This window comes from Microbacterium sp. Marseille-Q6648, assembly GCF_943181415.1.
Taxonomy (GTDB): Bacteria; Actinomycetota; Actinomycetes; order Actinomycetales; family Microbacteriaceae; genus Microbacterium.
The window spans coordinates 1-55,903 of the sequence record NZ_CALPBZ010000001.1 but is presented as its reverse complement, the minus strand read 5'-3'; the positions used below and the strand labels follow the sequence as shown (position 1 = coordinate 55,903).

The window sequence follows — 55,903 nt, the reverse complement described above, 5'->3', positions numbered from 1 at the left end:
GACGGTACTCGCCGTGGATAGGAAGCACGTTGCGGGGCTTCAGGATGTTGTAGCAGTAGAGCAGCTCGCCGGCGGCGGCGTGGCCCGACACGTGCACCTTGGCGTTGCCCTTGTGCACGACGTTCGCACCGAGCTTGGTCAGACCGTCGATCACGCGGTAGACGGCGTTCTCATTGCCGGGGATGAGGCTCGAGGCGAGGATCACCGTGTCGCCCTCGCCCGGCTCGATCTCGTGGTCGAGGTTCGCCATCCGGCTCAGGACGGCCATCGGCTCGCCCTGGGAACCCGTCGACATGTACACGATCCGGTCCTCGGGCAGGTCCCGCGCCTTCTTGTAGTCGATCAGCACGCCCTGCGGGACCTTCAGGTACCCGAGGTCCTCGGCGATCGTCATGTTGCGGAGCATGCTGCGCCCGAGCAGCGCGACGCGGCGTCCGTGGGCGGCGGCGGCGTCCAGCACCTGCTGCACGCGGTGGACATGGCTCGAGAAGCTCGCGACGATGACCCGCCGCGGCGCCTTGCCGATGACCTGGTCGAGGACGGGCCCGATCTCGCGCTCCAGCGGAGTGAACCCGGGCACGTCGGCATTCGTGGAGTCGACCATGAAGAGGTCGACTCCCTCTTCACCCAGTCGCGCGAACGCGCGCAGGTCGGTGAGCCGGCCGTCCAGCGGGAGCTGATCCATCTTGAAGTCGCCGGTGGCGAGCACCATCCCGGCGGGCGTGCGGATCGCCACCGCCAACGCGTCGGGAATGGAGTGGTTGACCGCGACGAACTCGAGGTCGAAGGGACCGAGGCGCTCGGTCTGCCCTTCGGCGACGGTGAGGGTGAACGGCTTGATGCGATGCTCTTTGAGCTTCGCCTCGACGAGGGCCAGCGTCAGGCCCGATCCGACGAGTGGGATGTCCTTCTTCAGCTTCAGCAGGTAGGGCACGGCGCCGATGTGGTCTTCATGGCCGTGGGTGAGCACGACGGCGACGATGTCGTCGAGGCGTCCCTTGATGGGCTCGAAGTCCGGCAGGATCAGGTCGACACCGGGCTGGTGCTCCTCGGGGAAGAGCACGCCGCAGTCCACCACGAGCAGCTTGCCGTCGAACTCGAACACGGTCATGTTCCGGCCGACCTCGCCGAGGCCGCCCAGCGGTGTGACGCGCAGCGTGCCGGCCGCGAGGGCGGGGGTCGTAGGGGGTGGTGGGCATGTCGGCCTCCTCGGGATGCCGCGGCATCCGTTCGCTTTCCGCCCCGTGGCCGGTCGACCTCCGGGGCGAGGGTCATCTGGTCGTGCCCGAGACCTTCGGCAGCGCGCCACCGGCGGCGGCGTTGCGATCCGGGCGGAAGTTGGAGAAATCGACGCCGGGCACGCCGGTCACGGCGGCGAGCTCGTCCTCGATCATCGCGGCCTCCCACTCCTCGGGGCCGACCAGGGGCAGGCGCACGCGCGGGCTCCCGATCCGGCCGAGGCCGTGGAGGATGTACTTGGCCGAGACGGTGCCCGGCACGTGCGTCATCACCGCGCGCACGAGCGGCTCGAGCTGCTTGTGCGCGGCAGTCGCCGCCGACAGGTCGCCCCGGTTGACGGCATCCACGATGACGCGGTACGGCTGCGCGGCGATGTTCGCCGTGACGCCGATGAGTCCCGTCGCGCCGATCGACAGGTGCGGCAGGACGTTGGCGTCGTCGCCCGAGAAGTACATGAGATCGGTCTGGTTCAGCACGCGGCTGACCTCGCTGAAGTCGCCTTTCGCATCCTTGACCGCCAGGATGTTCGGGTGCTTGGCCAGGCGCAGGATGGTCTCGTACTTGATGGGCACGCCCGTGCGGCCGGGGATGTCGTAGAGGATCACCGGCAGATCGGTGGCGTCGGCGACGAGCCGGAAGTGGGTGAGGATCCCCGCCTGCGTGGGCTTGTTGTAGTACGGCGTGACGATCATGATGCCGTCCGCGCCGGCCTTCTCGCTCGCCTTGTAGAGCTCGATCGCGTGCGCGGTCTCGTTCGACCCGCCGCCGGTGATGATCGCGGCGCGCCCCGAAGCGACGTCCTTTCCGACCTCGACGAGACGGATCTTCTCGGCGTCGGTGAGCGTCGAGGTCTCGCCGGTGGTGCCGGTCACGACGATGCCGTCGGCCCCCGCGGTGATGACGTCGTCGATGTGCTTCTCGACGGCGGGCCAGTCGACCTCGCCGTCGGCCGTCATCGGGGTGACGAGCGCGACGAGCACCTGACCGAAGGGATTGCCGGTGTGCGTCATGCACTCAGGGTATCTGCCGCGTGCGCGCCCCGCCGAACGGCTGCTGCTCGGGGCCGTTCAGCGGCCGGTGCCGCCCGCGGCCACCAGGATGCGGTCGGGAAGAAGCCCGGCGAGGCCCGTCAGCAGGCGGTAGCGCACGGACGGCACCGACACCGCCCGGCCGCGCGCGACGTCGCGTAGCGCGCTCGACACCACGAACGGGGCATCCAGCCACAGCGGACCGGGTACGCCCTCGCGCCCCGCCGCGAGGCCCATGCGGGCGTGGAAGTCGGTATGGGTGAAGCCCGGACACACCGCGGTCACGGTCACGCCGCGGTCACGGTAGGCCACGTTCGCCCATCGGCTGACGTCGAGCACCCAGCGCTTGGCGGCGCCGTACGTGCCCCGCGGCAGGAACGCCGCCACCGATGCCACATTGACGATGCGGCCGTTCCCCCGGGCCAGCATGGCGTCGAGCGCGGCGTGCATGAGCCGCATGGTCGCCTCGACGTGCACGGTCAGATGACGGACCTCGTCGTCGATGTCGTTGCCAGCGAAGTCCAGCGGCAGGCCGAACCCGGCGTTGTTCACGAGGATCCCCACGGGACGCTCTGCGTCGCGGAGGCGCTGCGCGACGCGGGCGGTCTGCGCCGGATCGGCGAGGTCGGCGACGATGACCTCGTGACGGATGCCGTGCTCAGCCGTCAGGCGCCCGCCCAGCTCGTGCAGGGCGGCCTCGTCGCGCGCCACCAGCACGAGATCGGCGCCCTGTGCGGCGAGCTGCCGGGCGAACTCGGCGCCCAGCCCGGAACTGGCCCCGGTGATCAGCGCGGTGCGCGGCATCCGATCAGCTCTCCCGATCGGGGGTGCCGCGCCCGAGGGTCAAGAAGCGATAGCGGATGCCGGTGCGCGAGGTCGCCCACCCCTCCCCCGGTTCTGCGGCGACGACCCGCCAGCCGTCTGTGGGCGGCGCCGTGGTGTCCCCGGCGACCTCGAGGTCGATCTCGGTCACCTCGAGCCGATCGGCGCCGGCGATGGCCTCGCGGTAGAGCTGGCCTCCGCCGATCACCCAGATCTGCTCCGGTGCCCCCTCGCTCGCCACGGCGAGCGCCGCGCCGAGCGAGTCCGCCCGCTCCGCGCCGTCCGCAGCCCAAGAGTCCTGACGGGTGACGACGATGTTGCGGCGACCCGGAAGCGGCCGGAAGCGCTCGGGGAAGGACTCCCACGTCCGCCGGCCCATGATGACCGGGCACCCGAGCGTGAGCGTCTTGAAGTGCGCGAGGTCCTCGGGGACGTGCCACGGCATCCCGCCGTCGGCGCCGATCACGCCGCCGCGCGCCTGCGCCCAGACCAGTCCGACTCGGGGCGTCATACCGCGACGGCCCCGCGGATCGCCGGGTGGTGCTGGTAGCCCTCGACGACGAAGTCCTCGTATGTGTAGTCGAACAGCGACGCCGGTGTGCGGGCGAAACGCAGGGTCGGGTAGGAGTACGGCTCGCGCGAGAGCTGCTCCTCCACCTGGTCGCGGTGGTTGTCGTAGATATGGCAGTCGCCTCCGGTCCACACGAACTCACCGGGCTCGAGCCCGGTCTGCTGGGCGACCATCAGGGTCAGCAGGGCGTAGGAGGCGATGTTGAACGGCACGCCCAGGAACAGGTCGGCGCTGCGCTGGTAGAGCTGGCACGACAGGCGACCGTCGGCGACGTAGAACTGGAACAGCGCGTGGCAGGGTGCGAGGGCCATCTGCGGGATGTCAGCCGGATTCCATGCCGACACGATCAGCCGGCGCGAGTCGGGGTTGGTGCGGATCTGATCGACCACCTGCGAGATCTGGTCGATCTGACCGCCATCCGGCGTCGGCCAGGATCGCCACTGCACACCGTAGACCGGGCCCAGTTCGCCTTCGGCGTCCGCCCACTCATCCCAGATCGTGACGCCGTGCTCCTTCAGCCAGCCCACGTTCGAATCCCCGCGCAGGAACCACAGGAGCTCATAGGCGATCGACTTGAAGTGCACGCGCTTGGTGGTGATGAGCGGGAACCCCTGGGAGAGGTCGAAGCGGATCTGGCGCCCGAAGGCGCTCGTGGTGCCGGTGCCGGTGCGGTCCCCCTTCCGGATGCCGTGCGCGAGCACGTCGCGGAGAAGGTCCTCATAGGGAGTAGGGATCGCCGTCGTCGTCGTCACGCTCACACGATACCCGCGGCCGAATCCGTCATGCGCGGACACAGGGGATCGATGCGGCCGAAAGCATTTAGGCTGGTGTGTCGTGGACCTGTTGAGCGCTTTCATCGGCCTGGCCGCCCTTCTGGGGGTCACGGTCGCTGCCGGCGTGCTGCTGAGATGGCGCCAGGGTCGTCCCCAGCGTCACATCGCGCACGAAGTGGTCGAGCCCCACCGGCTCGGCGCCGATGCGCTCGGCGAATCCGCCACCCTGCTGCAGTTCAGCACCGAGATGTGCGCCAAGTGCCCCGGAGTGCACCGTCTGCTCTCCACCGTCGCCGACGGCCGTGAGGGCGTGCGCCACCTCGACATCGATGTGACCCACCGACCGGACATCGCCCGCCACTTCCATGTGCTGCAGACGCCCACGACCCTCGTGCTCGATCGACACGGCGTCGTGCAGACCCGGTTCGGCGGCGTCCCCACGCGCGATGTGCTCGAGCTGGAGCTCACCCGACTGACCGGATCCCCCGCCCATGCCTGACCCGACCCCCGCACGCGCGCGCGGCATCGATCCCCGCGGTCCGCGCTTCGTCGCGGCCATCACCGCGGTGCTCCTGCTCATCGACGTCTTCCTCGGCCTGATCGGCTTGTCCACGGCCCGGGACTTCGGGTGGTTCGCCTATCAGCCGCTCGCCGACGAGTCCTTCACACCGGGCGCCGCCTGGGCCATTCAGGCCGCCTCGCTGTCGCAGCGGGCGCTCGATCCGGCGTTCCTCCTCCTGCTCGCGATCGCGCTCCTCTTCGTCTGGGGCGTCGTCTCGCCTCGCACGGCACCCTGGGCGGTGCTGTACCGCACGCTCGTCCAGCCCAGCCTCCGTGCACCCCGGGAGCTCGAGGACCCCCGGCCGCCGCGCTTCGCGCAGGGTGTCGGCCTTGTCGTGACCGGCATCGGACTCCTCCTGCACCTCGCCGGGGTTCCATGGGCGCTCCCGATCGCCGCCGCGATGGCGTTCGCCGCGGCCTTCCTCAACGCCGTCTTCGGACTGTGCCTGGGTTGCCAGCTGTACCTCGTCCTGCAACGCGCGGGTCTGGTCGGCCGGGAGCGTCCCGCCGCGGCCTGAGTGGCAGCATCCTCATCGGCGTCCCGCTGTCAAGTCGGCCACCGGGCGTGCCCGGCTGGCTAGGCTGACCGCGAGAGCCCGGATCGCGGGCGCCGAAACGGAGGTTCAGATGACCGTCACGAGCGAAGCCACCACCGCCTGGAAGGGCGGCCTGACCGATGGATCCGGCGAAGTCAGCTTCGTCTCGTCGGGGCTCGGCACGTTCGCCGTCAACTGGAAGGCCCGCAGCGAGGGGTCGGGTTCGGTCACGACGCCCGAAGAGCTGATCGCCGCCGCCCACTCCGCGTGCTTCAGCATGGCGCTCTCGCACGCGCTGGCCGAGAACGGCACCCCGCCGGAATCGATCGAGACGGACGTGTCGGTCACCTTCAAGCCCGGCACCGGCATCACCGGGAGCCACCTGAACGTCAACGCGGTCGTTCCGGGCCTGGATCCCGAGGACTTCGAACGGCTCGCCCAGGAGGCCAAGACCGGATGCCCCGTGTCCCAGGCGCTGGCGGGCGTCGAGATCACCCTCGAGGCCACACTTGCCTGACGGCTCGTCCGACCCGCGCCGGGTCGTCATCGCGGGCGCGTCCGGTCTCATCGGGCGCGCCCTCGGCGATGCGCTCCGGGCCGACGGGGTCGAGGTCACCGAGCTCGTGCGCCGCAGGCCCGAGGCGCCGCACGAGGTCGAATGGCTCACCGACGGCGAGGCGCTGGACCCCGGCATGCTGGACGGAGCCGACGCGGTCATCGGGCTGAACGGCGCCAGCATAGGCCGCTTCCCGTGGACGGCGTCGTACAAGAACACGCTGCTGTGGTCGCGGATCACGCCCACGCGCGCGCTGGCCCGCGCGGTGCGGGAACTCGGACCGGACGCACCCGCGTTCGTGTCGGCCTCCGCCGTCGGCTACTACGGCTCCGCGCCCGGCGTGCGGCTGACCGAAGACGCCCCGCGGGGCGAGACGTTCCTCGCCGACCTCTGCGGCGAATGGGAGGCGGCCGCCCGTGGCGCCGGCGATGACGCGCGGGTCGCCCTGCTGCGTACCGCACCCATCGTCCACGCGGACGGCGTCCTCAAGCCGCTGCTCGTGCTCACGCGACTCGGTGTGAGCGGCCCCATCGGGCGCGGAACGCAGGCCTGGCCGTGGATCTCCCTCGAGGACGAGGTGCGGGCGATCCGGCACATCCTGACGAACGATCTCGACGGGCCGGTCAACCTCGCCGGACCTGAGCGGGCCACGGCGAACGATCTGGGCTTCGCGCTCGCGCGCCGGATGAACCGGCCCTATCTGCTGCGTGCCCCGGAATGGGGTCTGCGGGCGGTTCTCGGCCGCGACGCCACCGAGGCGATCCTCACGTCGGACGCCGACGTCGTCCCCGCCGTCCTCGACCGATCGGGCTTCACCTTCACCCACGCACGGGTCGAGGACGCCGTCGCGGCAGCCGTTCCGGCCCGCTGAGCACGCGTGTCAGCCGCGGCGACCCGATTCGAGTCGGATCGCCCGGCGGACCGCCTCACGCGCACGGCGGCGGTCACCCGCAGCGTCGTAGGCGAGACCGAGGCGGTACCATGCGGCCCAATCCTCGCGGTTGGCTTCGACGTCGGCGCGGTAGGCGGGGAAGAGCGCGGTCGCCTCATCCCGGACGACCCGCCCGCTCGGCCGCAGGGTGATGGCGTCCGAGGGCAGAAGTCCCTCCGACTCGAGCCTGCGCCCCAGCTGCTGTGCGCGCACACCGAACCAGAGCTCGCGACCGAGCGCCCACGCCCCGATGAGCGGAAGGACGATCAGCGCCACGCCCATCGCGATCGCCGCGGCGTCACCCGAGAACAGCAGCAGCCACGCGCGTTGCCCGACCAGCGCGATGTACAGCGCCAGCAGGACCGCCATGACGGCGACGCCGATGCGCGCGCTCATGCTCCGGTGCTTCGGGCGACCTGCCCGGCGCCGCCCCGCTCGCTGACCGCATCGTCCTCGGGGCGGCGGGAAGGGCCGAGCCCGATGTCGATGAGGCTGTCGAGCCCGATGACGACCCCCTTCGCGTCGCGCGCCGCCGCGAGGGCGAGACGGATGCCGGGGGCGTAGGCGAGGGCGGGCTCGGCGGTGTCATGGACGAGGCTCAGCGTCTCGCCTGGGCCGGACAGGATCGTCTCCTGTCTGGCGATCACCCCGGGGCGCCGGAGGGAGTGGATGGGTACGCTCGCGACCTGCTGGCCCCGCGCGCGCTGATCGACGTGCGGAGACGCGACGGGGCCGACGTCGGTGCGGGCGGCGGCGATGAGCTCTGCCGTGCGCACGGCGGTGCCGCTCGGCGAATCCACCTTGGTTTCGCGATGCGCCTCGACGATCTCGATCGACGGGAAGTACGGCGCCGCGGCGGCGGCGAGGGCCGAGCCGAGCACGGAGCCCAGGGAGAAGTTGGGGATGAACACCGCGCCTGTGCCCGCTGCCTCCACGAGCGGCCGCACGAGGGCGATGCGCTCGGCGGACCACCCGGAGGTCCCGACCAGGATGTTGATGCCGTGCTCGACGGCGGTGCGCACAACGTCGATCGACACGGCGGGCACCGAGGCGTCCACGACCAGATCTGCGCCGGCGATGTCGCTCAACGGCGACGCCGACGTGAGCATCGCGACGATGTCGAACCCGGGCTGGGCCTCGACGACCTCTCGGATGATGGAGCCGAGCTTGCCGGTTCCCCCCACGATCGCCACGCGCGTTGTCATGGCCTCCATCCTAGGCGGGCGCACCGGCGCGGCCTCGCGGCGGCATAGCCTGGGACGGTGGTCAGCCTGCACACCTCCCCCGTCGACGAATCCACCGCGCGAGGGCTCCTGACGGAGTACTTCCAGTCGCGCGAGATCGGCTTCGCCCACCAGGGGATCACCTACACCCCCGTGTTCCCGGACGCCGAGGCGTTCACACCGCCACGCGGGGTGTTCGTGGTGGTGCGGGACGATTCCGGCGACGCCGTGGGCTGCGGCGGCATCCGGCTCATCGCCGACGGCCCGCACGGGCGCCGGTACGAGATCAAGCACCTGTTCCTCCGGCCCGAGACACGCGGCCGCGGATGGGGTCGCCTGCTGATGGCGGATCTCGAGGCCCGCGCCCGCGACCTCGGCGCGCGGGAACTCGTCCTCGACACGCATCACTCGCTCGAGGCGGCCGCCGCGCTGTATGCGGCGACCGGCTTCACCGGGATCGAGCGCTACAACGACAACCCCAACGCGACCCGCTGGTACGGCAAGGTGCTGGCCGGAACTCAGACGGGATAGACCTCGGGGAGCCCCGTCCGCAGCTCGACGGGCAGGTGCGCCATGTCGTTGTGCGAGAGCAGGGTCCACGGCCGACCCGGCTTCTGTGAGATGACGGTCAGGCCGCAGTGGGCCTGGTTGAGGGTCATCCAGCGCCACTCCTGGGCTTGGAGCACTTCCCGCACGAACCACGCGATGACGAAGTTGTGTGTGATGAGCAGCTCGTGGACCTCGCCCGCGCGGCGCACGAGGAACTCGCTCACGGCGTCGGCCATCTGCGCGCGACCCGCCTCGACCTCGGCCTCGGTGACCGAGCCGAAGAAGGGCTCGAACGCCGCCGGTGTCTCGGGTGTCATCCCCGTCGGGACGCAGTCGAACAGCAGCGCGGTCGGCTTGGGTGCCAGTGACGGCATACGCTCGGCCACGGCCGCGGCCGTCTGGCTCGCGCGCTCGAGCGGCGAGTGCCACACACTGTCGAACGGCACGCCACCCAGACGATCCGCCAGGAGCGACGCCTGGCGACGACCCCGCGGCGACAAAGGACCGTCGTCGACGCCGTGCTCGGCATCCTGATGCTCTCCATGCCGCACGAGATAGATGTAGTGCGTCACGGAACAGGGCTCACTTCGTCGTCAGTCGCTTCGGCGTCGGTCATCGTCATATCGGGCGGCGCGTGAACGCCTCTTCCACCCTAAACGACCCCGCCGACAGGCCGGATCCAGTGTGGACAACTACTCCGCCGCCCGCGCGATGTCCGAGAGCTGGGATCGGCTCAGTCGCACGCCGACGCCCTTCACGAGCTCTTCGACGTGCTCGGGCGCGTAGGCGTTGACGATCGGTGCCGTCACGAGCTTCTGCGCGAGGAGCCACGCCACCGCGACGGCCGCGTCGGGCACGCCGAGCTGAGTGCCGACGGCATCGAGCGCACGCAGGGTGCGACTCCCCCGTCGGTTCAGATTCGCCGCCAGCTGCGCACCGCGGTACGACAGGCTCCCCTTCTCGCGCGAGCGGTGCCGGCCAGAGAGGAAGCCGTGCTCGAGCGCGTGGGAGGGCGTGACGGCGATGCCCTGGGCACCGGCGACGAGACGGAGGTCGGCGTCGAACTCATGGCGTCGGAGGACGTTGAACGGGACGTCGAGGACGGTGATGCGCGGGAACCCGGCGGACGCGTAGATCCGCGCCTCGACCAGCTGCGCGGCGGTGTAGCCGACCGCGCCGATCGCCCTGACCTTACCCGCCTCGACGAGCCATTCCGCCGTGGCGAGGGTGTCCTCGAGCACCGCGGTGGAATCGGCGACGGCGTCGAGGTAGAGGACGTCGATGCGGTCGGTGCGCAGTCGTGTGAGCGCCGCTTCCACCGCCCGGACGAGGTTGACGGAGCCGAGGCCGGGGTTGTCGGGGTGTCCGCCGACGCGGTCGGCGAGAACCACGTCGTCCCGGAGTCCACGCGAGTGCAGCCACTGCCCGATGATGTGCTCGCTGCGACCCCCCGAGTACCGATCGGCGGTGTGCACGACGTTGCCGCCCAGCTCGGCGTAGGTGTCGAGGATCTGGTGGCTCGACTCGAGGTCGACGTTCCAGCCGAACTCGGCGCCGCCCAGGATGAGGGGGAAGATCGTGGCGCCGCTCTCACCGAGCGGAACGCGCACGGCGTTGCCGATACCGGGGCCCTGAACGGGGATCGGGGCGGACGGGTGGAGGTACGGATCGGGCGCGATCCGACGCGAGCTCGCCGAGGGATTTCCGGTCTCGATGCCGATGGGTCCCATTCTCCACCCCCCGTAAGCCACCCGATTCTCGGTGACCCGTACACGTGCCCCCCGGCACGTACTCCGAGGTTAAGGCACCGGGCGACGGCATCCGGCCATTGAGCTGACCTGTCGGTGAAATCCGTGTAACGCTTTCATCACGACGCACCGAGACGACGGATGCCCGCCGCTCCGGGATGGAGGGACGGGCATCCGCGCGAGGTGGGATCAGCCTTCGGCCGGAGCCTCGGGGCCGGGGTTGGCGGCAGCAGAACCCTGCTGGTCGGCTGCCTCCTCCACGACGGGCTCGAGCGACAGCTTGCCGCGGTCGTCGATCTTCGTGATCTTCACGAGGATCTTCTGGCCGACGTTCAGGACGTCCTCGACGTTCTCGACGCGCTTGCCACCGGCGAGCTTGCGGACCTCACTGACATGCAGCAGGCCGTCCTTGCCGGGCAGGAGCGAGATGAACGCACCGAAGGTCGCGATCTTCACGACCGTACCCAGGAACTGCTCGCCGACCTCCGGGTTGGTGGGGTTGGCGATGGCGTTCACCTGAGCGCGCGCGGCCTCGGCCGCCGGCCCGTCGGTGGCGCCGATGTAGACGGTGCCGTCCTCCTCGATGGAGATCTGCGCGCCGGTCTCGTCCTGGATCGCGTTGATCGTCTTGCCCTTGGGGCCGATCAGCTCGCCGATCTTGTCGACCGGGATCTGAACGCTGATCACGCGCGGCGCGGTCGGGGCCATCTCATCCGGCCCGTCGATCGCGGCGTTCAGAACGCCCAGGATCGTCAGGCGGGCGTCGCGGGCCTGCTGCAGCGCGGCGGTCAGCACCGACGACGGGATGCCGTCGAGCTTCGTGTCGAGCTGGATCGCGGTGACGAACTCGCTGGTTCCGGCGACCTTGAAGTCCATGTCGCCCAGGGCGTCTTCGGCACCGAGGATGTCGGTCAGCGCGGCGTAGCGCGTCTGGCCGTCGACCTCGTCCGAGACCAGGCCCATCGCGATGCCGGCGACCGGCGCGCGCAGCGGCACACCGGCGTTCAGCAGCGACAGAGTCGAGGCGCAGACCGAGCCCATCGACGTCGAGCCGTTGGAGCCGAGGGCCTCGGAGACCTGGCGGATCGCGTAGGGGAACTCCTCGCGGCTGGGCAGCACGGGCACGAGGGCCCGCTCGGCCAGGAAGCCGTGACCGATCTCGCGGCGCTTGGGGCTTCCCACTCGACCGGTCTCACCGGTCGAGTACGGCGGGAAGTTGTAGTGGTGCATGTAGCGCTTGCTCGTGACCGGCGACAGCGAATCGATCTGCTGCTCCATCTTGAGCATGTTCAGCGTGGTGACACCCAGGATCTGGGTCTCTCCGCGCTGGAAGATCGCCGAGCCGTGAACGCGCGGGATGACCTGCACCTCGGCGTCGAGCGGGCGGATGTCGGCCAGGCCGCGGCCGTCCATGCGGACGCCCTCGGCGAGGATGCGACCGCGCACGATGGTCTTGGTCACCGACTTGTACGCAGCCGAGAACTCCAGGGGCGCCGCCGGGGGCAGCTCCCCCGCCTCGACGGCGGTGATGAGCTCGGCCTTGACGGCGTCCTTCAGCTCGTCGTCGGCGTTCTGACGTTCCTGCTTGTCGGCGATCTGGTAGATCGGGACGAGCTTGTCGTAGGCGCGGTGCGCCACGAAGTCGTACGTCTCCTGGCTGTAGGGCAGGAAGACCGGGAACTGCTTGACCTCTTTGGAGGCGGTCTTGGCGACCTCGTTCTGCGCAGCGACGAGCTGCTTGATGAACGGCTTCGACGCTTCGAGTCCCTCGGCGACGACCTGCTCGTTCGGCTTGGTGGCGCCGCCCTTGATGAGGTTCCAGGAACCCTCGGTGGCTTCGGCCTCGACCATCATGATCGCCACGTCCTCGTTCCCGTCGGCGTCGGTGACGACGCGACCGGCGACGATGAGGTCGAAGACGGCCTCTTCGAGCTGGGTGACGGTGGGGAACGCGATCCACTGGTCGGGGGTGTCGCCGTGGCCGGGGATGAGCGCGAGGCGCACACCGGCGATCGGGCCCGAGAACGGCAGACCCGAGATCTGGGTCGACAGCGACGCGGCGTTGATCGCGAGGGCGTCGTAGAACTCGCCCGGTGCGATCGAGAGGATGGTGACGACGATCTGGACCTCGTTGCGGAGGCCGTCGACGAACGACGGGCGCAGCGGACGGTCGATCAGACGGCACACCAGGATCGCCTCGGTGGAGGGGCGACCCTCGCGGCGGAAGAACGAGCCGGGGATCTTGCCGGCGGCGTACGAGCGCTCTTCGACGTCGACCGTGAGCGGGAAGAAGTCGAAGCCCTCGCGGGGGTGCTTGCCGGCGCTGGTGGCCGACAGGAGCATCGTCTCTTCGTCGAGGTACGCGGCGACCGCGCCCTGCGCCTGCTGCGCGAGTCGTCCGGTCTCGAAGCGGACAGTGCGGGTGCCGAAACGGCCGTTGTCGAGAACGGCTTCAGCGGCGGTGATTTCAGGACCTTCCAAGAGGTCTCTCCTTCTTTGTTTTGACTCGCACGCCCGTATGGCGGGCGAGTTCATGCGAAGGAGCAGGAACAGGCAGATCTCGACGCGCGGCTGTGCCGCGTGGATTCGTCAGCGCTGGCCACCAGTAGAAGATCACCGATCGACGATCGGGAACCCACCACAGGGGACCAGCTTCCTGCCGGCCTGCTCCGTGAGCTCATATGTAATTGAGCGGATGCCGCAGGGGCAACCTTCACGATCCTATCAGTGCCTACCGTTCACGCCGCCGGTGCGCCTAGGGTGGGCGCATGAGCACCGACGAGAAGCCGTCCGGCGCGGCATCCGATGAGATGAAGCGCAAATTCAAGGAAGCGCTCGAGAAGAAGAACGCGCAGCACCGCGATGGCGAGGCGCACCTGGACGGGGATTCCGCCGTCCACGGCACCCACGGCGCGGTGACCAAGCGGGAGTTCCGACGCAAGAGCGGCTGAGCCGACGACGAGCGGGGCGACCGGTGATCCGGGCGCCCCGCTCGCTCACCCTCAGCGGCTGAGTACCGCGTCGCCGCGCTGCGGGGGAACGGATGGGACCCGGAGCGGATCAGCCCGCCGCCACGTCGGATCGGACCCCGTCGTCTCCGATGACGATGTAGTCGGCATGCTTGGCGGTGAGCCCGTCACCCGCGGTGCGCCCTCGCACCCGTCGCCACAGCCACGGCAGCACGTCCCGCACGAGCCAGCTGCGCGGATCGGCCGGAGCCTCCTCTTCGGAATGGAGGGCGGCGTCCAGCCGTGCCAGCGCCGCCGCGTCGGGAACGCCCAGGGTGTCTGCGGCACGGTAGGCCACGAAACGGTGTCCGGCTGACCGCAGGTGCACACGGTCGTCTGCCCACAGGGCCGGGTCGGCGATCTCGGGATGCGCGTCGAGATCGAGCAGACGCGCTCCGGTGCGCTCGGCGACGCGACGGAGGTGGGCATTGAACGCGGCGAACCTCGGCGCGAACACGCGGGCTGCGGGCCGGTCGGGCAGGAAGACGGTCACGAGCAGGACGTCGCATCCGCTCTCATGCAGCTGACGGACGGCGACCTCGACGTCCGCGGCGAGCGCGGCGGGATCCGGGCGGGGGGTCAGCAGATCGTTTGCGCCGATGAGGATGGACACGAGGTCCGGCGCCAGGCGCAGCGCCGCCGGGACCTGGGTGTGCACGAGGTCCTGCACGCGACGACTGCGGACGGCGAGGTTCGCATAGCGGAAGGGGCCGTCCTGGGCGTGGGCGAGCAGCTGAGCCAGACGGTCGGCCCACCCGCGGTGCTGACCGTCCATCATGCGCGAAGTGTCGCACAGGCCCTCGGTGAGCGAGTCTCCGAGGGCGACGTAGCGCGTCCAGTCCGCCGCGGGCTCGACGGCACGCCCTCCCGGGTCGGGGCGACGGTCGCTGCGCGAGCGCAGTCCGTCGTCGATGGCGCGCAGGGCGATCGCGTGCCGGTAGTGGCCCAGCAGCGCGTCGACCGTGCGCTCCCACGACCGTTCGACGACGGCCGCACGCGCGGCGAGCCCGAACGCGAGGCGCTTGGCGGGGTCGCCCACCAGGTCGACCACGCGCGCCCGGAGGTCGTCGAGATCGCCCGGCCGATACAGCCAGCCGTCGATACTGGATCGGACGAGGTCCACCGGGCCGCCGACGCCCGTCGCCACGACGGGCACGCCGCTGGCGAGCGCCTCCTGGATCGTCTGACCGAAGGTCTCGCTCTCTCCGGGGTGCACGAACACGTCGAAGCTCGCCAGCGCGCGGGCGAGCTCCCCTCCGGCGAGATGACCGGTGAACACGGCGTCCGGCAGCTGCTGCTCGAGCTCCGCCCGCGACGGACCGTCGCCCACCACCACCAGGCGAGCGCCGGGGATCCCGCGGAGCGCAGCGAGGTCGGCGACCTGCTTCTCGGGCGCCAGACGCCCGACGTAGCCGATGACCACGACGTCATCGCCGGCGATGCGCCGGCGCCATGCCGTGCTCCTCCGGTGCGGGGCGAAGCGATCGGCATCCACTCCCCTGCCCCACAGCCGCAGGCGATCCACGCCGAGGTCCCCGAGCTGCCGGAGCGACGCGCCGCTCGGGGCGAGGGTGAGCGTGGCCCGCCGGTGAAGCCTCGCGACGTGCGACGACACCAGCGCGGTCGCGTGCGGCATCCCGTACTTCTGCGCGTACGCGACGACATCGGTCTGGTACACCGCGACGACCGGGATGCGCAGGGCGTCCGCCGCCACGGCGCCCTGCCAGCCCAGAACGAAGGGCGAGGCGAGGTGGACGACGTCCGGCGCGAAGGCGCGCAGGATGCCGCCGAGGTGGGCTGCGCGCGCGAAGACGACGCGCACCTGCGGGTAGGTGGGGAGTGGGACCGACCGCAGCAGCGCGGTACGCGCGCCGTGGAGATCGGCGTCCACCTCTCCGGCGCGGGGCGCGATGACGAGCGTCTCGTGACCGGCCGCGGCCAGATGGCGCAGGATCTGCAGCACGGACCCCGTCACGCCGTTCATGTGAGGGAGGAAGGACTCTGCCAGGATCGCGACTCTCACGATTCCAGCGTGGAGCGTCGGCCGAGCCCACGGGACCCGGCGGAGCGCCTTTCGCCGAGAGTTCATCCGATGCACCGCGCCGCGACACCCTTCGGGTGCCGTTTCGTCGCCGTTCACACGGCCCTGGTACCCAGGATCGGTGATCGACGATGCGCTGGCCGACCTCGCTGCGGCTCCGTGGGCGCTGCCGTTCCTGTTCGCGCTGGTGGTCGGCGACGCCTTCCTCGTCGTGGTGCCCGGCGAAGCCGCCGTTACCGCGTTCGGAGCGCTCGCGGTAACCGTGGGGAGCCCTCCCCTGACCGCGGTGGTGGCGGTGGCGGCCGGCGCGGCCTTCGTCGGCGATGCGGGCTGCTACCTGCTGGGGCGCACCGTCGGGCTGCACAGGTGGCGATGGATGCGCGCACGACGGACCCAGCGCGCCTTCGGGTGGGCGCGCGACCGGATGGATCGACGCCTCGCGACGGTTCTGTTCACCGCCCGCTTCATCCCGTTCGCGCGGCTCGCGGTGAACCTCACCGCGGGCGCCACGCGCATGCCCGCCCCTCGTCACCTGGGCATCGCAGCCCTCGCGGCCATCGCCTGGGCGCTGTACCAGAGCCTGGTCGGGGCCGCAGTCGCCCGCTTCGTCCCCGGCGGGCCGCTGGTGGCCGTGGCGGTATCGGTCGTCGTCGCCATCGGCCTGGGCATCGTGCTCGATCTCGTCCTCGCGCGCGTCACCCGACCGCGCCCCTGACCGACACGAAAGGATGGCTCCCGTGACGGATGCATTCGCCGACGACGGCTATCAAAGCGGGTTCCTCGGGCCCGAGGTGCCCTTCCCGCGCCCGGTCGATCCCCTGGCCACCGTGGTGGACCTGATCTACCCCCGTTTCTCGGTCCTCCTGGATCCCGAGCGCCGCCTGGCGCGCATGACCGGGGTCAACATCGACGGCGAGACCTTGCAGGACATCCCCCGCACCGGCACGTGGCGACTGGATCCCCGCGTCGCCGACGAGGACCAGGCCGGCCCCGACCTGTACGCGCGCAACGACCTCGACCGCGGACATCTGGTGCGTCGCCGCGACCCCGGGTGGGGCGACGAGGCGCAGGCGCGCCGCGCGACCGAGGCGACGTTCTTCTACACCAACGCGGCGCCGCAGGCGGCGGCCTTCAACCAGTCGAAGGACCTCTGGCTGGGGCTGGAGGACCACATCCTCGCGCACGCCGAATCGCGGGACGCGCGGTTGTCGGTGTTCACCGCGCCGATCCTCGCTTCGGACGATCCGCTGTATCGCGGCATCCGCATCCCCCGCCACTTCCTCAAGATCGCGGCCTGGTCCTCCGACGCGGGGCTGGCGGCCACCGGCTTCGTGCTGGATCAGACCGACCTGCTGGACATCCGGCAGGGGATCCTCGGCATCGACGGCGTGGGGGCCTTCCGCACCTTCCAGGCGCCCCTGGCGGACATCGCCGAGGCGGCGGCCGTCGACCTCGGACCGCTCATCGACGCCGACGTGCTCGCCCCGCCCGGCGCGCGCGCACCGGACGGGGACTGGCGGAGCCTGACGGCGGCCGAGGAGATCATCTTGGGTTGAGGACTGCCGCGCGCTCTCGCTCTGCGGCGATCACACTTCTGCGTTCACTCGGGGCGTTCACTCGGGGCGTTCACTCGGGGCGTTCACTCGCCGGCGAGGCCTCCCAGCAGATGTCCGAAGGAGCGCCCTTCGCCCAGATAGGTCGCCGGATCGAACGGGTCCTCGATGCGAGCCGGGGCGCGCCGGGTGACCGCCGCAGCGAGCTCCCGCGCCCCCCGCTCGATGCGCTCCGCCAGCGGCGAGACCTTGTCGGCCGAGCCGCCCCAGTCGCTCGAGGCCGCGAAGACCCCGGTCGACACCGGTTCGGCGTGCAGATAGGTGAACAGCGGACGGATCGCGTAGTCGATCGCCAGCGAATGCCTCGCCGTCCCCGCATTGGCGCCGATCAGCACCGGCGTGCCCGTGAGCGCATCCGGGTCGACCACGTCGATGAACGACTTGAACAGACCGGAGTAGCTCGTCGAGAAGATCGGGGTGACCGCGATGACCGCGTCGGCCGATACGACCGCGTTGATCATCGACTCCAGTGCCGGCGGCGCGAACCCGGTGAGCAGATTGTTCGTGATGTCGTGGGCGAGGTCACGCAGCTCGAACACGTCGACGTCCACCTGCTCTTCGCCGCTGTCCGCGAGGGCTGCCACGGTGGCCGCGGCCATGCGATCGGCGAGCATCCGCGTCGAGGAGGGATTCGACAGTCCCGCCGAGACAACGGCGATCCGGCGGGCGGTCATCGTCCCGCTCCCGTCGTGGTCTGCGCGCTCACGCCGAAGGCGGCGCCGGCAGCGGGTCGGGCGTCCTGGTACGGCGACCCCGCGGTGAGGTTGTCGCCCCGGTTGGCGCCGGGGACGGCCTGCCGTGGCACATCGTCACCGTAGGCGGCGCGCACGAGGCCCGCGTGGGTCGGAGCATCCGGCACCTCGGCCGGGCGGCCCTGGGCGAGCTCGCGACGGAGCGCGGGGACGACCTCGCCACCGAGGATGTCCAACTGCTCGAGGACGGTCTTCAGGGGAAGACCCGCATGGTCGATGAGGAACAGCTGCCGCTGGTAGTCGCCGTAGTGCTCGCGCATGCCCGCGTAGCGGTCGATCACCTGCTGCGGCGAGCCCACGGTGAGCGGGGTCATCTCGCTGAAGTCCTCGAGACTCGGGCCGTGGCCGTATACGGGGGCGTTGTCGAAGTACGGGCGGAACTCCCGCACCGCCTGCTGGGAGTCGGCGCGCATGAACACCTGACCGCCCAGCCCCACGATCGCCTGCTCCGGGGAGCCGTGCCCGTAGTGCGCGTACCGCTGCCGGTACAGGGTGATGAGGCGCTGGTAGTGCTCCTTCGGCCAGAAGATGTTGTTGGCGAAGAATCCGTCGCCGTAATATGCGGCCTGCTCGGCGATCTCGGGTGTGCGGATCGATCCGTGCCACACGAACGGAGCCACGCCGTCGAGCGGCCTCGGCGTCGAGGTGAAGCCCTGCAGGGGCGTGCGGAACTGGCCCTCCCAGTCGACGACGTCCTCGCGCCACAGCCGGTGGAGCAGATTGTAGTTCTCGATCGCCAGCGGCAGTCCCTGTCGGACGTCCTTGCCGAACCAGGGGTACACCGGCCCGGTGTTCCCCCGGCCGAGCATCAGGTCGACGCGACCGCCCGAGACGTGCTGGAGCATGGCGAAGTCCTCGGCGATCTTCACCGGGTCGTTCGTGGTGATGAGGGTCGTGGCCGTCGAGAGGACCAGTCGCTCGGTCTGGGCGGCGATGTACGCCAGGGTCGTCGTGGGTGAGGACGACCAGAACGGCGGGTTGTGGTGCTCTCCGAGAGCGAAGACGTCCAGGCCCACGTCTTCGGCGTGACGGGCGATCGTGATCGTGTCGCGGATCTTCTCAGCCTCGCTGAGCGTGCGGCCCGTGGTCGGGTCCTGGGTGATGTCGCTCACCGTGAAGATGCCGAACTGCATCCCGGGCCAGGTGGTGGTGTCGCTCACGATCGCTCTCCGCTTCCGAATCTCAGATCCATGCAAATGAATGTATCTGGTTGAACGCCTGCGCGCCCACACTATTCCCGACATCTGGACGCTAGTGTGGCGATGCCCATGAAAGAGCCCTCGACGACTCCCTCGCCCGCTTCGCCGCCGACCGGAGGCATCCGCACCGCTCGGCCGAAGAAGCGCCTGCCGTTCTGGGACAACGCGCGGTTCGCCTGCATCGTCCTGGTCGTCCTGGGCCACGCCATCCAGCGACTCACCTACGACAGCGACGTCGCCCTCGGGCTGTATCTGCTCGTGTACGCCTTCCACATGCCCGCGTTCGCCTTGATCTCGGGGTACTTCTCGAAGTCCGACCCGCCGAGCCGTCGGCAGATGGCCCGCGTCGTCACCGACATCCTCGTGCCCTACGTGATCTTCGAGGGGCTGTGGTTCCTGACCAAGCTCCTCGTCGAGGGCCAGGCCGATCCCAATCTGACACGGCCATCCTGGACGCTGTGGTTCCTGCTCGCGCTGGGCATCTTCCGACTGGTCCTGCCCTATCTGGCGCTGCTGCGCTGGCCGCTCGCGTGGACCCTCGTCATCTCGATCGGCGCGGGCTACCTGCCCAACATCGACTCCACCTTCTCCCTCTCGCGGACCCTCGGCCTGCTGCCGTTCTTCGCCCTCGGATGGTGGCTCAACGAGCGCCGGATCGTCGACCGCTTCGACCTGCTGCGCCGACGCGCGTGGTGGGTGCCGCTGGCGTCGCTGGCGATCTTCGCCGTCGCCGGCTGGGCCGCATGGTACTTCGTGGACTTCTGGCGCGAGATGAGTCTGCGCGACTGGCTGTTCTACGACGAGAGCTACGCGGCGATCGGCGGCACGCAGTGGTGGGCCGGGGGTGTGCGGCTCGCTCTGATGGCCATCGCACTCCTCCTGAGCGTCGCGTTCTTCGCCCTCATCCCCCGTGACGGACACTGGTGGACGCACTTCGGCCAGTACACGATGTACGTCTACCTGCTCCATTCCTTCGTGCTCTACCCGTTCCGCGAGTCGGGGGTGCTCCGCGGACTGGATCCGACCTGGATCTGGCTTCCGATCGTCATCGTGCTGTCGGTCGGCATCGCCCTGGGCCTGGCCACCAAGCCCGTGCGTCGGATCCTGCGCCCCCTCATCGAGCCGCGGCCGGGCTGGCTGTTCCGCGACCCCACCCTGGCCTCGCGCGAGGGGCGCCGCGAGGACCCCACGGGATCCCGGCGCCCCCGGGAGACGCCGCGTGTGGTCTCACACCCGGACCCGCGCCAGAACGGCTGACGAACGGACGACGAAGGCCGCCCCACACCGTGGGGCGGCCTTCGGAAGAAGTGCGATTGAACGCTGGCGCGATGCCTCAGCGGCGAAGCCCGAGACGCTCGATCAGCGAGCGGTAACGCGCGATGTCGATGTCCTGGAGGTAGCCGAGCAGACGACGGCGCTGACCCACCATCAAGAACAGACCACGACGCGAGTGGTGATCGTGCTTGTGCTCCTTGAGGTGCTCGGTGAGGTCCTTGATGCGCTGCGTCAGCATCGCGACCTGCACCTCGGGGGATCCGGTGTCACCGGGGTGCGTCGCGTACTCTTCGATGATCGCCTTCTTAGCGTCAGATTCGAGTGGCATAGATGGGATCCCCTTTCTGCTCATTGCGCGGCGCCCGACGCCTGATGCGCGAGCTCTCTTTATCCGCGGCCGATCGAACGGCAACCTGGTGAGTCTACCAGTCCCCCCGCGCCCGCACGAATCCGCCCTCGCCGACCGGCGATAGGGTCGGAGGATGCCGCACCCTGCCCCGGTGGACCGGTGACGCGGTCGGCCGGAACGACCCGGCTCCCGCGTCTGCGCCGAGACCACCTGATCGATCTGCGCCCGTTCGCGGCCAGCCCCGCCTTCACCCGCATGTGGATCGGCTCGACGCTGGCCGGGCTCGGCGGCCAGCTCACGATCGTCGCGGTGATGCTGCACGTGTACGATCTGACCGGGTCGACCTTCGCCGTGGCGATGATCGCGGTCGCCGGCCTGCTGCCCATGGTGGTCGCCGGCATCTACGGGGGCATGCTGGCGGATGCGTTCGATCGGCGGATCGTCGCGCTCGTGGCTGCGGCCATCACCTTCGGATCGACGGTCCTGCTCGCCGTCCTCGCCTGGACCCAGGGGGAGACGGTGGGCTGGCTGTACGCCCTGAGCGTCGTCAACGCCGCCGCGAACTCGATCGTCATGGCCACCCGGCAGGCCATCGTCCCGCGCCTGATTCCTCGCGAACTGCTGCCTGCGGCATCCGCCCTCAACGGGATCACCGTGGGGATCATGGTCATGGTGGGGCCCGCACTCGCGGGCGTCCTCGTCGCCTTCACCGGGTATGCGTGGACCTACACCCTCGACGTGGTGCTGATGTCGGCGATGTTCCTCGGATTGTGGACGCTGCCCGCGCTGCGCCCCGAGGGCACGGTCGTGCGGCCCGGATGGGAGTCGCTGCGCGACGGCTGGCGCTTCCTGCGACGCGCTCCCAACATCCGGCTGCAGTTCGGGCTCGACATCATCGCCATGACCTTCGGGCAGCCGCTCGCCCTGTTCCCCGCGATCGGCGCCGTCCTGCTGGGCGGCGGCCCCATCACCACGGGCGCGCTGACGGCTGCGATCGCCGCCGGGGCCCTGCTGTCGAGCCTGTTCTCGGGGCCGGTGGGCCGCGTCCGTCGGCAGGGCCTCGGGATCGAGCGGGCGATCCTCGTCTACGGCGGTGCCATCGGACTGCTCGGCATCGTGCTGGCCGCCGGGGCCCTGGGCTGGTTCGCCCCCGCGATCGTCGACGCGGACTCCCCCAACCTCGTGCTGATCGCCGCCGCGTGCGTGGCCATGGCGATCGCCGGCGCGGCCGACAACGTCAGCTCGATCTTCCGCAACACCATGGTCCAGGCGGCCGTGCCGGACGCGATCCGGGGCCGGCTGCAGGGGGTCTTCATCGTCGTGGTCGCCGGAGGTCCCCGGGTGGGCGCCCTGTACGCGGGGACGCTGGCCACCTTCACGGCGCTGTGGTTCCCGCCCCTGCTGGGCGGCATGGCGATCATCGCGATCGTGGCGCTGCTGGTGCGGGCGAGCCCCCGCTTCCGCGCGTACGACGCCGACCACCCGTCACCGTAGCCGGACCGTCGCCGATGGACGGATTTCGGACGTCGCGTTCCGATGCCCGGTGCGAGGTCGCCGCCCGGGACTAGAGTCCTCGCGTGACCATCTCCACGCCCCCCGTCGTGGCGTCGGCGAGCCCTCCCTCGACCCCCTGGGTCGCCGTGCAGTTCGCCCTGGCCGGGATCGTGTGGGGATCCAGCTTCCTGTTCATGAAGGTCGCGCTCACGGGTCTCGCCCCCGCGCAGGTCGCATGGTCGCGTCTGGCGCTGGGCGCGCTCGCGCTCGCGGTCTTCGTCCTCCTGCGGCGCGAGGCACTCCCCCGCTCGGGACGCGTCTGGGGCCACATGACCGTGCTCGCGGTGACCTTCTGCGTCGTGCCGTTCCTGCTCTTCTCCTGGGCGCAGCAGTACGTCACGTCGGGTCTGGCGAGCATCTACAACGCCACGACGCCCCTCATGACCGCCGTCATGGCCGGGCTGGTCCTGCGGGTCGAGCGTCTCCGTGCCGGCCAACTCGGAGGCATCGTGCTGGGCATCGCCGGGGTGATCGTGATCATCGGCCCGTGGGCCGGGCTCGACCTGAGCGAGGGCGTCGTCGCCCAGATCGCCATCCTCGGAGCGACGGCGTGCTACGGCTTCAGCCTCGCCTACATGCGCCGTTTCGTGGCGGACACGGGCATGAGCGCCACGATGTTCTCGTTCCTCAACATCGGGATCGCCGCGGCCATCATGACCCTCCTCGCCCCGGCGATCGCGCTCCAGCCGGTGCGGCTGGATCCGTGGATCGTGGCCGCGGTGCTGCTGCTCGGCTGCCTCGGCACCGGAGTGGCGTACATCTGGAACCAGAACACCGTGCGCGCGTGGGGACCGACGCGCGCCTCGACGGTGACGTACCTGACCCCGCTGGTGGGCGTGGCGCTCGGAGCGCTCGTGCTCGGCGAGACGCTGAGCTGGAACGAGCCCGTCGGCGGGCTGGTGGTGCTGATCGGGATCCTGCTGGCGCAGAACCGCCTGCGTCGGCGCCGATCGCCCCGGACATGACGAAGGCGGATGCCGGTCCGGCACACGGCCGGGCGGCATCCGCCTTCGGGATGACTCAGGCCTGCAGGGCGCCCTGCAGGTCGAGCGTGATGGTGACGTCCTTGCCGACGAGCACGCCGCCGGTCTCGAGCGCGGCGTTCCACGTCAGTCCGAAGTCCTCGCGGTTGACGACCGTCTTGGCCGTCGCGCCGGCCTTGTAGTTGCCCCACGGGTCGGTGCCGAAGCCGCCGAACTCGACCTCGAAGGTGACGGGCTTGGTGATCCCGCGGATCGTGAGGTCGCCGTCGACGAGGAAGTCCCCGTCCGCCACGCGCGCGCCCGTCGAGACGAACGTCATCGTCGGGTGGTTCTCGGCGTCGAAGAAGTCGCCGGAACGCAGGTGGTTGTCGCGACCCTCGTCCTTGGTGTCGACCGAGGCGACGTCGACGTTCGCCTCGACCTTGGCCTCGAGCGGGTTCTCGGGGGCGATGATGGTGGCGCTCTTGACGCCGAAGGTGCCGCGCACCTTCGAGATCATCATGTGCCGGACGCTGAAGGTCACCTCGCTGTGCGAGGGGTCGAGCACCCAGGTGCCCGCCTTGTAGCCGGGAACGTCGATCGTGGTCGTGTCGGTCATGGTCGTCCTTCGTGTCGGTGTGGTCGCAGCGCGACGGGTACGAGGGGTGTCAACGCAGCCCGAGGAAGTCTATTCCCATGAATGTAAAAAAGAGGAACGGATGCCGCCCCCGGCGTGCGGGGGCGGCATCCGTTCGCGACGTCTGTGCTCGTCAGCCGACGGCGAGGAGGTCGATGATGAAGATCAGGGTCTTGCCGCCGAGGAAGTGGCCGCCCGCGGGACCGTAGGCCAGGTGCGGCGGGATGACCAGTTCGCGACGGCCGCCGACCTTCATGCCGGGAATGCCGTCCTGCCATCCCTGGATGAGGCCGCGCAAGGGGAACTGGATGCTCTCGCCACGGTTCCACGAGGAGTCGAACTCCTCGCCGGACGTGTACTCGACGCCGACGTAGTGGACCGTCACGGTGTCGCCGGCCTTGGCCTCGGCGCCGTCTCCGACGGTGATGTCGCGGACGACGAGCTCCGACGGCGCGGGGCCGGTGGGGGCGTCGATCTCGGGCTTGGTGTTGTCACTCATGCGTCCATCCAAGCACGTCCCGCACGGCGGGGCATCCAAGACTCAGCGCCCGGTGCCGCGGCGTTGCCTGCAGGTCTCCCGAGCGCTGAGTTGGTCTACGACAAGCATGCCCAGGCCGCCCCCGAGGTGTCAAGGGCCCCGCTCACGGAGCGAACAGCTGCTGCCGGGCAGCGGCCGTCCGCGTCAGCAGCGCTGCTTCCTCGTGTGCGGCGTGGGGGTCGCGGCCGCTGATCGCTCGCTGCCGTGCCGCGGCCAGGGCGGTGGCGTCGGCGATGAACTCGCGCATCAGGGGTCGCCGATCGCCGCGCAGGGTGCGCGCCCATGCCAGGGCCGAGCGACGGCCTGCGCCGGTGGCGAGCATGTCCACCTCCTGCGGGGTGAACCAGCCCGCCGCCGCGTATTCGCCCAGGCGGGAGCGCGTGAGCCGGGACTCCTCACGCCGCAGTGCCAGGATCCCGAGGATGAACAGGACGAACAGCGGCACCTGCAGCATGAGGTAGAGAGCGAAGAAGTCACCGAACACCGCGGAGCCGTTCCAGAACGCGTGCAGCGCGATGGCGCCCGCGAGGCCCGCCAGCCACGGTCCGAACGCCTGCGCGGGGGTCGCTCCCCGGCGGGCGGCGAGGCCGAGAGCGAAGCCGATGATGCTGGTGAACATCACGTGGGCGAACGGCGAGAGGATGCCGCGGACGAAGAAGGTGGCGGAGGCGTCCGCGACCCCGCCCTCGATGAAGCTGATCGCGAAGTACTGGATGTTCTCGGTGAACGCGAACCCGGCGCCGACGAGTGCCCCGTAGACCACGCCGTCGACCGGCCCGTCGAACGCACGACGCGCCGACATGAAGATGATGTAGACGCCGAGCCCCTTGGCGACCTCTTCGACGATCGGCGCCTGGACCACGGCCGACAGGGCGTCGGCGGCCGGCGACGACTGCGCACCGAAGACGACAGCCAGAAGGAGGTCGACCCCCAGGGCGATGCCGACCGCGGCGATCGCGCCCCAGGCCACGGCGAAGATGAGCAGGCCACGCGGCTCGGGCTCCCAGCGATCGATGATGCGGATCGCCAGGACGACGCCCGCCAGCGGGAGCAGCGCGAGGATCATCCCGACGATGGAGGCTCCGGGGCCAATGGCGTTGAGGAAGTAGGCGACCAGGCCGACCAGCAGGAGCAGCAGCAGCCCGAACAGCCAGATCGGCGCCGCCCGTCCTGCGCGGGCCGGCGCCGCACCCCCGGGTACGGTGACGTGGGGCGTGGCGGGGGCAGGCGGCGCGATCGAGGCACCGTGGCCGGGCCCGTTCTGCGCGAGAGGCGACGGGAAGGCGGGTGGAACGAGCGACGGGCGCGACCTGCCCGCGGCGTCGGGATTCGTCATGAAGTCAGCCTATGGGTGCGCAACACGCGCGGCCCGGCGCGCCTCGCCCCGGTAGCGTGGAGTGATGCGCTTCGCCCACGTTCTTCCGCAGGGTGCCTCCGACCCTCGACTGGCGGTGGTGGACGACGACGACATCGTGCTGGTCGATGAACTCTTCGACGGGGCACCCCGCCGCCTGGAAGAGCTCATCGCGGGCGGCGACGACCTGCTTGCCCGCGTGCGCGACGCCGCCGGGAACGGGGCGCGGCGGCATCCGCTGGCCGGGCAGAGGTTCGCGTCGGCGCTGCTCACCCCGCCGGTGATCCTCGCGATCGGCCTGAACTACGCCGCGCATTCGAGCGAGCTGGGTCTCAAGACCGACAGCACCCCCACCGTGTTCGTCCTGTGGCCCAATTCCCTCACCGGCCACGACGCCACCACCACGTGGCCGCGAAGCCTCAGCGAGTCGGTGGACTACGAGGCCGAGCTCGGGGTGATCATCGGCCGCGCCGCGAAGGACGTCGCCCCCGAGGAGGCCCTGGACCATGTCTGGGGCTACACCGTCGTCAACGACATCACCGCCCGTGACATCCAGTACTCCGAGGCGCAGTGGTCGCGCTGCAAGTCGTTCGACGGGTTCACCCCCACGGGCCCGTTCGTCGTCACCGCCGACGAGGTGGCCGATCCGCAGGACCTGCATATCTGGACGGTCCTGGACGGACGGACGCTGCAGGACGCCTCGACCGCTCAGATGGTGCGCCCGGTGTCGACGCTCATCTCGCACCTGTCACGATCGGCGACTCTGCTGCCGGGCACCCTCATTTCCACCGGGAGTCCGGGCGGCGCCGGCTACTCCCGTGACCCGCAGGTGTTCCTGCGCGACCGGTCGACCGTCACCGTGGGCATCGACGGGATCGGCGAGCTGACCACGCACTGCCGCATCCTCGACTGAGCCGGCGCGCCGCTCAGCGCCGGAACCAGCGCTGGAACGAAGAAGGGCGCGCACCTCACGGTGCGCGCCCTTCTCAACGGATGACCGTCACGGGCACGAGAACGTCGTCCCGTTGTCGAGGGTGTGGACGCCCGAGCCGAGCTCGGAGCACAGCCGCGCGATCTCCTCGTTCGCGGCCGGAACCACGATCGCGAGCACGACGATGGCGACGATGATGCCGATGACCATCAGAACCGAGCTGATGATGATGGCGGCCACCGCCCAGCCGTTCTTGACGCCGGCCTTCTTGCTCTGCACGAGCGCCACGATGCCGAGGATCAGCGCGATCAGCTGCGCGAAGAACGACAGCACGAATGCGACGATGCCGAGGGTCTTGCCGGGAACGGGGCCTCCGGCGGGCGCGTCGTAGGCGGCCGGCGGGGCGGGGTTGTAGGCGGGCGGCGGCGTCGGCGGCCCGGCGGGGGTGTTGGGGTCTGTCATGTCGGCCTCTCCTGTGGTCGATCGTGGGACGGCTCGAACCTATCGAGCGCCGCCGGTCGCCACCCGCAGCGACGCGCACGCAACTGAGCCGTCCGCCCGGTCAGTCGCGGGTCGCCGCGACGACGTCTTCCGCCGCCTGGACGATCGGGATCGCCGCGGTCGCCGTCTCGAGCCCCGACAGCCGCGCCGGCGAGAGCTGCTTGGTCACCTCTTCGCGCGACATCAGCCCGGCCTCCACCACGAGGTCGGCCACGTTCTTGTTCGTCAGCAGCGCGGTCTTGGCCAGCGCGGCCGACGCGGCATAGCCGATGAAGGGGGTTAGGGCGGTGACGACGCCCACCGACGAACCCACCATCGCGCCGAGCCGCTCACGATTGGCGGTGATCCCCTCGACGCAGTTCACTCGCAGCGTGTGCATTCCGCGGCGCATCCACGTGATGGACTGGAAGATCGAGTGCGCGATCACGGGCTCGAAGGCGTTCAGCTGCAATTGACCGCCTTCGACCGCCATCGTGACGGTCGTGTCGGCTCCCGCCACGGCGAACGCGATCTGGTTCACGACCTCGGGTATCACCGGGTTCACCTTGCCCGGCATGATGCTCGAGCCGGCCTGCCGTGCGGGCAGGTTGATCTCGCCGAATCCGGCCTGCGGACCCGATGACAGCAGACGCAGATCGTTGCAGATCTTCGACAGCTTGACGGCGTTGCGCTTGAGCGACGACGAGAACGACATGAACGAGCCGGTGTCGCTCGTGGACTCCACCAGGTCGCTGGCCAGCGCCAGGTCGAGGCCGGTGATCTCGCGGAGGTGCCGGACGACGGCTTCGGAGTAGGCGGGATGGGTGGTGATCCCGGTGCCGATCGCGGTGGCGCCCATGTTGACCTCGAACAGGAGGTACGCGTTCTCGGTCAGGCGCTCGTGGTCGTAGCCGAGGGTCGAGGCGAACCCGTGGAACTCCTGTCCGAGGGTCATCGGCACGGCGTCCTGCAGCTGGGTGCGCCCCACCTTCAGGATGTCGTGGAACTCGACGGCCTTGGCGAGGAACGCCTGGCGCAGCAGATCCAGCTCTTCGAGGAGCGTCTGCAGATCGAGGCTCAGCCCCACCTTGATGGCGGTCGGATACACGTCGTTGGTGGACTGGCTGCGGTTGGTGTGGTCGATCGGCGAAAGGAAGGCGTAGTCGCCTTTCTCACGGCCGGCGAGCTCGAGTGCGACGTTGGTGATGACCTCGTTCGCGTTCATGTTGGTGGACGTCCCCGCACCGCCCTGGATGACGCCGACGACGAACTGATCGTGGAAGCGTCCGTCGATCACCAGCTGCGACGCGCGATCGATCAGGTCGGCGCGCTCGGCGTCCAGCACCCCGATCTCGGCGTTGGCCCGTGCGGCGGCCTGCTTGACCATCGCGAGCGCCCGCACGAGATCGCGGTACACCGAGATCGGGCGTTTGGAGATGGGGAAGTTCTCCAGCGCGCGGGCGGTGTGGATGCCCCAGTAGGCATCTGCGGGGATCTCGAGCGAGCCGAGGGAGTCGGTCTCGGTGCGGGTGCGCTTCGTTGCGTCCGGAGCCATGGTGGTGTGTCCTCGTGGGTCGTTCACGGCGGTGGGGGTGTGTCCTGAGCCTATCCCCGGCGGGCGCGGCTTCCACGTGTACGACGCGTACGGTCGACGGTCGGGGTTGTACCCGCTGTCGATGGGATGCCGCACGTCAGCGCTTGCGGGAGAACTCCTCCAGCCGCTCCTGCGGTGTGAGGGCAGCCATGCGGGCCACCCACTCCGCCGAGAAGTAATCCCCCGTCGCGGCGTCGACGACCGGCACCGTGGAGTGGGTGATCGTGTCGTCGTACACGTGCACCAACTGGAACGCCTGCCCGGCGTCCATCCCGTTGACCTCCTGCGCCGGACGCGCGAGGTTCATCGCATAGCAGGTCGCCGACGCGACGCTCACCGGCACCCCCGCGAAGCTGCCCGAGGTCGAGTAATGCAGGTGCCCGGCGAGGATCGCACGCACATCGGTGCCGGCGATGACGGCGGCGAAACGGTGCTGGTCGCGCAGTTCGAGGATGTCGAAGAGCGGGATGTGGCTCGGCAGCGGCGGGTGGTGCATCGCCAGGATCGTCCCGAGCGGCGCGGGCTCGGCGAGGATCTGCCGCAGCCAGTCCAGCTGAGCCTGGTCGAGTTCGCCGTGGTGCCACCCCGGCACCGTCGTGTCGAGCGCGATGAGACGAAGACCCGCGAGGTCCCACACGCCGGTGACCGGCGCGAGGGTGGCGTCGCCGTCCAAGAGCGCCGACCGCAGCGCGGGCCGCTCGTCGTGATTCCCCGCCACCCACGCCACCGGCGCGCCCATGCGCTCGGCGAGGGGTTCGACGGCGCGCCGCAGCGCGCGATAGGCCTCGGGTTCGCCGAGATCCGTCAGGTCGCCCGTCACCACGAGGGCGTCCGCCCGCAGCTCCAGCGCGTCGACCGCCTCCAGCGTGCGTCGGAGATTCTCCGTCGTGTCGTACCGTCCGCCCAGACGGCGGCCGCCTGCCAGCAGATGGGTGTCGCTCAGATGGACGAGGGTGCGACGGGCGGGCTCGTACTGCCCGAAACGCGGGGATGCGGCATCCATACCGCCCAGCCTAGGACGCACCCGCGACGGCGCTCCCGAGCGGCCGAGCCGATCAGTGGTTGAAGACGATGAGCAGGATGCCGCCCACCACGGCCGCCGCGCACACCGCGAAGCACGCGTACGCCGCGGCGAGCGCGAGACGCTTCTGCCCGGGCGTGAGCGGGTTCTTCCGCGCCGCCTTCGCCGCGGCCTTCTCGGCCCGGCGCGCCTGCTTCTCGGTGATGACCGTGATGGCATCGGTGAACTCCGCCGGGGCCACCACGGGGGCGCGCCCCGACGCGACGAGCAGGCGGAGTCCGAGCGCATAGAAGACCACCACCACACCCGCGCCGATCAGCGCGGCGAGGAAGACCTGCAGGAAGGCGAGCCAGTCGATCGACATCACTTCTGCTCCTCGTTACGCGCCATCGCGCGCTGTCGTCGGGTCGGAGGCGGGTTGTCCTCGACGTGCACGGCGGCTCCCGAGTCGGCGACCTCGCTCATGGCGTTGGCCGCGTTCACGGCGTTGCGGCGCGAACGGAGGAAGATCGCCAGGATGATGATGACCGCCAGCACGGCGTCGATCAGGACACCCCACGAGCCGAGCCACACCACGACCAGCGCGGCGAGCCCGCCCACCGCACCCGCGGCGGGAAGGGTGAGCACCCAGCCGACCATGATGCGCCCCGCGGTGCGCCACCGCACCTGCGAGCCGCGGCGCCCCAGCCCCGAGCCGATCACCGATCCCGAGGCGACCTGCGTCGTCGACAGCGCGAACCCGAGCGCGCTCGAGGCGAGGATCGTCGCCGCCGTCGACGACTCCGCCGAGAAGCCCTGTGCGGGCTTGACGTCGGTGAGGCCCTTGCCCAGAGTCCGGATGATGCGCCACCCGCCCATGTAGGTGCCGAGCGCGATCGTCACCGCGCACGCGACGATGACCCACAGCTGCGGGTCGGGATTCGCCGAGGACTGCCAGCCGACCGTGATGAGGGCGAGGGTGATGACACCCATCGTCTTCTGTGCGTCGTTGGTGCCGTGAGCCAGCGCCACCAGCGACGAGGTGAAGATCTGCCCCCACCGGAAGCCGTCTCGCCCGTCGGGCTTGCCGTCGTAGCGACGGGTGATCGCATACGCGAGCTTGGTGGCGGCGAAGGCGATGAGCCCCGCGGTGAGCGGAGCCATGAGGGCGGGGAGGACCACCTTGCTCATCACGATTCCGCCGTCGATCGCCGTCGCGCCGACACCCACGAGCGTGGCGCCGATCAGGCCGCCGAAGAGCGCGTGCGACGACGAGGACGGCAGCCCCAGGAGCCAGGTCAGCATGTTCCACGTGATCGCGCCGATGAGCCCGGCGAAGATGATCGAGGGGAAGACCGTCGCCGAGATCTCGTCCTCGCGGATCATCCCCCCGGAGATGGTCTTGGCGACCTCGGTCGACAGGAAGGCCCCCACGAGGTTCAGGATCGCGGCGAGGAGAACGGCCGTCCGCGGCTTCAGCGCGCCTGTGGCGATGGGCGTGGCCATCGCATTCGCGGTGTCGTGGAAGCCGTTGGTGAAGTCGAAGAAGAGTGCCAGCGCGATGACGAGCACGATGATGAGGGCTGCGGTTTCCACCGTTCGCTTTCCAGGAGTGAGGGAAGGGAAGGTGCCGACGGGATCGGCGCGACGAACGAAGAGTTCACCTGGGGTTCATGAACCGGCAACCGGCCAGAGAGAATCCTGTCACCGCCCGGCCACCTGGTCAACCTGGCCGCGGCCCAATCCGATCGGGGCTCGGGGCCGAATGCCCCCTGTACGCAGACAGCGGCAGGAGGTCGCCCCGATGGCTCGACAGCGCAGTGTCCGCTTCATCGCACTCGCCGCCCTCGCGGGGGCCGTGGCCGCGGCATCCGTCCTGGCGGTCGCCGAGCTCGTGGCGCTCATCGTGGCGCGCGGCGCGGGCCCGCTCGAAGCCGTGGGGGCGTTCGTCATCGACATCGTGCCGCAGCCGGTGAAGGAGTTCGCGATCGCGACATTCGGCGAGTACGACAAGATCGTGCTCCTGGCCAGCGTCGCGCTCGGCGCCGTCGTCGCGGCGGCCGCAGCCGGCATCCTGCAGCTGTGGCGCGCTCCCGCCGGGGTCGTCGTGCTCGCCGTCGGCGCAGCCGCCGGGACGGCGGCGGCGCTCACGCGTGCCGGATCGACCCCGCTGTGGGCGCTGCCGTCCGTGCTTGGGGGCATCGCCGGCTGCGTGCTGTTGGCTCTGCTGATCCGTCGCCTTCGCCGCTGGCGCGACGCCGCCCGGGGGCGCACCTCGCCCGCCGGTCCCGACGAGGCCTCGGAGTCCCCGCAGGCGGCTCCCAGCCGACGCGCGTTCCTCACGATGACGCTGGTGTCCGCCGCAGCCGCGATCGTCGTCGGTGCGGGCTCGCGCGCGCTGTCGGCCGTCACCAACTCGATCGACGCGATCCGCGAGGCGCTGCGCATCCCGGCACCGCGATCGCGCGTGCAGATCCCCGCGGACGCGGAGTTCGATGTTCCGGGTCTCAGCCCCCTCATCACCCCCAACGAGGACTTCTACCGGGTGGACACCGCGCTCACCGTGCCCTCGATCGATCCGGCGACCTGGCGGCTGACCATCGACGGCATGGTGGATCAGCCGGTCGACATCGGCTTCGACCAGCTGATGGAGATGGGACTCGACGAATACGCGATCACCCTGACCTGCGTGTCCAACGAGGTCGGCGGCGGACTCGTCGGCAACGCGGTCTGGACCGGCGTACCGGTGCGCGAACTGCTGAAGCTCGCGGCGCCGAGCGCCGACGCCGACATGGTCCTCTCCCGGAGCGTCGACGGGTACACCGCCAGCACTCCCCTGGACGCTCTCGTCGACCCCGAGCGGGACGCCATCCTCGCCGTGACGATGAACGGCGAGCCCCTCCCCCTCGAGCACGGGTTCCCGGTGCGCATGGTCGTGCCGGGGCTGTACGGCTATGTCTCCGCGACCAAGTGGCTCACGCAGCTCACCGTGACCCGCTTCGATCGGGACGAGGCGTACTGGACCCCGCGTGGCTACAGCGCGCGCGCGCCGATCAAGATGTCGTCCCGGCTGGACACCCCGCGTGCCGGCACCCCCGTCGACGCCGGCGAGGTCATGCTGGCCGGTGTGGCGTGGGCGCAGACCGTCGGGATCGAGCGCGTCGAGGTCTCGATCGACAATGGCCCGTGGGAGGCCGCGGAGCTTTCCGCCCCCATCAACGACGACACGTGGGTGCAGTGGCGGATGCCGTGGCAGGCGGAATCGGGGACCCACTACATCGGGGTGCGGGCCGTCAACCGCGACGGCGACCTGCAGATCGAGGAGCGCGCGCCCATCGCGCCCGACGGCTCCAGCGGCTGGCAGCGCGTTCTGCTGACCGTCCGCTGAGCAGGCCGTCGCCGGCCTGGGCTAGCGTGGCTGGCGTGACCGCCGACTTCGCAGAGGACACCGTCGCCTCGCCCGCCCCCTCCGTCTCCGCCTCCGTGGCCGTCCCGCCCTTAGTCGTCCGCCCGTCGCCGCATCCCGTCCGCACGTGCGGCGGCACCACGGCCACGACGTCGAGGACCGCTACGAGTGGCTGCGCGCGAAGGAGGACGCGGACGTCGTGGCTCACCTCGAGGCCGAGAACGCCTACACCGAAGGGCGGACCGCGCATCTCGAGGCACTCCGCTCGCGGATCTTCGACGAGATCAAGGGGCGCACCCTCGAGACCGATCTGTCGGTGCCCGTCCGGCGCGGCGACTGGTGGTACTACGGCCGCACCGTCGAGGGCAAGCAGTACGGCATCCAGTGCCGCGCTCCCCTGGCCTCGCCCGGCGACTGGACCCCGCCGGAGCTGTCCGCCGACGTCGAGGTGCCCGGAGAGCAGATCCTCCTGGACGGCAACGTCGAAGCCGAAGGGCACGAGTTCTTCTCGCTGGGCAGCTTCGAGGTCAGCCTGGACGGCACGCGGATGCTCTACGGAGTCGACGTCGCCGGCGACGAGAGGTACACGATCCGCCTCCGCGACCTCACGACCGGCGCACCGCTCCCCGACGAGATCCCCGACACGTTCGCCGGTGCGAGCTTCTCGCCCGACGGACGCTTCATCGTCTACACCACCGTCGACGACGCGTGGCGACCCGACACCGTGTGGCTGCACGAGCTGGGTACCGCGGTCTCCGACGACGCGAAGCTCTTCCACGAGCCCGACGAACGGTACTGGGTCGGCGCGGGCTTCACCCGCAGCGACCGGTACCTGGTCATCGGGCTCGGCTCGTCCATCACCTCGGAGGAGTGGATCCTCGACGCCGACGACCTCCGCGCGCAGCCGCGAGTGGTCTGGCCGCGGCGCGAGGGCGTGGAGTACGAGTCGGAGCACGCCGTCATCGACGGGCAGGACGTCCTCCTGATACTCCACAACGACGGCGCCCTCGACTTCGAACTGGTGCAGGTGGCCGCGGACGACCCGCAGGGCGAGCGTCGCGTCGTGATCCCCCACCGCGCCGGCCAGCGACTGCTCGGGGTCTCGACGTTCCGCGACTGGGGCGTCGTCGGCTACCGGCGCGGCGGCCTCCCCCGCCTCGGGATGCTGGACTACGCCGCCGGAGGCGTTGACGAGATCTCGTTCGATGAACCGCTGTACACCGTGGGCAGCGGAGGAAACGCCGAGTGGGCGCCCCCGGTGCTCCGACTGTCGTACGGCTCCTTCATCACGCCCGGCACCGTCTACGACTACGAGGTCGCCACCGGCGAGCTCCACCTGCGCAAGCGCCAGCCCGTGCTCGGCGGCTACGACCCCGAGGAGTACGCGCAGGCGCGGGTGTGGGCGCCCGCGGCGGACGGCACCGGCATCCCGGTCTCTCTGGTCTGGAAGCGCTCGTTCGGCGAGGCCGGCTCGGCACCGCGCCCGATGCACCTGTACGGCTACGGGTCGTACGAGCACTCGATCGAGCCGGGATTCTCGGTCGCACGGCTGTCCGAGCTCGACCGCGGCGTGATCTTCGCCGTCGCCCACGTCCGCGGCGGGGGCGAGATGGGCCGGCAGTGGTACGAGGAGGGCAAGCTGCTGCGCAAGCGCAACACCTTCACGGACTTCGTCGACTGCGCGCGGCACCTGGTCGCCGAGGGGTACACGACCCCCGACCGTCTCGTCGCCGAGGGCGGCTCGGCCGGTGGGCTGCTCATGGGCGCGGTGGCCAACCTCGCCCCCGAGCTGTTCGCCGGCATCCTCGCCGACGTGCCGTTCGTCGACGCGCTCACCACGATCCTCGACCCCTCGCTGCCGCTGACGGTGATCGAGTGGGACGAGTGGGGCGATCCGCTCCACAACCCCGAGGTGTACGAGTACATGCGCTCCTACACGCCGTACGAGAACGTGCGGGACGGCGTGGCCTACCCCCGCATCCTGGCCGTGACGTCGCTCAACGACACCCGGGTGCTGTATGTCGAGCCGGCGAAGTGGGTCGCGCGCCTGCGCGAAGCGGGAGTCGACGCGCTGCTGAAGTGCGAGATGGTCGCCGGGCACGGCGGCGTGAGCGGGCGCTACAACGCGTGGCGCGAGCGCGCGTTCGAGCTCGCCTGGCTCCTGGACGTCCTGAGTCTCGCCGACGCCTGATCCAGCCGCCCGCCCAGCCCCCGCTCGGCGAGACCGGGACCCCGTGCCACTCGGCGAGACCGGGGATCTGCACTGAGACACAGGGCTTCGCCCCCGGTTTGGCCGTCGACCCCCGGTTTGGCCGTGGACCCCCGGTTTCCCGGCGGGGCCGTACCCGCCGGCGGTGCGCGGCTCCTCCCCAGGGGGCCGGCATCGGTCGGTTGTCCACCGTCCGGCGCGGGCGGTCGCTCACAGAAACGCGAGGGGATGAGGCTGGGGCATGAGCGTGTCCGTCCTGCCTCCGCTGCTGCTGTCGAGGGACCGTCCGTCGGATGTCGCGAGGCTCGATCGCGACGGAGCGCTGCATCGCGTGCGTGCCGGCGTCTACGTGCAGGCCGCGGCGTGGTCCGCTCTCGCACCCTGGCAGCGCTACCGCGTTCGCGTGCAGGCGGTGACGGCCACGTGGAGCGACCCCGTGCTGTGCCTGGAGTCGGCAGCGGCCGAGATCGGGCTGCCGGTCTTCGGCGAGCCGCGTGAGATCCACCTGCTCAGCAGCAACGGACGGTCGTGGCGTGAGGGCGACGTCGTCGTCCACGGCACGCGCGACGAGCGTTCCGTCCTCGCCCGGGACGGTATCCGCATGACCTCGGTCGCCGACACCGCCGTGGACCTGTGCCGCGTGCTGCCGCCCGCGTTCGCGCTGGCGGTCGCCGACGCCGCCTTGCGCATGCCGGCCGGCGAGGACGCTCCCGCGGGCTCGCTGGATGTGGCCGCGCTCGGACGAGGACGCTCCGATCGGCGCGGCCGGCGGCAGCTCGATTGGGTGGGGCGTCGTGCAACGGCCGCCGCCGAGTCGACCGGCGAGTCGGTCAGTCGCGCCGTGATCGAATGGCTCGGATTCGAGGAGCCGGAGCTGCAGCGCGAGCACCGCCATGAGGGCGCACTCGACCGCACCGACTTCTTCTGGGCACGGACGCGCACCATCGGCGAGTCCGACGGATACGGCAAGTACGACGCCGCCGACAGCGACGCCAGCAAGGCGCACTTCATCGAGGAGAAGAAGCGCGAAGACCGCCTTCGCAGGCACGAGGGCGGCTTCGCCCGCTGGGATTGGGCCGACGCCATGCGAGCGGAGCCGCTCGGGAGCAAGCTCAACGCGGCCGGACTGAGTCCCGTGCACCGGCGCCGATCGGCCTTCCTCGCCACGCTCGCAGCCAACCCGCGGTCGTTCGCTCCCCGAACCCGCGGATCTCGCGCGAGACCGGGGGCGAGGCCCCGTGTCTCGGCGTGAATCCCCGGGCTCGGCGTGAATCCCCGGCCCCGGCCCGCCGCCGCGCGCGGGCGGCGGCGGTCAGCCGAAGAGGGCGGCGGCCTCTTCGTAGCGGTAGTGCGGCACGGTGTTGAGCTCGCCCAGAGCGTCGGCGAAGGGCACGCGCACGATGTCGGTCCCACGCAGGGCGACCATCTGACCCCACGCGCCCTCGACGATGGCGTCGGCGGTGTGCAGCCCCAGACGTGTGGCGAGGACGCGGTCGAAGCCGGACGGCGACCCGCCGCGCTGAATGTGCCCGAGCACGGTGGCGCGGGTCTCGATGCCCGTGATCCGCTCGATCTCGGGCGCGAGCACCTCGCTGATGCCGCCGAGACGCGGCCGGTTGAAGGCGTCGAGGCCCTTGTCGCTGTAAGCCTCATCCATCCCGGTGAGCGTGAAGCCCTCGGACACCACGATGAGCGGAGCGCGCCCGCGATCGTGCGCCTTGGTCACCTGTGCGCACACCTCGTCGATCGACATCGGCACCTCGGGGATGCAGATCACGTGCGCACCCGCGGCGATCCCCGCATGCAGGGCGATCCATCCCACGTGACGGCCCATGACCTCCGCCACCATGCAGCGCTGGTGGGAGTCGCCGGTGGTGCGAAGGCGGTCCATCGCGTCGGTGGCGATGTTGACGGCGGTGTCGAAACCGAACGAGTAGTCGGTCGCACGCAGGTCGTTGTCGATCGTCTTGGGCACGCCGATGACGTTGATCCCGTCGCCGGCGAGGCGGTTGGCAGCGGCCAGCGTGCCCTCGCCGCCGATGGCGATGATGCCGTCGATGCGGTGCCCGTACATCGTCTTGGCGATGTTCTCGGCGCCGCCCCGGGGTCCCTCGTAGGGGTTCGTGCGGCTCGTGCCGAGGATGGTGCCGCCGACCTTCGACAGGCCCTTCACCTCGTGTCGCGTCAACGGGAAGAAGTCACCGTCGACGACGCCGCGCCAGCCGTCGCGGATGCCGACGAACTCGAGGTCGTACGTCGTGGTGCCCTTGAGCACGACGCCGCGGATGACCGCGTTCAGGCCGGGGCAGTCGCCCCCGCTGGTGAGGATGCCGATCTTCATGGGGGTCCTTGCTTCGGGTGGTGCGGGCTGTGGAACGAATCGGCGACGCTGCCTCACCCGAGATTAGCGTCGGATGCCGCACCCTGCCACACGGCCGGGTTGCGGCATCCGATCGCCTACTGCTCGGCGCCCAGGGCCCGTCGGAGCAGGTGCATGAGTGCCGACAGCTGCACCGAGTCGCTCGAGAGCGGATCCACGGCCTCGCCGTCGAGCGCGCGCTGCGCGAGACCCTGCTTGGAGTCGATCAGCTCGGCGATCTTGGTGTCGATGGTGTGGGCGGCGATGATCCGCCACGCCGTCACCGGCTCGTCCTGCCCGATGCGGTGCACCCGGTCGATCGCCTGGGTCTGCTCCGCGGCCGTCCACGACAGTTCGGCGAGCACGACGTTGGACGACGCCTGCATGTTCACGCCGACCCCCGCCGCCGTGAGCGAGCAGACGGCGATGCCGACATCGGGATCGCTGTTGAAGGCGTCGATCGCCTGCTGGCGGACGGGCGTCGTCTGATCGCCGCGGATCGACACCGTGCGCAGGCCCGCCGATGCGAAGTGCGCCTCGGCCGCGTCCATGACGTCGATGTGCTTGGCGAAGAACACCACCTTGCCCACCGAGCGCTGCAGCTGGACGGCGTAGTCGGCCGCGAGGAGCGCCTTCGCCTGGCCGATGCGCCGCACCATCGTGAAGACGTTCTCGGATCCGCTGCCGGCGGCCTTGGACTCGTCGAGCTCGTGCTGGGAGACGAGGCGGACGATGTCGGCGTCGACCTCGCCGGGAGCGAGCCCGCGGTCGCCGCGCGCGTCGATGATCCGGCGGTACCGGGCGGCGAGGCGATCGGCCAGATCCCGCTCGGCCTGGCGGATCGAGCGGCCGAACTCGTCATCGAGCTCGACCGGCAGGTCGGCGATGAGCTTGTCGGGCAGATCGGCGGCGACGTCCTTCTTCTTGCGGCGGACGATGCCCATCGAGATCACCGCGTCGCGCGCAGCCGGATAGAAGGCCTTGTCGGCGGGGGTGAACCCGGTCTCGTCCAGCTTCTCCATGAGCGCCGGACCGGGCTTCTCGCCGTTGGTCCACCCGAGGAAGCGCCAGATGGCGTCGAAGTCCTCGACGTCGTTGATGAGCGGCGTCCCGGTCAGCGCGAGCATGAGCGGATCCCGGACCTGCTCGCGGATGCGACCGGCGAGGGCCAGGACGTTGCGCGAGCGCTGCGACGTGAGGTTCTTGATGAAGTGCGCCTCGTCGACCACCATGCCCCGCAGGCCGATCGAGCCGAGCCAGGACAGGTGACGGTCGAGGATCTCGTAGTTGACGATGAAGACGTCCGCGAACGCGTCGATGTCTTCGCCGTCGCCCTGCACGACCGTCGCGCGCCGGTGCGGCGTCCAGCGCTGGACCTCGCGGGCCCAGTTCATCTTCACCACGTTGGGAACCACGGCCAGCAGCGGGTAGGCGCCGGCCACGGATGCCGCGAGCACGGATTCCGCGGTCTTGCCGAGTCCGGGCTCGTCCGCCAGCAGGAACGAGCGGTGACCGTCGCGGACGGCCTCGACGAACCGCGACTGGTGCGGCATGATCTCGAGCCCCTTGGGCGAGACGTGGTCGAACTCCGGCACCTGCGGAAGGTCCATCGTCGCCGCGCCGCCGCCGGCGCCGGTCTCGAACGCCTTGTACAGCGGCCCCATGAGCTCCCAGCCGTCCAGCCGTCGGCGCGGCGTGTCCTTCGGGGCGCGCAGCGACAGGTCGGGGGCGAGGAACGGGTTCGCCAGCTGCCGCGACTCGATGGCGGCGGGCACGACCTGGCGCTCGGCCAGGGCGGGCGGGACCACGGTGGCGGGCGCGGGAGCGACGTCGGTGATGATGAGCTCGTCCGGCGGCAGGTCGGCGCCGGACTCGAGCAGCCAGTCGCGTCGCATGCGCCGCGCCACCGGCGACGCGGCCTGGTCGACCTCGAGAAGCTGGATCAGCGACGTGTCGCGGGCAGCGGTCTTGGCGAGGATGGTCGCGACGCCGTCCAGCCGCTTGAGCAGCTCGGGCCGCGCGGAGTCGGGGATCGCCGTGTCGACCTTGACGCGGGCGCGCTCCTCGCGGACGAGGAAGGCGATCACCTGGAACTTCACGCGGTTGGTGGGCCCGAGCTTGCCGCGCTGGGCCTTGGCCTCGACCTCGCGCACCTTGCGGGCGAGGATCGGGATGATGGGGGCCTCGTCGTCGCGGCGAGCCGATGAGGGCTTGCGGCGCTGACGGGTGTTGCCGTTCTGAGCGGCAGGTGCCGTGGTCGGCATGCTCCTCCTGAGCGTATGTGCCGAATCGTCCGTCAGGACGGCCGATCGGTGCGTGCAGCGTGCTCCCGCGGGCGGCGCGTGCGCCGTCACGAACGCGGGGTTCGGATGCCGCCGACTCCTGCCGCTGGCACTCGCTTCTGCGAGCCGCGACGTCGGGGAGGGCGTCTCCGCGGGCCAGTCTAGCGCGAAAGGGCGCTCGTCACGGCCAGAGCTGTGCTGCGATGTCGGTCGAGTAGCCGTCGGGATGGAAATTGATCCACGCCGTCGCCACCCATGCGCCGTCGCCGACGACGTGGGTCTCGCCGCGGACGTACTCGACGTCATCGAACGTCACGCCGCGCTGCTCGATCTCGCACGACTCTCCCGCCGCGACATCCTCGCAGCCGAAACCGGCGGCACGCAGCGACTCCAGCACGCCGGCCCCCTGCTCCTCGTCGACGAGGGTGACGTTGGTGGCGAGCCCGAACTCGCTCGGCTGACCCCACGTGCAGCGCAGCGTCGGAGCGCCCGACTCGAGGATCTCGAGCAGGTCGGCGTTCTCGGTCGGCAGCATCGTCACGCCCGGGTCGTTCAGGGGCGGGTTCTGCTCCTCGAGCGCCGCGAGCATCTGGTCGGAGTAGATGTCCTCGCAGCTGCTCGGCAGCTCGATCGACTGCGGGAGGTTCGTCTCGATCGGAGACGGCGACGGTCCCGTCGTCGGCTGCGTGATGCTCGGGGTGGGTTCGGGCGTCCCGGGGGATGCCGTCGGCGCCGGTTCGGCGCGGCATCCGGTCATGACGACGCAGACCAGGGCGGCCGCCGTCGACAGCAGGACGAGTCGTGGTGCGGCGCGCATGGATCCCCCCGGTCGGTGTCGCTGTCGACGCTATCGGACGATGCCGCGCGAGTCGCGCGCGCCGCGGCGGCGTGTCAGCGACCCTGTGCGTTCGCCTGCTGCCAATCGGCCAGCGTTGCGGGATCGTCGGTGACGATGCCGTCCACACCGAGGTCGGTCACCTCGCCCCACTGCGTGTCGTCGTTGAGCGTGTACACGACGATCCGGATGCCGGCCGCGTGCAGCTCGTCGACGACGGATGGACGGTCGAGGACGGCACGACGCTCGGCGATCAGCCCGCGCACTCCCGCCTCCTGCGCGGCGCGGACGACGTCGTCGGGCAGGTGTCGCAGGATGAGCAGGCGCGCCACCACGTCGGACTCGGCGGCAGCCAGAGCGAGTACGGCGGCGTCGAAGCTCCCCAGGGTGATGCGACGCTCGAGGCCGCGATCGGCGATGAGCTCGACGAGTGCGGCGATGGACGACTCGTCCCACGCCCCCTTCAGCTCGATGATGGCGCGACCGTCCTCGGCCGCGAGGAGATCGAGGAACTCGCCGGCCGTGGGCACGAGCGTGCCGGCGAACTCAGGCGCGAACCAGCCTCCGGCGTCGAGGCCTCGCACCTGATCGAGCGTGAGGTCCGACAGCAGCCCGCTCCCATCGGTGGTGCGGTCGACCCGCGCATCGTGCATGAGCACGGGGTGGCGGTCGGCGGTGAGCGCGACGTCGACCTCGACGTAGTCGAAGCCGTGCGAGAGCGCGTACGACACGGCGGCGAGCGTGTTCTCGGGCGCCGACGTCGCGCCGCCGCGATGACCGGCGATGAACGCGGCGTCCCCAGGTGTGCGCTCGTCCCCCAGCGCCTCGGTCGCGCTCACCCGCGCCGGGCTCACGCCCAGCACGGCGATCACGGCACTGGCGACGGCGAGGACGCACACGACGGCGAGCGCGTGGATCCTCTGTCGGGTACGGGCGGGGTCCGCGGCGTCGGGCATCGGGCGTGTCCTCCGGGTGGGCGCGTCCTCGTCGACGCGTGGCCACCCACCCTACACACGTCGTTACCGTTCCGTTACTTTCGCGGGCGGTGTCGTTCTCCGTGTCGTCGGAAGCGTGCCACCGGCTCGGTGCCGGGGCTACGGTGGAGCCATGGCGCAGATGACGCGCGACCAGCGGCTCGTGCTGGCGATCGCGATCCTTGCGTCCTTCGTCGCCTTCCTCGACGGCACGGTGGTGAACGTCGCCCTCCCCGCCATCCGGGACGAGCTCGGCGGCGGGCTCGCCACCCAGCAGTGGGTCGTCGACGCGTACCTGATCACGCTCGGCGCCCTCATCCTGGTCGCGGGCTCGCTCAGCGACGTGTTCGGCCGCATCCGCATCCTGCGCATCGGCCTGCTGGGTTTCGGCGCGGCGTCCCTGGCGATCGCCGCGGCGCCCACCCCCGAGATCCTCATCGTCGCCCGCGGGGTCCAGGGTGTCGCCGGCGCCCTCCTGGTGCCGAGCTCGCTCGCCCTCATCACCTCCACCTTCCGCGACGCCGCGCAGGCGCGCGCGATCGGCATCTGGACGGCGATGACGACGGCGGCGATGCTGATCGGTCCGGTGCTCGGCGGGGCGTTCGTCGACCTCGCCTCGTGGCGCCTGGCCTTCCTCATCAACGTGCTGCCCATCGCCGCGACGCTGTGGCTGCTCGCGGCGCTGGGACGGACCGACGTCCGGCGTCCCGGTGCGCGCATCGACTGGGCCGGGGCGGCGCTGTGCACGGTGGGTCTCGGCGGCATGGTGTTCGCCCTGATCGAGGAGCCCAATCTCGGCTGGTCCTCCCCCGCCATCTGGGCGCCGTTCGTCGGGGGGATGCTGGCCTTCGCGGGATTCCTCGTGCGGCAGCACCTGGCATCGGACCCGATGATGCCCCTGTCGCTGTTCCGCGCCCGGAACTTCTGGACGGGCAACGTCGCCACCGCCTTCATCTACGCGGCGCTGGCGCTGAACGGCTTCGTCCTCGGGGTGTACCTGCAGCAGGGTGCGGGGCTGTCGGCGACACTTGCGGGGCTGGCGTCGCTGCCGGCGACGGTCCTCCTGGTGCTTCTGAGCGAACGGGTCGGCACACTCGCCGGTCGTCGCGGCCCGCGACTGTTCATGACCGTCGGGCCGCTCGTGATGGCGGTCGGCGCGCTGATGCTCCTGGCGGTGTCGCCGGACTTCTCGTACTGGACGCAGGTCCTGCCCGGCACGGTGGTGTTCGGGCTGGGTCTGAGCCTGACCGTCTCGCCGCTGACGTCCGCCATCCTGGGTGCGATCGAGCCGGAGCGCTCGGGGATCGCCTCGGCCGTCAACAACGCCGTCAGCCGTATCGCCGGGCTCATCGTGATCGCCGCCCTCGCGACCATCGTCGGGGGCGAGCTCGACCTCGAGGGCTTCCACCGTGCCGCGATCGCGACCGCGGTCCTCATGGCCCTCGGCGGCGTCGCTTCGTTCCTCGGCATCCGGGGCGCGGCGTCGACAGTACCGGCCCGCTGACCGCAGACCGGTGACCGCGACCGGTCAGACGAGGCTCTTGGGGTGCCACACCGTCTTGGTCTCGGTGAAGGCGGTGATGCGGTCGAGCCGCGGGGCCGCGGCATCCTTCCCGTTCTCGGGCGGGAGCACCCGGGTGAGGGTCTGGGCGGCGGCGATCTGCAGGTCGACCCAGTCGAGGTCGCCGGCTCCGACGAGGTCCAGCGCGTGGACGTCGGGATGAGAGGCCAGCCACGGAGCGATCTCCGCGGGCGATCCGGTGAGGACGTTGACGACACCGGCCGGGACATCGCTGGTCGCGAGCACCTCGGCGAGACTGACCGCCGAGAGCGGGTAGCGCTCCGATGCGATGGCCACGACGGTGTTGCCTGCCACGAGCGCGGGTGCCACGGCCGACACGAGGCCGAGCAGTGCCGTGTCCTGCGGTGCGATGACGCCGACCACACCGGTCGGCTCGGGCACCGAGATGTTGAAGTACGGGCCCGCCACCGGGTTGCCGTTGCCGGCGACCTGCGCGAACTTGTCGCACCAGCCGGCGTACCAGACCCACCGGTCGATCGCCTCGTCGACCTCGGCTGAGGCGGCTCCGGCGCCGGCCCCGGTCAGCACGCGGATCTCGTCGACGAACTGCGCGCGTCGACCCTCGAGCAGCTCGGCAACCCGGTACAGCACCTGCCCGCGGTTGTAGGCGGTGGCCGCCGACCACCCCTTCACCGCGCCCACCGCCGCCGCGACGGCATCCCTGGCGTCCTTGCGGGATGCGCGCGAGGCGTTCGCCAGGAAGTCGCCCTTCGCGGCGGTCACCGGGTAGGTCCGGCCGGATTCACTGCGCGGAAAGGCACCGCCGATGAACAGCTTGTACGTCTTGGGGACGCTCAATCGGGCGCTCATGCCGCCCCTCCTTTCAGGTAGGCCGCGAGACCGTGCCGGCCTCCTTCGCGCCCGTAGCCGGACTCCTTGTAGCCGCCGAACGGGCTCGACGGATCGAAGCGGTTGAAGGTGTTGGCCCACACCACTCCCGCCCGCAGACGGTCGGCGACCGCCAGGATGCGAGAGCCCTTCTCGGTCCAGATCCCCGCCGAGAGTCCGTAGGGGGTGTTGTTCGCCTTCTCGATGGCTTCGGCGGGCGTCCGGAAGGTGAGCACCGACAGCACCGGACCGAAGATCTCGTCCCGCGCGATCCGATGACTCGTCTGCACGTTGGTGAACACCGTGGGCGCGAACCAGAAGCCGCGGTCGGGGATCGCGCAGTCCGCGGTCCACCGTTCGGCTCCCTCTTCGTCGCCGATGCGGCTGAGCTCGCGCACGCGCGCCAGCTGCTCGGCGGAGTTGATCGCGCCGATATCGGTGTTCTTGTCCAGCGGGTCACCCAGCCGGAGGGTCGACAGGCGCGCCTTCAGGCGGTCGACCACCTCGTCGTGGATGGCCTCCTGCACGAGCAGGCGACTGCCGGCGCAGCACACCTGACCCTGGTTGAAGAAGATGCCCGTGACGATGCCGTCGACCGCCTGCTCGATCGGGGCGTCCTCGAAGATGATGTTGGCGGCCTTGCCGCCGAGCTCGAGCGTCACCTTCTTCTCGGTGCCCGCGACCGCCTTGGCGATCTCGCGTCCCACAGCGGTCGACCCGGTGAAGGCCACCTTGTCGATGTCGGGGTGGCGCACCAGCGCCGCGCCCGTGGCGCCCGCTCCGGTGATGATGTTGACCACGCCGGGGGGCAGGTCGGCCTGCTGCAGGATCTCTGCGAACAGCAGCGCCGTCAGCGGCGTCGTCTCGGCGGGCTTGATGACCAGGGTGTTGCCCGCCGCCAGCGCCGGCGCGATCTTCCAGGCCAGCATCAGCAGCGGGAAGTTCCACGGGATGACCTGTCCGGCCACGCCCAGCGCTCGTGGCGCCGGGCCCAGCCCGGCGTGGTCGAGCTTGTCGGCCCATCCCGCGTAGTAGAAGAACCACGCCGCCACGAGCGGGACATCCACGTCTCGGCTCTCTTTGATCGGCTTGCCGTTGTCGAGGCTCTCGGCGACCGCGAGCTCGCGGGCTCGCTCCTGCACCAGCCGCGCGATGCGGAAGAGGTACTTGCCCCGGTCGCGCCCGCTCATCGTCGACCAGACCTTGGCGTAGGCGCGACGAGCGGCCGCGACGGCGGTGTCGACGTCGGCGTCGGAGGCCGAGGCGATGGTCGCGATGCGCGATTCGTCGGCGGGCGAGATCGTGTCGAACGTCGCGCCGGTGCCGGGACGGAACTCGCCGTCGATGAACAGCCCGTACTCGTCGCGGAGGTTCAGGATCGCCCGGGACTCGGGCGCGGGGGCGTACTCGAGAAAGCTCATCGGTGGCTCCTTGGTCGGTGTCGGTGCGACGGTGGGGCCGACATCAGTCGACGGTGACGTAGTCGGTTCCGGTGTAGTGGCCCGACCCGATCTTCTGACGCTGGCGGAGGACGTCGTTGAGCAGGCTCGAGGCGCCGAAGCGGAACAGGTGCGGCTGCAGCCACTCCTCCCCCGCGATCTCGGCGACTGTCACGACGTACTTGATCGCGTCCTTCGCCGTGCGGATGCCCCCGGCGGGTTTGACCCCGACACGTTCACCGGTGGCCCGGTACCAGTCGCGCACCACCTCGAGCATCAGGAGGGTCGTGGGGAGGGTCGCGGCGGGCTGCACCTTGCCCGTGGAGGTCTTGATGAAGTCCGCACCGGCGAGGATCGCCAGCCACGAGGCGCGCTTGATGTTGTCGTAGGTGGCGAGCTCACCGGTCTCGAGGATCACCTTCAGCGACGCCGAGGACCCGTCCTCGCGGCGGCACGCCCGCTTGACCCGCGCGATCTGATCGAAGACGGTCCCGTAGTGACCCGAGAGGAAGGCACCGCGGTCGATGACCATGTCGATCTCGTCGGCGCCCGCAGCCACCGCCTCGGCGGTGTCGGCGAGCTTGATCGCCAAGGACGCGCGACCGCTGGGGAAGGCCGTCGCGACGGCGGCGACGCTCACCAGGCCGTCGTCAGGGTCGCCGTGCGCCTCGCCGAGCGCGTCCACGGCGTACGGCACCATGTCGCCGTACACGCACACCGCCGCCACGCGCGGGCACGCGGGGTCTGCGGCATCCGGCGTCAGCGCCTTGGCGACGAGGGAGCGAACCTTCCCGGGCGTATCGGCCCCCTCGAGGGTCGTGAGGTCGATGAGGCGGATGACGGTGTCGAGCGCCCACGCCTTGGACGTGGTCTTGATCGAGCGGGTGCCGAGGTCGCCGGCACGCTGTTCCAGCCCGACCGCGTCCACCCCGGGCAGCCCGTGCAGGTAGCGGCGCAGCGTCGTGTCGTCGGGCTCGCCGCCCAGCAGCTGGACCGCCCGCTCGGGAAGCGTCTGCAGATCGGTGCGCGTCATGAACTCCCTCGTTCCACAGCCGTCGGATGCCGCCGGCCGCACGCTCGATCGTAAGCCGACCGGTGGCCGGGGTCTACGCCGACACGGCCGCGCTCAGCCCAGGGCGGCGCGCACGCGAACGACGTCGTCGGTCATCTGCGCGATGAGCGGGTCGATGCCCTCGAACGCCACCATGCCGCGGATGCGCGCGGCGAACTGGACTTCGACGCGGTGCCCGTAGAGGTCGAGGTCTGTTTCGTCGAGCACGTAGGCCTCGACCTGCCGCGCGGCGACGTCGCCGAAGGTGGGATTGTTCCCGATGCTGATCGCGGCCGGGTAGCGGATGCTGCGACGCGCGGTCGCGGCCGGATCGGGAGCGCCGTGACCCTCGTCCACCAGCCAGCCTGCGTAGACACCCTCGGCGGGCACGAAGCCCTCGAGGCCGCTCGAGAGGTTGGCCGTCGGAAAGCCGAGCTCCCGTCCGCGCTTGAGACCGTGGACGACCTCCCCCCACACCGAGGGCAGCCGGCCGAGGAGCTTGGACGCGGTCTCCACGTCGCCGGCCGACAGCAGCTCGCGTATCCAGGTCGACGAGACGCGACGATCGCCGTCGATGGCCCGCACGTCGCCGACCACCTGGACGTCGAAGCCGAACTCGGCACCCAGTTCCGCCAGCGTGGCAGGGGTGCCCGCACCACCCCGGCCGAAGCGGAAGTCGGCACCCACGAGCACGACCTGCGCGCCGAGGCGATCGGCGAGCACGTGCTCGACGAATGCGCGCGGCGACAGCGCCGCGAGTTCTTCGTCGAACCGCAGGACGAGTGCGGCGTCGACGCCGGCGTCGGCCAGCAGGGCGATCTTCTGGTGGACGCCGATGAGGCTGTCGGGACAGATCTCCGGGCGCAGCAGGGCCAGCGGGTTGCGGTCGAAGGTGACGGCGACGACCGCGGCCCCGCCGGTGGCGGCATCCACCCGGGCCCGGTCGATGACCGCGCGGTGTCCGGTGTGGACACCGTCGAACTTGCCGATCGCGACGACCGATGGACCGAACCCGTCGGGGATCGCGGCCGGATCGTGGAAGACGATCATGCGGCCACCGTCGCCGGAACCGCCTGGGCGGGCGCGGGGCGGTGGACGATGAGCCACCACAGCCCGAAGAACGGCAGCACGAGCGGAACGAACAGGTAGCCCAGCCCGAACCACGACCATACGGTGGGGTGGGCGAACAGGTCGGGCAGCACGAACGACAGCGCGCCGATCACCAGGACGCCGACCAACTCGAAGCCGACGGCCACCCACGCCACTGCGTACCACGCCGGCCGACCGGCCAGGACGAGCGCGAGCGTGGCCAGAAGATAGACCACCGCGGACACCGCGGACAGCGAGTACGCCAGCGGCGCCTCATCGAAGCGCTCGGCGATCTGGACGAACGAACGGCCGCTGGCGGCGAGCGCCATGATCGCGTAGACGATCACGAGAACGCGGCCGATTCCGGTCATGCGACGGCGAGGGCGATCGGGGGGTGTCATGGCGTTTCCATCCTAGTTCCGCGTTCGCGGGGCGGCAGAAGCGCCAGTCACATAGATCACATGCACCCCAGGAGTAGACAGACACACCGCGAAGTGTCAATATTCACAGACGGCTCCCGACCGCATCCCTGTCCGTTCCTCTCCGCGAAGTGCTCCTCATGCGATCGATCCGCTCCCTGCTCATCTCCGGTGCCACCGCCGCAGCCCTCATCGCGGGCGGCCTCACTCCGGCCGCCGCACTGGCGGCCCCCACGCCGACGACCGTCGCGGGAGCCGCGCCGTCCGCCGTCGCGCCGATGGCCACCCCTCCGCTGGCGACGTCGTTCCGCCACCCCGTGAGCGCCAAGACGTACACGATCAGCTCGCACTTCGGGCCCCGGTGCATTCCGCTGCCCGGCGCATCCACCTACCACCTCGGCACCGATCTGGCGGCGAAGGGCGGCGCGCCGATCTACGCCATCGCCGACGGCATCGTCACCGCCACCGTCAGCGGCACGACGTCCCGGGTCGGCTACATCGCGGTCCGGCACAACATCGCCGGAGCCGAGTACACATCGATGTACATGCACGTATGGTCGGCCACGACCCAAGTGAAGGTCGGCCAGACGGTCAAAGCGGGTCAGCGGATCAGCGAGGTCGGCACCAGCGGCGGCTCGACGGGCAACCACCTGCATCTGGAGCTGTGGAAGGCCGTCGCCGGGGGCGGGGCCGTGGCACAGAACCCGGCGAGCTTCCTCTCAGCTCGCGGCGTCGACGTGTACGCCTCGGCATCGTCGATCACGGCGCGCCCGACCCCGTCGACGTGCACGTACTACGCGACCGCGAACGTCAACTTCCGCACCGCGCCGTCTCTGTCGTCGACGGTCAAGCGACTGCTTCCCAAGGCGACGGCCATGGTGCACGTTCCCGGCCAGATCACCTCGGGGTTCATCCCGGTGAAGATCGGTGCGGAGTCGGGCTGGGTCTCGTCGGGATACGTCTCGCCGAACAAGCCGTATGTGCCGCCGACGCCCACTCCGACGCCCACGCCCACTCCGACCCCGACGCCGACGCCCACGCCGGCGCCGACGCCGACGCCGGTTCCTGCGGGATCCCCGACGTACACGACGACCGCCGGCCTCAACCTCCGCGCCACGGCATCGATGACGGGCACCGTCCTGACCCTCATCCCCCAGCACGCGAACGTCGGCAGCATCCAGGCCACCAGCGGCGAGTGGCGGAAGGTCGCCTACCAGGACAAGACCGGCTGGGTCCACTCCGCCTATCTCGCACCGGCGGACGGCGCGGCGATCACCCCGACGCCGACACCCACTCCGACTCCGACGCCGACACCCACTCCGACGCCGACACCCACTCCGACGCCGACACCCAAGCCCACGCCGACACCGACACCCGCTCCGGCACCCGCGCCCGCCCCCGCGCCGAAGCCGACCACATACCAGACGACCGCCGGCCTCAACCTCCGCGCCACGGCATCGATGACCGGCAGAATCGTCGCTCTCATCCCCAGGAGCGCAAGCGTCGGCAGCGTCCTGGCGACGAACGGCCTCTGGCGGAAGATCACCTACCAGGGCAAGACCGGCTGGGTCCACTCCGCCTACCTGGCACCCGCAGGCACCACGCCGCCCGCGTCGGCTCCGGCCCCGAAGACGACATACAAGACGACCGCGGGCCTGAACCTCCGCGCCACGGCATCGTCGACCGGCAGAATCGTCGCTCTCATCCCCAGGAGCGCAAGCGTCGGCAGCGTCCTGGCCAGCAGCGGCGTCTGGAGGAAGGTCTCCTACCAGGGCAAGACCGGCTGGGTCCACTCCGCCTACCTCACGCCCTCATCCACCTCGTCCGCTGCGCCGGTGGCGAGCCCCACCACGTACAAGACGTCCGCCGGCCTCAACCTGCGAGCGACGGCATCCATGACCGGCAGGATCGTCACGCTGATCCCCAGGGGCGCCAACGTCGGCGGGATCCAGGCCAGCAACGGCGTCTGGCGGAAGATCACCTACCAGGGCAAGACCGGCTGGGTACACTCCGCCTATCTCGTGAAGCGCTGATCCCTAGGCGATCTGCACGGTCCAGATGACGTGCATGCGCCACACCATGACCGCCACCGCGAGCGCGGCGATCCCCATGATCACCGTGCTCCAGCGGCTGCGTTCGAGGAGCGCCCACAGGACCGCGCCGGGAGGCAGGAGCGCTGCGGAGACCAGGTAGACCCAGAACTCCAGCGCACTGCCCGACGGCGGGTTCCCCACGAGCGGTGCGATGATCGCCACCACGATCTGGACGACCAGCAGCACCTCGACGAGTGCCAGACCGCCCACGCTCAGGTCGCTCGGGCGGCGTCTGGCCAGTCCCGCGACGATCGCGAACAGGCCCGCGGCGACGGCGACCGCGACCTGCGCCAGGCTGAACCACAGGATCATCGGGGCTCCTCGGGCATGTTCATCGCACTCTTGACGTCGTCCCCCCGGCGCTCGACGACGCCGACGAGCGAGCCGTCGGGCCCGACAGCGGCGCTGGGGCTCGCCACCAGCCGTGCCGCGGCGCCGACGAGGCGCTTCCCGTGCCGCAGGTCTCGGGCCTCGGAGGCGGTCACCTCCAACCGTCCGAGCACGGCGGCCGCGACCTCGGGGGGGCTCAGCCGCTCCGCTGCATCGAGCTCATCGACGGCCGCTGCCGCGGCGACCGAAAACGGGCCGATTCGCGTACGCCGCAGGGCCGTCAGGTGCCCGCCCACGCCGAGCGAGGCCCCCAGGTCCCGCGCCAGTGAACGGATGTACGTGCCGCTCGTGCAGTCGATGACGACGTCCAGGTCGACATGCCGATCGCCACGCCGCTCGTCGCGCACGTCGAACCGCGAGACCGTCACCTCGCGTGCCTTCAGTTCGACCTGCTCCCCCGCTCGGGCCAGGTCGTAGGCGCGCCGCCCATCGACCTTGATGGCGGAGAAGGAGCTGGGCACCTGCGAGATGCGGCCGGTCAGCGCCGCGATGCCCGCCCCGATGGCTGCGGAGGGCACCGTCGCGGCGTCCGCGGAGCTCACGACCTGCCCGTCCGCGTCGTCGGTGTCGGTGGCGACACCCAGCCGGATGGTCGCCTCGTACGTCTTGTCGAGCCCGACGATGTAGGTCAGCAGCCTCGTGGCAGCCTCGACGCCCAGCACGAGCAGACCGGTCGCCATCGGATCGAGGGTTCCGGCATGGCCGATCTTGCGCGTCCCCAGAGCCCGGCGCGCCCGCGCCACGACGTCGTGGGAGGTGACGCCTCCGGGCTTGTCTACGAGGAGGATGCCGGACAACACCGAACCAGCCTACGGCTCCTCCCGGGCCGATCGCCGCCTGCCCGGCCGTACGCTGGACGGATGCCCGACCTCGCCGCGCCGATCGCCGAGTGGTACCGCGCGAACGCCCGAGACCTGCCGTGGCGGCATCCCTATTTCGGGGCGTGGGGCGTCCTGGTGAGCGAGTTCATGCTGCAGCAGACCCCGGTCGCCCGGGTGATCCCCCATCTCGAGTCGTGGCTCGAAGAATGGCCCACTCCGACGGCGCTGGCCGGCGCCTCGCCCGCCGACGCGGTCCGCCGGTGGGCCAACCTCGGCTACCCCCGTCGCGCCCTGTGGCTTCATCGCGCCGCGGGAGAGATCCGAGACCGGCACGCCGGGATCGTCCCCCGCGACATCGACGACCTGCTGGCGCTCACGGGCATCGGCGACTACACCGCGCGCGCCGTGGCCGTCTTCGCGTACGGCGAGCGGCACCCGGTGGTCGACACGAACACCCGGCGGGTGCTGGCCCGCGCCGTCGAGGGTCGCAGCCAGCCCGGTCCTCCCGCCAAGCGCGACCTCTCGGCGATGGCGGCGCTCCTCCCCCACAGCGTCGCCGAGTCCGTCGTCGTCAATGCCGGCACCATGGAGCTCGGTGCGGTGGTGTGCGTCTCGCGGGCGCCCAGATGCGGCGCCTGCCCTATCGCCGACGCATGCGCGTGGCGTACCGCGGGCTACCCCGACACCGGCGATGAGCGGCGACGGCAGGCGCGCTACGAGGGGAGCGACCGGCAGGCGCGGGGCGCGGTGCTCCGGCAGCTTCGCGACGCCCCGGGCCACACGGTCCCGATCGTCGACGTGGCCCGTCCCTGGCCGGACCCGCTGCAGCGCGATCGCGCGATCGACTCGCTCATCGCCGACGGGCTCGCGGAGACGTTCGAGGGGATGCTGCGACTTCCCGTGTGACCTTGGACCCTGCCCCTCGTCACCGCACCGCCGTACCCTCGGGCCATGAGAGCTCTCGTGGTCTTCGAGTCGATGTTCGGGAACACCCGCGCGGTCGCCGACGCGATCGCGTCAGGGCTGGCCGAGACGATGGAGGTCGACGTCCGCAGCGTCGACGACGCGCCGGACGGCATCGCGGCCGACCTCGGACTGGTCGTGGCGGGAGGCCCCACGCACGCGTTCTCGATGTCGCGCGAGACCACCCGACGTGACGCGGTCGCGCGGGGCGCCGAGCACCCGACGAGCGGTCTGCGGGACTGGCTCGAACGCCTTCCCGAGTCGCGGTCGAGCGCCGCCGTCGCCACGTTCGACACCCACGCCGCCCAGAAGTGGATCCCCGGGTCGGCCGCGAAGGCCGCCGCACACGAAGCGCGTCGTCACCACCTGCGCGTGCTGTCGAGCCGCAGCTTCTACGTCGCCGACATGGAGGGCCCGCTCGTCGACGGCGAGACCGACCGTGCTCGGGCGTGGGGACGAGACCTCGCTCGGCGCGTGCAGGAGGAGTGACCGGAGGTCAGTCCTCCTCGTCGTCCTTGGGCTTGACGTACGGGTCGGCGTCGCCGGCGTACGCCGCCGACGCGGCAAGACCCGCCACCTCGGCATCGCGCTCCCGCGCCTCGCGCAGGAGATCGGCGATGTGCCCCGCGTTCTCGGGGATACCGTCGGGGATGAACTCCAGAGTCGGGGTGAGCCGCACGTTGAGATGACGACCGACTTCGGAGCGCAGCATCCCGGTCGCCGAGGTCAGCGCCTCGCCCGAGGCGATGCGCTCCTCCTCGGAGCCGAGCACGGTGTAGAAGACGGAGGCGTGCTGAAGGTCCCCCGTCACGCGCACATCCGTGATCGTGACGAAGCCCAGACGGGGGTCGCGAAGACCCTTCTCGAGCCGCTCGGCGAGGATGACGCGGATGCGGTCACCCAGACGGGCCTGACGTTCGCTGGCCATGACAGTTCCTTTCGACAGGTGAGGGACGCCCGCAGGCGTCCCTCACCGTGGGCGATCAGCCGCGAGGCTTCTCGATCATCTCGGTCGTCTCGATCTCGTCACCGATCTGGATGTCGTTGAACTTGCCCAGACCGATACCGCACTCGAAGTCCGTCCGGACCTCGGTGACGTCGTCCTTGAAGCGACGCAGCGATTCGATGGCCAGGCCGTCGGCGAGCACGACACCGTCGCGGATGACCCGCGCCTTGGCGTTGCGCGTGATCGTGCCCGAGCGGACGATGACACCGGCGATGTTGCCGAACTTCGAGGAGCGGAACACCTCGCGGATCTCGGCGACACCCGACTGGACCTCTTCGAACTCCGGCTTGAGCAGACCCTTGAGGGACTGCTCGACGTCGTCGATCGCGTTGTAGATGACGGAATAGAACCGGACGTCCACGCCCTCGCGGGAGGCGCGTTCGCGCGCCTTCGTGTCGGGCCGGACGTTGAATCCGATCACGATCGCGTTGTCGATCGTCGCCAGGTTGATGTCGGACTCCGTCACCGCACCCACACCGCGATGGATGATGCGCAGCTGCACCGAATCGTCCACCTCGATCTTGAGCAGCGACTCCTCGAGCGCCTCGACGGCACCCGACACGTCACCCTTGATGATGAGGTTGAGCGACTCGACCTTGCCCTCTTCGAGAGCCCGGGTGAAGTCTTCGAGCGAGATGCGCTTGCGGGCCTTGGCCAGCTGGGCGTTGCGCTCGGCGGCCTCGCGCTTCTCAGCGATCTGACGGGCGGTGCGATCCTCTTCCGTGACGATGAAGACGTCACCGGCGCGGGGCACCGAGTTCAGACCCTGAACCTGGACCGGACGCGAGGGGTAGGCCTCCTCGACGGCATCGCCGTTCTCGTCGACCATCGCACGGACGCGGCCGTAGGCCGTTCCCGCCACGATCGCGTCGCCGACGCGGAGCGTACCGGACTGGATGAGGACCGTCGCCACCGAGCCGCGGCCCTTGTCGAGCTTCGCCTCGATCGCGACACCGCGAGCCGCCTTGTTGGGGTTGGCCGTCAGGTCGAGTCCCGCGTCTGCGGTGAGCAGCACGGCGTCCAGGAGCTCCTGGATGCCGGTGCCCTGCCGGGCCGACACATCCACGAACATCACGTCGCCGCCGTACTCCTCGGCGACCAGTCCGTACTCGGTGAGCTGCTGGCGCACCTTGCCGGGGTTGGCGTCGGGCTTGTCGACCTTGTTCACCGCGACCACGATCGGCACGTTGGCCGCCTGGGCGTGGTTGAGCGCCTCCACCGTCTGGGGCATGATGCCGTCGTCGGCGGCGACCACGAGGATCGCCAGGTCGGTGACCTGCGCACCACGGGCACGCATGGCGGTGAACGCCTCGTGACCGGGGGTGTCGATGAAGGTGATGGCGCGCTCGATCTCCTCGTGCTCGGTCCACACCTGGTAAGCACCGATGTGCTGGGTGATCCCGCCGGCCTCACCGGCGACCACGTTGGTCTGACGGATCGCATCCAGCAGTCGCGTCTTACCGTGGTCGACGTGACCCATGACGGTGACCACGGGAGGACGGATCTCGAGGTCGTCTTCACTCTCGGCCTCCAGCTCGGCCTCGAGGTCGAGTCCGAAGCCCTCGAGGAGCTCCTTGTCCTCGTCCTCGGGCGAGACCATCTGGATCTTGTAGCCGAGCTCGGCACCGAGAACCTCGAAGGTGGCCTCGTCCAGCGACTCGGTCGCCGTCGCCATCTCGCCCAGGTTGAACAGGATGGTCACGAGCGTGCCCGGCTGAACCGTGTAGCCGCGGATCGCCTCGAGCTTGTCGGCGAAGTCCGAGATCGACGCGCCGCGGCGAAGGCGGATGATCTCGCCGTTGCCCTTCTGGACGCTGACGCCACCGACCTGCGGGGCATCCCGCATCTCGAATTCCTGCCGCTTCGCCCTGCGCGACTTGCGCTGCTTGGACTTGCCGCCACCCTTGCCGAAGGCGCCTGCGGTCCCACCGCCGGGACCGCGGCCACGGCCGCCGCCACCACCGGGGCGACCGGCGAAGCCGCCGCCCGGACGCTGGAAACCGCCGGGCGCGCCTGCGCCGCCACCGGCACCGCCGGGACGACCGGGACCGCCGGGACGCTGCTGGAACGGCGCGCCGGGACGACCGCCGCCACCGGGACGACCGGCACCGCCGGGACGCGGGGCACCCGGGCGCGGGGCGCCGGGGCGCGGGGGGGCCGCGAGGCGCCCCGGGGCGGCGGCCAGCCGCAGCTCCGGCAGCGGGTGGACCAGGCGCGGCAGGACCACCTGGGTCTCGGGGTCGCCGAACCGGGCGTTGAATTCGATCACCTTGACACCGGTGTCGGTGAGGATCAGCCCCGCGTACAGCAGGCCGATGAACGGCGTGCCTTCG

The 55,903-nt window shown here is 70.5% G+C and carries 53 protein-coding genes and 1 pseudogene (1 of these 54 cut by a window edge); 19 read left to right on the top strand and 35 right to left on the bottom strand.

Going from position 1 to position 55,903, the window contains the following annotated elements; all coding sequences use genetic code 11:
• From NFR93_RS00270 to NFR93_RS00250, 5 genes are all read right to left on the bottom strand, one after another.
• A protein-coding gene (locus NFR93_RS00270; protein ID WP_251449246.1) for a ribonuclease J crosses the window boundary here: on the bottom strand, positions 1 to 1,111 show its 5' portion. The gene continues 476 nt to the left of window position 1, outside the view; the window shows 1,111 of its 1,587 coding nt (coding positions 1-1,111); the start codon lies at positions 1,109 to 1,111; the stop codon falls past the left edge of the window.
• A gap of 160 nt (positions 1,112 to 1,271) precedes the next feature.
• Positions 1,272 to 2,249, bottom strand: a complete 978-nt coding sequence (gene dapA / locus NFR93_RS00265) for a 4-hydroxy-tetrahydrodipicolinate synthase (RefSeq protein WP_251449243.1) — start codon at positions 2,247 to 2,249, stop codon at positions 1,272 to 1,274.
• A gap of 57 nt (positions 2,250 to 2,306) precedes the next feature.
• A complete protein-coding gene (locus NFR93_RS00260; RefSeq protein ID WP_251449241.1) occupies positions 2,307 to 3,071 on the bottom strand; it encodes an SDR family NAD(P)-dependent oxidoreductase in 765 nt (254 codons plus the stop codon).
• 4 nt (positions 3,072 to 3,075) lie between these two features.
• A complete protein-coding gene (locus tag NFR93_RS00255) occupies positions 3,076 to 3,600 on the bottom strand; it encodes a dihydrofolate reductase (RefSeq protein ID WP_251449239.1) in 525 nt (174 codons plus the stop codon).
• Positions 3,597 to 4,412 carry a thymidylate synthase gene (locus NFR93_RS00250; RefSeq protein ID WP_251449237.1) on the bottom strand — a complete coding sequence of 272 codons (816 nt, stop codon included), beginning with the start codon at positions 4,410 to 4,412 and terminating at the stop codon, positions 3,597 to 3,599. Before NFR93_RS00250 ends, NFR93_RS00255 begins: the two co-directional genes overlap by 4 nt.
• Before the next feature lie 82 nt (positions 4,413 to 4,494).
• Between NFR93_RS00250 and NFR93_RS00245 the strand changes: the two genes are divergently transcribed.
• From NFR93_RS00245 to NFR93_RS00230, 4 genes are all read left to right on the top strand, one after another.
• Positions 4,495 to 4,932 (top strand): TlpA family protein disulfide reductase, encoded by a 438-nt coding sequence (locus NFR93_RS00245; RefSeq protein WP_251449235.1) that lies wholly within the window; start codon positions 4,495 to 4,497, stop codon positions 4,930 to 4,932.
• Complete coding sequence (locus NFR93_RS00240; RefSeq protein WP_251449233.1) at positions 4,925 to 5,512, top strand: DUF4395 domain-containing protein; 588 nt, start codon at positions 4,925 to 4,927, stop codon at positions 5,510 to 5,512. The genes NFR93_RS00245 and NFR93_RS00240 overlap by 8 nt, the downstream gene beginning before the upstream one ends.
• Before the next feature lie 109 nt (positions 5,513 to 5,621).
• Positions 5,622 to 6,047 (top strand): OsmC family protein, encoded by a 426-nt coding sequence (locus NFR93_RS00235; RefSeq protein WP_251449231.1) that lies wholly within the window; start codon positions 5,622 to 5,624, stop codon positions 6,045 to 6,047.
• The gene (locus NFR93_RS00230; protein ID WP_251449229.1) at positions 6,040 to 6,957 is read left to right on the top strand and encodes a TIGR01777 family oxidoreductase; all 918 of its coding nucleotides are present in this window, start codon (positions 6,040 to 6,042) and stop codon (positions 6,955 to 6,957) included. The genes NFR93_RS00235 and NFR93_RS00230 overlap by 8 nt, the downstream gene beginning before the upstream one ends.
• A 9-nt stretch (positions 6,958 to 6,966) precedes the next feature.
• On the opposite strand, the gene NFR93_RS00225 is transcribed toward NFR93_RS00230, so the two are convergent.
• Entirely contained in the window at positions 6,967 to 7,413 is a 447-nt protein-coding gene (locus tag NFR93_RS00225; RefSeq protein ID WP_251449227.1) for a hypothetical protein, read from the bottom strand.
• Positions 7,410 to 8,222, bottom strand: a complete 813-nt coding sequence (gene dapB, locus NFR93_RS00220) for a 4-hydroxy-tetrahydrodipicolinate reductase (RefSeq protein ID WP_251449225.1) — start codon at positions 8,220 to 8,222, stop codon at positions 7,410 to 7,412. The genes NFR93_RS00225 and dapB overlap by 4 nt, the downstream gene beginning before the upstream one ends.
• A 57-nt stretch (positions 8,223 to 8,279) precedes the next feature.
• On the opposite strand from dapB, the gene NFR93_RS00215 reads away from it, so the two are divergent.
• Positions 8,280 to 8,771 carry a GNAT family N-acetyltransferase gene (locus NFR93_RS00215; protein WP_251449223.1) on the top strand — a complete coding sequence of 164 codons (492 nt, stop codon included), beginning with the start codon at positions 8,280 to 8,282 and terminating at the stop codon, positions 8,769 to 8,771.
• Here the strand turns inward: NFR93_RS00215 and NFR93_RS00210 are convergent.
• The 3 genes from NFR93_RS00210 to NFR93_RS00200 form a co-directional block, all read right to left on the bottom strand.
• Positions 8,759 to 9,361 carry a histidine phosphatase family protein gene (locus NFR93_RS00210; protein WP_285814528.1) on the bottom strand — a complete coding sequence of 201 codons (603 nt, stop codon included), beginning with the start codon at positions 9,359 to 9,361 and terminating at the stop codon, positions 8,759 to 8,761. The two genes, NFR93_RS00215 and NFR93_RS00210, sit on opposite strands and share 13 nt — an antisense overlap.
• Before the next feature lie 120 nt (positions 9,362 to 9,481).
• Positions 9,482 to 10,519 carry an aldo/keto reductase gene (locus tag NFR93_RS00205; protein ID WP_251449221.1) on the bottom strand — a complete coding sequence of 346 codons (1,038 nt, stop codon included), beginning with the start codon at positions 10,517 to 10,519 and terminating at the stop codon, positions 9,482 to 9,484.
• 207 nt (positions 10,520 to 10,726) lie between these two features.
• A complete protein-coding gene (locus NFR93_RS00200; RefSeq protein WP_251449219.1) occupies positions 10,727 to 13,018 on the bottom strand; it encodes a polyribonucleotide nucleotidyltransferase in 2,292 nt (763 codons plus the stop codon).
• A 287-nt stretch (positions 13,019 to 13,305) separates the two neighbouring features.
• Between NFR93_RS00200 and NFR93_RS00195 the strand changes: the two genes are divergently transcribed.
• Positions 13,306 to 13,488 (top strand): DUF5302 domain-containing protein, encoded by a 183-nt coding sequence (locus NFR93_RS00195; protein WP_251449217.1) that lies wholly within the window; start codon positions 13,306 to 13,308, stop codon positions 13,486 to 13,488.
• A 109-nt stretch (positions 13,489 to 13,597) separates the two neighbouring features.
• On the opposite strand, the gene NFR93_RS00190 is transcribed toward NFR93_RS00195, so the two are convergent.
• Complete coding sequence (locus NFR93_RS00190) at positions 13,598 to 15,568, bottom strand: GDSL-type esterase/lipase family protein (RefSeq protein WP_251449215.1); 1,971 nt, start codon at positions 15,566 to 15,568, stop codon at positions 13,598 to 13,600.
• A 139-nt stretch (positions 15,569 to 15,707) separates the two neighbouring features.
• On the opposite strand from NFR93_RS00190, the gene NFR93_RS00185 reads away from it, so the two are divergent.
• Together NFR93_RS00185 and NFR93_RS00180 are read left to right on the top strand one after the other, a co-directional pair.
• A complete protein-coding gene (locus tag NFR93_RS00185; protein WP_251449213.1) occupies positions 15,708 to 16,301 on the top strand; it encodes a DedA family protein in 594 nt (197 codons plus the stop codon).
• A gap of 13 nt (positions 16,302 to 16,314) precedes the next feature.
• The gene (locus tag NFR93_RS00180) at positions 16,315 to 17,142 is read left to right on the top strand and encodes a DNA/RNA non-specific endonuclease (RefSeq protein ID WP_502846241.1); all 828 of its coding nucleotides are present in this window, start codon (positions 16,315 to 16,317) and stop codon (positions 17,140 to 17,142) included.
• 83 nt (positions 17,143 to 17,225) lie between these two features.
• Here NFR93_RS00180 and NFR93_RS00175 read toward each other — a convergent pair whose 3' ends face one another.
• Both NFR93_RS00175 and NFR93_RS00170 read right to left on the bottom strand, forming a co-directional pair.
• Entirely contained in the window at positions 17,226 to 17,873 is a 648-nt protein-coding gene (locus NFR93_RS00175; RefSeq protein ID WP_251449209.1) for an FMN reductase, read from the bottom strand.
• Positions 17,870 to 19,084 (bottom strand): LLM class flavin-dependent oxidoreductase, encoded by a 1,215-nt coding sequence (locus NFR93_RS00170; protein ID WP_251451400.1) that lies wholly within the window; start codon positions 19,082 to 19,084, stop codon positions 17,870 to 17,872. The genes NFR93_RS00175 and NFR93_RS00170 overlap by 4 nt, the downstream gene beginning before the upstream one ends.
• Before the next feature lie 135 nt (positions 19,085 to 19,219).
• Here NFR93_RS00170 and NFR93_RS00165 point away from each other — a divergent pair, with 135 nt between their 5' ends.
• Positions 19,220 to 20,407 carry an acyltransferase family protein gene (locus tag NFR93_RS00165; RefSeq protein WP_251449207.1) on the top strand — a complete coding sequence of 396 codons (1,188 nt, stop codon included), beginning with the start codon at positions 19,220 to 19,222 and terminating at the stop codon, positions 20,405 to 20,407.
• A gap of 76 nt (positions 20,408 to 20,483) precedes the next feature.
• On the opposite strand, the gene rpsO is transcribed toward NFR93_RS00165, so the two are convergent.
• Positions 20,484 to 20,753, bottom strand: a complete 270-nt coding sequence (rpsO, locus tag NFR93_RS00160; RefSeq protein WP_019180606.1) for a 30S ribosomal protein S15 — start codon at positions 20,751 to 20,753, stop codon at positions 20,484 to 20,486.
• Between the two features lie 180 nt (positions 20,754 to 20,933).
• Here rpsO and NFR93_RS00155 point away from each other — a divergent pair, with 180 nt between their 5' ends.
• Positions 20,934 to 22,268, top strand: a complete 1,335-nt coding sequence (locus NFR93_RS00155; RefSeq protein ID WP_285814527.1) for an MFS transporter — start codon at positions 20,934 to 20,936, stop codon at positions 22,266 to 22,268.
• Between the two features lie 89 nt (positions 22,269 to 22,357).
• Positions 22,358 to 23,293: a DMT family transporter gene (locus NFR93_RS00150; RefSeq protein ID WP_502846265.1), complete on the top strand. Its 936-nt coding sequence runs from the start codon at positions 22,358 to 22,360 to the stop codon at positions 23,291 to 23,293.
• Positions 23,294 to 23,348: 55 nt separating this feature from the next.
• Here NFR93_RS00150 and NFR93_RS00145 read toward each other — a convergent pair whose 3' ends face one another.
• From NFR93_RS00145 to NFR93_RS00135, 3 genes are all read right to left on the bottom strand, one after another.
• Positions 23,349 to 23,909: a YceI family protein gene (locus tag NFR93_RS00145; RefSeq protein ID WP_251449203.1), complete on the bottom strand. Its 561-nt coding sequence runs from the start codon at positions 23,907 to 23,909 to the stop codon at positions 23,349 to 23,351.
• Between the two features lie 151 nt (positions 23,910 to 24,060).
• A complete protein-coding gene (locus NFR93_RS00140; RefSeq protein WP_251449201.1) occupies positions 24,061 to 24,426 on the bottom strand; it encodes an FKBP-type peptidyl-prolyl cis-trans isomerase in 366 nt (121 codons plus the stop codon).
• A gap of 142 nt (positions 24,427 to 24,568) precedes the next feature.
• Positions 24,569 to 25,801 carry a PrsW family intramembrane metalloprotease gene (locus NFR93_RS00135; RefSeq protein ID WP_251449200.1) on the bottom strand — a complete coding sequence of 411 codons (1,233 nt, stop codon included), beginning with the start codon at positions 25,799 to 25,801 and terminating at the stop codon, positions 24,569 to 24,571.
• Positions 25,802 to 25,865: 64 nt separating this feature from the next.
• On the opposite strand from NFR93_RS00135, the gene NFR93_RS00130 reads away from it, so the two are divergent.
• Entirely contained in the window at positions 25,866 to 26,732 is an 867-nt protein-coding gene (locus NFR93_RS00130) for a fumarylacetoacetate hydrolase family protein (protein WP_251449199.1), read from the top strand.
• Positions 26,733 to 26,819: 87 nt separating this feature from the next.
• Here NFR93_RS00130 and NFR93_RS00125 read toward each other — a convergent pair whose 3' ends face one another.
• From NFR93_RS00125 to NFR93_RS00105, 5 genes are all read right to left on the bottom strand, one after another.
• On the bottom strand, positions 26,820 to 27,212 hold the full coding sequence (locus NFR93_RS00125) for a DUF4190 domain-containing protein (protein ID WP_251449198.1): 393 nt from the start codon (positions 27,210 to 27,212) through the stop codon (positions 26,820 to 26,822).
• A 100-nt stretch (positions 27,213 to 27,312) separates the two neighbouring features.
• Positions 27,313 to 28,785 carry an aspartate ammonia-lyase gene (locus NFR93_RS00120; RefSeq protein WP_251449197.1) on the bottom strand — a complete coding sequence of 491 codons (1,473 nt, stop codon included), beginning with the start codon at positions 28,783 to 28,785 and terminating at the stop codon, positions 27,313 to 27,315.
• Between the two features lie 136 nt (positions 28,786 to 28,921).
• On the bottom strand, positions 28,922 to 29,827 hold the full coding sequence (locus NFR93_RS00115; RefSeq protein ID WP_251449196.1) for a phosphodiesterase: 906 nt from the start codon (positions 29,825 to 29,827) through the stop codon (positions 28,922 to 28,924).
• A gap of 52 nt (positions 29,828 to 29,879) precedes the next feature.
• Entirely contained in the window at positions 29,880 to 30,209 is a 330-nt protein-coding gene (locus NFR93_RS00110; RefSeq protein ID WP_251449195.1) for a peptidase, read from the bottom strand.
• Positions 30,209 to 31,420 (bottom strand): inorganic phosphate transporter, encoded by a 1,212-nt coding sequence (locus NFR93_RS00105; protein ID WP_251449193.1) that lies wholly within the window; start codon positions 31,418 to 31,420, stop codon positions 30,209 to 30,211. Before NFR93_RS00105 ends, NFR93_RS00110 begins: the two co-directional genes overlap by 1 nt.
• Before the next feature lie 208 nt (positions 31,421 to 31,628).
• Here NFR93_RS00105 and NFR93_RS00100 point away from each other — a divergent pair, with 208 nt between their 5' ends.
• From NFR93_RS00100 to NFR93_RS00090, 3 genes and pseudogenes are all read left to right on the top strand, one after another.
• Positions 31,629 to 33,212, top strand: coding sequence for a molybdopterin-dependent oxidoreductase (locus NFR93_RS00100; RefSeq protein ID WP_251449191.1), 1,584 nt, complete (start codon positions 31,629 to 31,631; stop codon positions 33,210 to 33,212).
• 118 nt (positions 33,213 to 33,330) lie between these two features.
• Positions 33,331 to 35,421 (top strand): annotated as a pseudogene (locus NFR93_RS00095) (S9 family peptidase); the annotation flags it as partial.
• 259 nt (positions 35,422 to 35,680) lie between these two features.
• Positions 35,681 to 36,691, top strand: coding sequence for a hypothetical protein (locus NFR93_RS00090; protein WP_251449187.1), 1,011 nt, complete (start codon positions 35,681 to 35,683; stop codon positions 36,689 to 36,691).
• Between the two features lie 60 nt (positions 36,692 to 36,751).
• On the opposite strand, the gene NFR93_RS00085 is transcribed toward NFR93_RS00090, so the two are convergent.
• The 4 genes from NFR93_RS00085 to NFR93_RS00070 form a co-directional block, all read right to left on the bottom strand.
• Positions 36,752 to 37,780 carry a 6-phosphofructokinase gene (locus tag NFR93_RS00085; protein WP_251449185.1) on the bottom strand — a complete coding sequence of 343 codons (1,029 nt, stop codon included), beginning with the start codon at positions 37,778 to 37,780 and terminating at the stop codon, positions 36,752 to 36,754.
• Between the two features lie 116 nt (positions 37,781 to 37,896).
• Positions 37,897 to 40,062: a DEAD/DEAH box helicase gene (locus tag NFR93_RS00080; protein WP_251449183.1), complete on the bottom strand. Its 2,166-nt coding sequence runs from the start codon at positions 40,060 to 40,062 to the stop codon at positions 37,897 to 37,899.
• 199 nt (positions 40,063 to 40,261) lie between these two features.
• Positions 40,262 to 40,897, bottom strand: a complete 636-nt coding sequence (locus tag NFR93_RS00075; protein ID WP_251449181.1) for a hypothetical protein — start codon at positions 40,895 to 40,897, stop codon at positions 40,262 to 40,264.
• Between the two features lie 74 nt (positions 40,898 to 40,971).
• Positions 40,972 to 41,871: a glycerophosphodiester phosphodiesterase gene (locus NFR93_RS00070; protein ID WP_251449179.1), complete on the bottom strand. Its 900-nt coding sequence runs from the start codon at positions 41,869 to 41,871 to the stop codon at positions 40,972 to 40,974.
• A 151-nt stretch (positions 41,872 to 42,022) separates the two neighbouring features.
• On the opposite strand from NFR93_RS00070, the gene NFR93_RS00065 reads away from it, so the two are divergent.
• A complete protein-coding gene (locus NFR93_RS00065) occupies positions 42,023 to 43,393 on the top strand; it encodes an MFS transporter (RefSeq protein ID WP_251449177.1) in 1,371 nt (456 codons plus the stop codon).
• 24 nt (positions 43,394 to 43,417) lie between these two features.
• Here the strand turns inward: NFR93_RS00065 and NFR93_RS00060 are convergent, their stop codons facing one another.
• The 5 genes from NFR93_RS00060 to NFR93_RS00040 all read right to left on the bottom strand — a co-directional run bounded on the left by NFR93_RS00060 (position 43,418) and on the right by NFR93_RS00040 (position 48,249).
• Positions 43,418 to 44,281: an aldehyde dehydrogenase family protein gene (locus tag NFR93_RS00060; RefSeq protein ID WP_251449175.1), complete on the bottom strand. Its 864-nt coding sequence runs from the start codon at positions 44,279 to 44,281 to the stop codon at positions 43,418 to 43,420.
• Positions 44,278 to 45,720, bottom strand: coding sequence for an aldehyde dehydrogenase family protein (locus NFR93_RS00055; RefSeq protein WP_251449173.1), 1,443 nt, complete (start codon positions 45,718 to 45,720; stop codon positions 44,278 to 44,280). The genes NFR93_RS00060 and NFR93_RS00055 overlap by 4 nt, the downstream gene beginning before the upstream one ends.
• A gap of 43 nt (positions 45,721 to 45,763) precedes the next feature.
• The gene (deoC, locus tag NFR93_RS00050; RefSeq protein ID WP_251449171.1) at positions 45,764 to 46,771 is read right to left on the bottom strand and encodes a deoxyribose-phosphate aldolase; all 1,008 of its coding nucleotides are present in this window, start codon (positions 46,769 to 46,771) and stop codon (positions 45,764 to 45,766) included.
• Positions 46,772 to 46,864: 93 nt separating this feature from the next.
• Positions 46,865 to 47,839 carry a bifunctional riboflavin kinase/FAD synthetase gene (locus NFR93_RS00045; protein WP_251449169.1) on the bottom strand — a complete coding sequence of 325 codons (975 nt, stop codon included), beginning with the start codon at positions 47,837 to 47,839 and terminating at the stop codon, positions 46,865 to 46,867.
• The gene (locus tag NFR93_RS00040; protein ID WP_502846264.1) at positions 47,836 to 48,249 is read right to left on the bottom strand and encodes a hypothetical protein; all 414 of its coding nucleotides are present in this window, start codon (positions 48,247 to 48,249) and stop codon (positions 47,836 to 47,838) included. Before NFR93_RS00040 ends, NFR93_RS00045 begins: the two co-directional genes overlap by 4 nt.
• A gap of 188 nt (positions 48,250 to 48,437) precedes the next feature.
• Between NFR93_RS00040 and NFR93_RS00035 the strand changes: the two genes are divergently transcribed.
• Positions 48,438 to 50,330: an SH3 domain-containing protein gene (locus tag NFR93_RS00035; protein ID WP_251449165.1), complete on the top strand. Its 1,893-nt coding sequence runs from the start codon at positions 48,438 to 48,440 to the stop codon at positions 50,328 to 50,330.
• A 3-nt stretch (positions 50,331 to 50,333) separates the two neighbouring features.
• Here the strand turns inward: NFR93_RS00035 and NFR93_RS00030 are convergent, their stop codons facing one another.
• The gene (locus tag NFR93_RS00030; protein ID WP_251449163.1) at positions 50,334 to 50,702 is read right to left on the bottom strand and encodes a hypothetical protein; all 369 of its coding nucleotides are present in this window, start codon (positions 50,700 to 50,702) and stop codon (positions 50,334 to 50,336) included.
• On the bottom strand, positions 50,699 to 51,580 hold the full coding sequence (gene truB / locus NFR93_RS00025) for a tRNA pseudouridine(55) synthase TruB (protein WP_251449161.1): 882 nt from the start codon (positions 51,578 to 51,580) through the stop codon (positions 50,699 to 50,701). The genes NFR93_RS00030 and truB overlap by 4 nt, the downstream gene beginning before the upstream one ends.
• A 60-nt stretch (positions 51,581 to 51,640) precedes the next feature.
• On the opposite strand from truB, the gene NFR93_RS00020 reads away from it, so the two are divergent.
• Together NFR93_RS00020 and NFR93_RS00015 are read left to right on the top strand one after the other, a co-directional pair.
• A complete protein-coding gene (locus NFR93_RS00020; protein WP_251449159.1) occupies positions 51,641 to 52,507 on the top strand; it encodes an HhH-GPD family protein in 867 nt (288 codons plus the stop codon).
• 45 nt (positions 52,508 to 52,552) lie between these two features.
• On the top strand, positions 52,553 to 53,053 hold the full coding sequence (locus tag NFR93_RS00015; RefSeq protein ID WP_251449157.1) for a flavodoxin family protein: 501 nt from the start codon (positions 52,553 to 52,555) through the stop codon (positions 53,051 to 53,053).
• Between the two features lie 7 nt (positions 53,054 to 53,060).
• Here the strand turns inward: NFR93_RS00015 and rbfA are convergent, their stop codons facing one another.
• Positions 53,061 to 53,492, bottom strand: a complete 432-nt coding sequence (gene rbfA / locus NFR93_RS00010) for a 30S ribosome-binding factor RbfA (protein WP_251449155.1) — start codon at positions 53,490 to 53,492, stop codon at positions 53,061 to 53,063.
• Between the two features lie 55 nt (positions 53,493 to 53,547).
• The coding region (gene infB / locus NFR93_RS00005) for a translation initiation factor IF-2 (RefSeq protein ID WP_251449152.1) at positions 53,548 to 55,903 on the bottom strand (2,356 nt) is incomplete at its 5' end.

Excerpts from the sequence above, each read along its gene's own strand:
- NFR93_RS00110 (WP_251449195.1), bottom strand. The coding sequence starts at position 30,209 with ATGTCGATCGACTGGCTCGCCTTCCTGCAGGTCTTCCTCGCCGCGCTG.
- NFR93_RS00075 (WP_251449181.1), bottom strand. The coding sequence starts at position 40,897 with ATGCGCGCCGCACCACGACTCGTCCTGCTGTCGACGGCGGCCGCCCTG.
- NFR93_RS00085 (WP_251449185.1), bottom strand. The coding sequence starts at position 37,780 with ATGAAGATCGGCATCCTCACCAGCGGGGGCGACTGCCCCGGCCTGAAC.
- NFR93_RS00020 (WP_251449159.1), top strand. The coding sequence starts at position 51,641 with ATGCCCGACCTCGCCGCGCCGATCGCCGAGTGGTACCGCGCGAACGCC.
- NFR93_RS00165 (WP_251449207.1), top strand. The coding sequence starts at position 19,220 with ATGAAAGAGCCCTCGACGACTCCCTCGCCCGCTTCGCCGCCGACCGGA.
- NFR93_RS00240 (WP_251449233.1), top strand. The coding sequence starts at position 4,925 with ATGCCTGACCCGACCCCCGCACGCGCGCGCGGCATCGATCCCCGCGGT.
- NFR93_RS00255 (WP_251449239.1), bottom strand. The coding sequence starts at position 3,600 with ATGACGCCCCGAGTCGGACTGGTCTGGGCGCAGGCGCGCGGCGGCGTG.
- NFR93_RS00260 (WP_251449241.1), bottom strand. The coding sequence starts at position 3,071 with ATGCCGCGCACCGCGCTGATCACCGGGGCCAGTTCCGGGCTGGGCGCC.
- NFR93_RS00080 (WP_251449183.1), bottom strand. The coding sequence starts at position 40,062 with ATGCCGACCACGGCACCTGCCGCTCAGAACGGCAACACCCGTCAGCGC.
- NFR93_RS00225 (WP_251449227.1), bottom strand. The coding sequence starts at position 7,413 with ATGAGCGCGCGCATCGGCGTCGCCGTCATGGCGGTCCTGCTGGCGCTG.
- NFR93_RS00060 (WP_251449175.1), bottom strand. The coding sequence starts at position 44,281 with ATGAGCGCCCGATTGAGCGTCCCCAAGACGTACAAGCTGTTCATCGGC.
- NFR93_RS00180 (WP_502846241.1), top strand. The coding sequence starts at position 16,315 with ATGGCTCCCGTGACGGATGCATTCGCCGACGACGGCTATCAAAGCGGG.
- NFR93_RS00140 (WP_251449201.1), bottom strand. The coding sequence starts at position 24,426 with ATGAGTGACAACACCAAGCCCGAGATCGACGCCCCCACCGGCCCCGCG.
- NFR93_RS00070 (WP_251449179.1), bottom strand. The coding sequence starts at position 41,871 with ATGCCCGACGCCGCGGACCCCGCCCGTACCCGACAGAGGATCCACGCG.
- NFR93_RS00205 (WP_251449221.1), bottom strand. The coding sequence starts at position 10,519 with ATGGGACCCATCGGCATCGAGACCGGAAATCCCTCGGCGAGCTCGCGT.
- NFR93_RS00125 (WP_251449198.1), bottom strand. The coding sequence starts at position 27,212 with ATGACAGACCCCAACACCCCCGCCGGGCCGCCGACGCCGCCGCCCGCC.
- NFR93_RS00130 (WP_251449199.1), top strand. The coding sequence starts at position 25,866 with ATGCGCTTCGCCCACGTTCTTCCGCAGGGTGCCTCCGACCCTCGACTG.
- NFR93_RS00135 (WP_251449200.1), bottom strand. The coding sequence starts at position 25,801 with ATGACGAATCCCGACGCCGCGGGCAGGTCGCGCCCGTCGCTCGTTCCA.
- NFR93_RS00055 (WP_251449173.1), bottom strand. The coding sequence starts at position 45,720 with ATGAGCTTTCTCGAGTACGCCCCCGCGCCCGAGTCCCGGGCGATCCTG.
- NFR93_RS00115 (WP_251449196.1), bottom strand. The coding sequence starts at position 29,827 with ATGGATGCCGCATCCCCGCGTTTCGGGCAGTACGAGCCCGCCCGTCGC.
- NFR93_RS00145 (WP_251449203.1), bottom strand. The coding sequence starts at position 23,909 with ATGACCGACACGACCACGATCGACGTTCCCGGCTACAAGGCGGGCACC.
- NFR93_RS00235 (WP_251449231.1), top strand. The coding sequence starts at position 5,622 with ATGACCGTCACGAGCGAAGCCACCACCGCCTGGAAGGGCGGCCTGACC.
- NFR93_RS00175 (WP_251449209.1), bottom strand. The coding sequence starts at position 17,873 with ATGACCGCCCGCCGGATCGCCGTTGTCTCGGCGGGACTGTCGAATCCC.
- NFR93_RS00035 (WP_251449165.1), top strand. The coding sequence starts at position 48,438 with ATGCGATCGATCCGCTCCCTGCTCATCTCCGGTGCCACCGCCGCAGCC.
- NFR93_RS00120 (WP_251449197.1), bottom strand. The coding sequence starts at position 28,785 with ATGGCTCCGGACGCAACGAAGCGCACCCGCACCGAGACCGACTCCCTC.
- NFR93_RS00100 (WP_251449191.1), top strand. The coding sequence starts at position 31,629 with ATGGCTCGACAGCGCAGTGTCCGCTTCATCGCACTCGCCGCCCTCGCG.
- NFR93_RS00170 (WP_251451400.1), bottom strand. The coding sequence starts at position 19,084 with ATGCAGTTCGGCATCTTCACGGTGAGCGACATCACCCAGGACCCGACC.
- NFR93_RS00040 (WP_502846264.1), bottom strand. The coding sequence starts at position 48,249 with ATGACCGGAATCGGCCGCGTTCTCGTGATCGTCTACGCGATCATGGCG.
- dapB (WP_251449225.1), bottom strand. The coding sequence starts at position 8,222 with ATGACAACGCGCGTGGCGATCGTGGGGGGAACCGGCAAGCTCGGCTCC.
- dapA (WP_251449243.1), bottom strand. The coding sequence starts at position 2,249 with ATGACGCACACCGGCAATCCCTTCGGTCAGGTGCTCGTCGCGCTCGTC.
- NFR93_RS00195 (WP_251449217.1), top strand. The coding sequence starts at position 13,306 with ATGAGCACCGACGAGAAGCCGTCCGGCGCGGCATCCGATGAGATGAAG.
- NFR93_RS00045 (WP_251449169.1), bottom strand. The coding sequence starts at position 47,839 with ATGATCGTCTTCCACGATCCGGCCGCGATCCCCGACGGGTTCGGTCCA.
- NFR93_RS00030 (WP_251449163.1), bottom strand. The coding sequence starts at position 50,702 with ATGATCCTGTGGTTCAGCCTGGCGCAGGTCGCGGTCGCCGTCGCCGCG.
- rpsO (WP_019180606.1), bottom strand. The coding sequence starts at position 20,753 with ATGCCACTCGAATCTGACGCTAAGAAGGCGATCATCGAAGAGTACGCG.
- rbfA (WP_251449155.1), bottom strand. The coding sequence starts at position 53,492 with ATGGCCAGCGAACGTCAGGCCCGTCTGGGTGACCGCATCCGCGTCATC.
- NFR93_RS00090 (WP_251449187.1), top strand. The coding sequence starts at position 35,681 with ATGAGCGTGTCCGTCCTGCCTCCGCTGCTGCTGTCGAGGGACCGTCCG.
- NFR93_RS00065 (WP_251449177.1), top strand. The coding sequence starts at position 42,023 with ATGGCGCAGATGACGCGCGACCAGCGGCTCGTGCTGGCGATCGCGATC.
- NFR93_RS00015 (WP_251449157.1), top strand. The coding sequence starts at position 52,553 with ATGAGAGCTCTCGTGGTCTTCGAGTCGATGTTCGGGAACACCCGCGCG.
- deoC (WP_251449171.1), bottom strand. The coding sequence starts at position 46,771 with ATGACGCGCACCGATCTGCAGACGCTTCCCGAGCGGGCGGTCCAGCTG.